Origin of the sequence: Hirschia maritima DSM 19733 (assembly GCF_000378345.1) — a bacterium.
In the GTDB taxonomy this organism is placed as follows: Bacteria; Pseudomonadota; Alphaproteobacteria; order Caulobacterales; family Hyphomonadaceae; genus Hirschia; species Hirschia maritima.
This window is the reverse complement of the sequence record NZ_KB899546.1, coordinates 115343-173013: the sequence shown is the minus strand read 5'-3', so window position 1 is coordinate 173013 and position 57671 is coordinate 115343. Positions and strand designations below refer to the sequence as shown.

General features: G+C 44.6%; 47 protein-coding genes (2 of these 47 running past the window's edge). 25 read left to right on the top strand and 22 right to left on the bottom strand.

Annotation, left to right across the window (positions count from 1 at the left end):
• Both F551_RS0109055 and F551_RS0109050 read right to left on the bottom strand, forming a co-directional pair.
• Positions 1–205: the beginning of a cytochrome P450 gene (locus tag F551_RS0109055; protein ID WP_018997183.1), read on the bottom strand. 1010 nt of this gene lie to the left of the window's left edge; only the first 205 of its 1215 coding nucleotides appear in the window; its start codon is at positions 203–205; the stop codon falls past the left edge of the window.
• Positions 206–375: 170 nt separating this feature from the next.
• Positions 376–723, bottom strand: coding sequence for a hypothetical protein (locus F551_RS0109050; RefSeq protein ID WP_155825887.1), 348 nt, complete (start codon positions 721–723; stop codon positions 376–378).
• Between the two features lie 239 nt (positions 724–962).
• On the opposite strand from F551_RS0109050, the gene F551_RS0109045 reads away from it, so the two are divergent.
• Entirely contained in the window at positions 963–1880 is a 918-nt protein-coding gene (locus F551_RS0109045; RefSeq protein WP_018997181.1) for a hypothetical protein, read from the top strand.
• Positions 1881–1973: 93 nt separating this feature from the next.
• Positions 1974–2954 (top strand): alpha/beta hydrolase, encoded by a 981-nt coding sequence (locus F551_RS0109040; RefSeq protein WP_018997180.1) that lies wholly within the window; start codon positions 1974–1976, stop codon positions 2952–2954.
• A 50-nt stretch (positions 2955–3004) separates the two neighbouring features.
• On the opposite strand, the gene F551_RS0109035 is transcribed toward F551_RS0109040, so the two are convergent.
• Positions 3005–5317, bottom strand: a complete 2313-nt coding sequence (locus tag F551_RS0109035) for a TonB-dependent receptor (RefSeq protein WP_018997179.1) — start codon at positions 5315–5317, stop codon at positions 3005–3007.
• Positions 5318–5473: 156 nt separating this feature from the next.
• Between F551_RS0109035 and F551_RS0109030 the strand changes: the two genes are divergently transcribed.
• Both F551_RS0109030 and F551_RS0109025 read left to right on the top strand, forming a co-directional pair.
• Positions 5474–6898 carry a protein adenylyltransferase SelO family protein gene (locus F551_RS0109030; RefSeq protein ID WP_018997178.1) on the top strand — a complete coding sequence of 475 codons (1425 nt, stop codon included), beginning with the start codon at positions 5474–5476 and terminating at the stop codon, positions 6896–6898.
• Positions 6899–7011: 113 nt separating this feature from the next.
• Positions 7012–9690: a PAS domain-containing protein gene (locus tag F551_RS0109025; RefSeq protein WP_018997177.1), complete on the top strand. Its 2679-nt coding sequence runs from the start codon at positions 7012–7014 to the stop codon at positions 9688–9690.
• A gap of 34 nt (positions 9691–9724) precedes the next feature.
• On the opposite strand, the gene F551_RS0109020 is transcribed toward F551_RS0109025, so the two are convergent.
• Positions 9725–10531, bottom strand: a complete 807-nt coding sequence (locus tag F551_RS0109020; protein WP_018997176.1) for a ferredoxin--NADP reductase — start codon at positions 10529–10531, stop codon at positions 9725–9727.
• Positions 10532–10901: 370 nt separating this feature from the next.
• On the opposite strand from F551_RS0109020, the gene F551_RS0109015 reads away from it, so the two are divergent.
• Genes F551_RS0109015 through msrA form a run of 3 tightly spaced genes read left to right on the top strand, consistent with a single transcriptional unit; the run spans position 10902 to position 16018 of the window.
• Entirely contained in the window at positions 10902–12026 is a 1125-nt protein-coding gene (locus F551_RS0109015; protein ID WP_026296747.1) for an efflux RND transporter periplasmic adaptor subunit, read from the top strand.
• Positions 12026–15280 carry an efflux RND transporter permease subunit gene (locus F551_RS0109010; RefSeq protein ID WP_018997174.1) on the top strand — a complete coding sequence of 1085 codons (3255 nt, stop codon included), beginning with the start codon at positions 12026–12028 and terminating at the stop codon, positions 15278–15280. The genes F551_RS0109015 and F551_RS0109010 overlap by 1 nt, the downstream gene beginning before the upstream one ends.
• 60 nt (positions 15281–15340) lie before the next feature.
• On the top strand, positions 15341–16018 hold the full coding sequence (gene msrA / locus F551_RS0109005; protein WP_018997173.1) for a peptide-methionine (S)-S-oxide reductase MsrA: 678 nt from the start codon (positions 15341–15343) through the stop codon (positions 16016–16018).
• Between the two features lie 23 nt (positions 16019–16041).
• On the opposite strand, the gene F551_RS0109000 is transcribed toward msrA, so the two are convergent.
• Positions 16042–17598, bottom strand: coding sequence for an ArnT family glycosyltransferase (locus F551_RS0109000; RefSeq protein ID WP_018997172.1), 1557 nt, complete (start codon positions 17596–17598; stop codon positions 16042–16044).
• A 428-nt stretch (positions 17599–18026) separates the two neighbouring features.
• Here F551_RS0109000 and F551_RS0108995 point away from each other — a divergent pair, with 428 nt between their 5' ends.
• From F551_RS0108995 to F551_RS17150, 5 genes are all read left to right on the top strand, one after another.
• Positions 18027–21056 carry a TonB-dependent receptor gene (locus F551_RS0108995; protein ID WP_018997171.1) on the top strand — a complete coding sequence of 1010 codons (3030 nt, stop codon included), beginning with the start codon at positions 18027–18029 and terminating at the stop codon, positions 21054–21056.
• A 154-nt stretch (positions 21057–21210) separates the two neighbouring features.
• Positions 21211–22242 carry an agmatine deiminase family protein gene (locus tag F551_RS0108990; protein ID WP_018997170.1) on the top strand — a complete coding sequence of 344 codons (1032 nt, stop codon included), beginning with the start codon at positions 21211–21213 and terminating at the stop codon, positions 22240–22242.
• Between the two features lie 33 nt (positions 22243–22275).
• A complete protein-coding gene (aguB, locus tag F551_RS0108985) occupies positions 22276–23145 on the top strand; it encodes an N-carbamoylputrescine amidase (RefSeq protein WP_018997169.1) in 870 nt (289 codons plus the stop codon).
• Between the two features lie 5 nt (positions 23146–23150).
• Positions 23151–23948: a glutamate racemase gene (murI, locus tag F551_RS0108980; RefSeq protein WP_018997168.1), complete on the top strand. Its 798-nt coding sequence runs from the start codon at positions 23151–23153 to the stop codon at positions 23946–23948.
• 205 nt (positions 23949–24153) lie between these two features.
• A complete protein-coding gene (locus F551_RS17150; RefSeq protein ID WP_018997167.1) occupies positions 24154–26187 on the top strand; it encodes a ring-infected erythrocyte surface antigen domain-containing protein in 2034 nt (677 codons plus the stop codon).
• A gap of 89 nt (positions 26188–26276) precedes the next feature.
• On the opposite strand, the gene clpB is transcribed toward F551_RS17150, so the two are convergent.
• The 5 genes from clpB to F551_RS0108950 all read right to left on the bottom strand — a co-directional run bounded on the left by clpB (position 26277) and on the right by F551_RS0108950 (position 33829).
• Positions 26277–28898: an ATP-dependent chaperone ClpB gene (gene clpB / locus F551_RS0108970; RefSeq protein WP_018997166.1), complete on the bottom strand. Its 2622-nt coding sequence runs from the start codon at positions 28896–28898 to the stop codon at positions 26277–26279.
• Positions 28899–29086: 188 nt separating this feature from the next.
• The gene (locus tag F551_RS0108965; protein WP_018997165.1) at positions 29087–30574 is read right to left on the bottom strand and encodes a methyl-accepting chemotaxis protein; all 1488 of its coding nucleotides are present in this window, start codon (positions 30572–30574) and stop codon (positions 29087–29089) included.
• A 7-nt stretch (positions 30575–30581) separates the two neighbouring features.
• Positions 30582–30899 carry a hypothetical protein gene (locus F551_RS17375; RefSeq protein ID WP_155825885.1) on the bottom strand — a complete coding sequence of 106 codons (318 nt, stop codon included), beginning with the start codon at positions 30897–30899 and terminating at the stop codon, positions 30582–30584.
• 268 nt (positions 30900–31167) lie between these two features.
• On the bottom strand, positions 31168–32346 hold the full coding sequence (locus F551_RS0108955; protein ID WP_018997163.1) for an acyltransferase family protein: 1179 nt from the start codon (positions 32344–32346) through the stop codon (positions 31168–31170).
• A gap of 172 nt (positions 32347–32518) precedes the next feature.
• Complete coding sequence (locus F551_RS0108950; RefSeq protein ID WP_018997162.1) at positions 32519–33829, bottom strand: M23 family metallopeptidase; 1311 nt, start codon at positions 33827–33829, stop codon at positions 32519–32521.
• Between the two features lie 393 nt (positions 33830–34222).
• Between F551_RS0108950 and F551_RS0108940 the strand changes: the two genes are divergently transcribed.
• The 13 genes from F551_RS0108940 (at position 34223) to F551_RS0108880 (ending at position 46739) form a co-directional block, all read left to right on the top strand.
• Positions 34223–34843 (top strand): histidine phosphotransferase family protein, encoded by a 621-nt coding sequence (locus F551_RS0108940; protein ID WP_018997160.1) that lies wholly within the window; start codon positions 34223–34225, stop codon positions 34841–34843.
• Positions 34844–34956: 113 nt separating this feature from the next.
• Positions 34957–37668 carry a hybrid sensor histidine kinase/response regulator gene (locus tag F551_RS0108935; protein WP_018997159.1) on the top strand — a complete coding sequence of 904 codons (2712 nt, stop codon included), beginning with the start codon at positions 34957–34959 and terminating at the stop codon, positions 37666–37668.
• Positions 37665–38117: a chemotaxis protein CheW gene (locus F551_RS0108930; protein ID WP_018997158.1), complete on the top strand. Its 453-nt coding sequence runs from the start codon at positions 37665–37667 to the stop codon at positions 38115–38117. Before F551_RS0108935 ends, F551_RS0108930 begins: the two co-directional genes overlap by 4 nt.
• 11 nt (positions 38118–38128) lie before the next feature.
• Entirely contained in the window at positions 38129–38494 is a 366-nt protein-coding gene (locus tag F551_RS0108925; protein ID WP_012778007.1) for a response regulator, read from the top strand.
• Between the two features lie 52 nt (positions 38495–38546).
• Positions 38547–39653: a protein-glutamate methylesterase/protein-glutamine glutaminase gene (locus F551_RS0108920; RefSeq protein WP_018997157.1), complete on the top strand. Its 1107-nt coding sequence runs from the start codon at positions 38547–38549 to the stop codon at positions 39651–39653.
• A complete protein-coding gene (locus tag F551_RS0108915) occupies positions 39654–40490 on the top strand; it encodes a CheR family methyltransferase (protein ID WP_018997156.1) in 837 nt (278 codons plus the stop codon).
• 245 nt (positions 40491–40735) lie between these two features.
• Positions 40736–41296, top strand: a complete 561-nt coding sequence (atpH, locus tag F551_RS0108910) for an ATP synthase F1 subunit delta (protein WP_026296746.1) — start codon at positions 40736–40738, stop codon at positions 41294–41296.
• A 4-nt stretch (positions 41297–41300) separates the two neighbouring features.
• The gene (atpA, locus tag F551_RS0108905) at positions 41301–42833 is read left to right on the top strand and encodes a F0F1 ATP synthase subunit alpha (protein ID WP_018997154.1); all 1533 of its coding nucleotides are present in this window, start codon (positions 41301–41303) and stop codon (positions 42831–42833) included.
• A 34-nt stretch (positions 42834–42867) separates the two neighbouring features.
• Entirely contained in the window at positions 42868–43749 is an 882-nt protein-coding gene (locus F551_RS0108900) for a F0F1 ATP synthase subunit gamma (RefSeq protein ID WP_018997153.1), read from the top strand.
• A gap of 20 nt (positions 43750–43769) precedes the next feature.
• Positions 43770–45197 carry a F0F1 ATP synthase subunit beta gene (gene atpD, locus F551_RS0108895; RefSeq protein ID WP_018997152.1) on the top strand — a complete coding sequence of 476 codons (1428 nt, stop codon included), beginning with the start codon at positions 43770–43772 and terminating at the stop codon, positions 45195–45197.
• Between the two features lie 9 nt (positions 45198–45206).
• Positions 45207–45413 carry a hypothetical protein gene (locus F551_RS0108890; RefSeq protein ID WP_018997151.1) on the top strand — a complete coding sequence of 69 codons (207 nt, stop codon included), beginning with the start codon at positions 45207–45209 and terminating at the stop codon, positions 45411–45413.
• Positions 45410–45808: a F0F1 ATP synthase subunit epsilon gene (locus F551_RS0108885; RefSeq protein WP_018997150.1), complete on the top strand. Its 399-nt coding sequence runs from the start codon at positions 45410–45412 to the stop codon at positions 45806–45808. Before F551_RS0108890 ends, F551_RS0108885 begins: the two co-directional genes overlap by 4 nt.
• Before the next feature lie 76 nt (positions 45809–45884).
• Complete coding sequence (locus F551_RS0108880) at positions 45885–46739, top strand: SDR family oxidoreductase (protein ID WP_018997149.1); 855 nt, start codon at positions 45885–45887, stop codon at positions 46737–46739.
• Positions 46740–46766: 27 nt separating this feature from the next.
• Here F551_RS0108880 and F551_RS0108875 read toward each other — a convergent pair whose 3' ends face one another.
• The 12 genes from F551_RS0108875 to F551_RS0108820 form a co-directional block, all read right to left on the bottom strand.
• Positions 46767–47561: an alpha/beta hydrolase gene (locus F551_RS0108875; RefSeq protein ID WP_018997148.1), complete on the bottom strand. Its 795-nt coding sequence runs from the start codon at positions 47559–47561 to the stop codon at positions 46767–46769.
• Between the two features lie 69 nt (positions 47562–47630).
• Entirely contained in the window at positions 47631–48152 is a 522-nt protein-coding gene (locus F551_RS0108870; RefSeq protein WP_018997147.1) for an RNA pyrophosphohydrolase, read from the bottom strand.
• Positions 48127–49380, bottom strand: a complete 1254-nt coding sequence (locus F551_RS0108865; protein ID WP_018997146.1) for a divergent polysaccharide deacetylase family protein — start codon at positions 49378–49380, stop codon at positions 48127–48129. Before F551_RS0108865 ends, F551_RS0108870 begins: the two co-directional genes overlap by 26 nt.
• Before the next feature lie 171 nt (positions 49381–49551).
• A complete protein-coding gene (locus F551_RS0108860) occupies positions 49552–50868 on the bottom strand; it encodes a S41 family peptidase (protein ID WP_033404904.1) in 1317 nt (438 codons plus the stop codon).
• 108 nt (positions 50869–50976) lie between these two features.
• Entirely contained in the window at positions 50977–52227 is a 1251-nt protein-coding gene (locus F551_RS0108855) for a murein hydrolase activator EnvC family protein (protein WP_018997144.1), read from the bottom strand.
• 51 nt (positions 52228–52278) lie between these two features.
• Entirely contained in the window at positions 52279–52737 is a 459-nt protein-coding gene (locus tag F551_RS0108850) for a 23S rRNA (pseudouridine(1915)-N(3))-methyltransferase RlmH (RefSeq protein WP_018997143.1), read from the bottom strand.
• A gap of 78 nt (positions 52738–52815) precedes the next feature.
• Entirely contained in the window at positions 52816–53226 is a 411-nt protein-coding gene (gene rsfS, locus F551_RS0108845) for a ribosome silencing factor (RefSeq protein ID WP_018997142.1), read from the bottom strand.
• A gap of 138 nt (positions 53227–53364) precedes the next feature.
• The gene (locus F551_RS0108840) at positions 53365–53970 is read right to left on the bottom strand and encodes a nicotinate-nucleotide adenylyltransferase (RefSeq protein WP_018997141.1); all 606 of its coding nucleotides are present in this window, start codon (positions 53968–53970) and stop codon (positions 53365–53367) included.
• Positions 53971–54026: 56 nt separating this feature from the next.
• On the bottom strand, positions 54027–55307 hold the full coding sequence (locus tag F551_RS0108835) for a glutamate-5-semialdehyde dehydrogenase (protein ID WP_018997140.1): 1281 nt from the start codon (positions 55305–55307) through the stop codon (positions 54027–54029).
• Between the two features lie 52 nt (positions 55308–55359).
• Positions 55360–56517, bottom strand: a complete 1158-nt coding sequence (gene proB, locus F551_RS0108830) for a glutamate 5-kinase (protein ID WP_018997139.1) — start codon at positions 56515–56517, stop codon at positions 55360–55362.
• Entirely contained in the window at positions 56505–57572 is a 1068-nt protein-coding gene (gene obgE, locus F551_RS0108825) for a GTPase ObgE (RefSeq protein ID WP_018997138.1), read from the bottom strand. Before obgE ends, proB begins: the two co-directional genes overlap by 13 nt.
• A 26-nt stretch (positions 57573–57598) precedes the next feature.
• Positions 57599–57671, bottom strand: the 3' end of a protein-coding gene (locus F551_RS0108820; protein ID WP_018997137.1) for a GNAT family N-acetyltransferase. 536 nt of this gene lie beyond the right edge of the window; only the last 73 of its 609 coding nucleotides appear in the window; its start codon lies off the right edge, out of view — the gene reads right to left on this strand; the stop codon is at positions 57599–57601.

Genomic DNA, 57671 nt, shown 5'->3' with positions numbered 1-57671 from the left:
TTGGTTTGCCAACCTCATCAGGATTAGTCGTGAAACGGTGTGGGCTTTTGAGAAAATCAATTAAAGCATCACTACCTGTAATGAGTGTTGCTCGTCCTATTTTGGGCAGTTTAACTTGCTGCAACGATCCAGCCGTTGCACTTTGGGCAAGTAGTGGATGAGGGTGACGCAAAAAGTCTTTATTGCTGTAGTCAATTTCAGACATTTATTGTCCCAATTGCAGGTTTATTCCTGATACTTCTATATTATTAAATGAGGCGGATAGGGAATAGAAAATTCCACTATGAAAATGATTTTGTAGAAAGTGTACGCTAAACAAGCAAAAACGCGCATTACGAATAACACGCGTTTCTTCTAAATCTCTTGAGAACAGTATTAGCTAGCCATCGCCGCGTCTATTTCGGCTTGATAATCCCCCATAAGGCGATTCAATAGAAATTTGTATGTGACCAGATTCTTGCGCATTTCCGTGCGTTCATCTTTGGTCATTTGAGTTGATGAGTCGTCTACGCTCAGATTTGACCAAATCTTGTCGGCTAGACCAGCTAAAGGTGCTAGATCTGTCCACGCTGCGTGAGCGTGAATGTTTGTGAAAAGTTCACTGGCTTCGGCATAATTTATACTGTCATTTCCGTGCAATCTTCTCATAAGTGATACGATTTCACCTTCTACTTCCAATAAAGAAGAAATCTCTTCATCACGATTTTCATTTTCTGTCGGCATAGGCTGTTCCGGTTTATTCATCCATTGAAATTCGTCTAATTGGGGAATATAGATCGAAAAGGTTAAAAAATAAGTTCTTCTTGTTATTAAACTCAATTTATCATTGAAAATAAGAGCTTAGAATGAATGCAGTAGACCGAAATTAGAGTAATTTCGCTTAGGTTAGTTTGGTAACCTTTTTGAAATTCCATTGCATTAAGCAGTTGTTACTAGGTTTTACGAATTTTAAGGTATCGATCATGGGTTTTGATGCGACAGGTGGAAAACCATATAAGGCTAATCAAGATGGACCATTATGGTATGGGATCATCGGTTTGATAGTTGTTTTTTGTTTTGTCGCCGTAATCTTTGGACCCAAATTATTTGGCAAAAAGACACCCTTGTCTGAGATGACGATAGAGGAACTCATTTCGGGTAAAGAAATACCCGAAGCAGCTGGCTTGCTGAATGTCTACGGTTTTCAGGATGATTTGACGAAATCAGTGCTCGTCAAGATGCAGTATGTGGATGCTGATGCGCACGCGGTTTTGCTCACTAACATGGCTAGCAATGCGCAATCAGGGATGTCCAAAAGTGACTTGTCCATGATGATTATAGAAGCAGCAAAGCCGCTTATTTTGAAACACAACAGCACTTTGTTTACGTCCGATGTACAATATTTTGATCAGATTATTAATCTGCTTTCGGAACTCTCGCTTGAACAGCAAGCTGTAGGAGAGAGCGCATGTGATCTAGCAAGCTTGTATCGGGTCTCTAAGAACGAAGATTTGGTCCCGAAATACATGCATTACAATAGTAAGCATTATCAATTCAGTATGCGGGCTATCCTTGTATTGCTTGGGGCAGTGGAAGGCGGAATGACAGCCCCCCAAAGCTATGGTGAATTGACCGCTGAAGACTCGCAAGCATTATCTCCTCTTATTGTACAAAAAGCAGCGACTCCTGAAGTATTGCAATTTTTGGAATATTTAACATCACCCAGAGATGAAATGCCGCTTTCTGAAGAAAATCCGACCGATACAGTTTATAGTGAAGCGCAATTTGATGGCATTGATGGTTGTGCGCAAATTGATATGTTGATTGCAAATCTGCAGGCGCTTCCCACAGACGTTCGTTCTCGTTTCTGGGCATCTGGATTGATAGATACAACACTGTAGCAAAACGCTTCCCCCACGATTGCGACTGGGCTTAATCCTGCCTTGTTTTTTGAATACTTAAAGTAAAATTTTTGAACGTTGGCGATGTTATAGATGGTTTCCAAGAACAATGACTTTGGCTTGAATTCATTTTTGTCTTCGTGGCAAAATATGGTTCAAAATCTTGGCGTGAAGCCGAATGTGCAATCCTTTGTGGGTAGCGATCAGTTTGCTAAAATTCGTTCTGGCTTTTTTGAAGCCATGCAAAAGATTGAACCCGATCTTCCCCAAATGCAGGAAGTTCGTGATTTTCAAATTGAAAACGATGGTATTGTAAATCTAGCCCGGGCCTACACGCCTCATAGTGCGCATCACCCTGTTGGGCCGGCAATAGTTTTTTATCATGGCGGTGGATTTGTAATGGGGGATTGCGATTCTTACGATTCAATTTGCCGCCGTTTGGCAGATGCGTCTGGGTGCCGTGTATTGTCCGTTGAATACAGACTAGCTCCAGAACATAAATTCCCCTCTCAAATTGATGATTCAATATTTGCATTCAATTGGGCGCATGAAAATGCCGAGAAATGGGGAGCGGATAAATCAAAAATAGCCGTTGGAGGGGATAGTGCTGGCGGCAATTTGGCAATCAATATTACGCGTGCAGCATTAGCTGGTGAATGTCCGGAACCAGTTTTTCAGCTCTTGATTTATCCACTGACTCAATTTGTAGATTTGAAAGAAAAAGGTGTTTCTTTTCAGGAAGGAAGTTTCTTCTCTCCAAGTATATTTGATTTTTGTCGGTCTGCATATTTAGAAGAGGGACAATCTTCTAGAGATTTACGAGTTTCACCCCTCTTCCATGATAAATTTCAAGGACTGCCTCCTGCACATGTGGTGACTGCGGGATGGGACCCACTGAGAGATGAAGGCAAAGCTTACTTTGATAAATTGTGTGCAGCAGGTGTAAGGGCGACCCATCAAGATTATCCGTCACACCCTCACGGCTTTTATAATAGTACAGGTGTTTCCAAGTCTGCACGCGAGGCAATTGCGGTGGCCGGGCAAATATTATCTCAGGCACTAGCGAGCAAATAAAAAAGGCAGTTCATTTCTGAACTGCCTTCTTCTTTTTTGGTTCTGAAGACCTAGCCTTTAAATGATAATTCAATACCAATCAAACGACCTTTGTTGAGCGGTGAGAATGTTGGAGGGCCTAAAGATTGTTGTCCTAATATTTCTGCAGCAAATGGTGTTTGAGTATCACCACCAGCTGTTACTTCATCGAACATGTTTTTACCGTACAATGAAACTGAAAGACCATCTTTTGGTGTATTCCAAGCAACGTTGAAGTTAAGAATGTCTGCTGCGTTGAAGAAACCAGCATTATTGTCTGTATACGGGTTCTTATCACGGTGTTGGAAGTTCACAGTTGATACAAGAGAACCTGCATTTCCTAGAGATTGATCCCAAACCGCTCCGATACCGTAAGTGTACTTAGCAGTACGCGGAAGTTCCAAATCATAATCGCTATCTTGAACGGTTGCAGTTGTTAATTCAGTAACCGACACTGCAGAGATCGGGAAACGGATGTCAGTGTATTCGGCATCTATATACCCCAGATTTGCAGTAATGAGGAAATTATCTGAAAGAACAAAACGGCCTTCCAACTCTAGTCCTTTCATCTCTGCATCAGCGGTGTTGTAAATAAACTGGGAGACACCTGTTGGGCTAGAAACGTTGATTTCTCTCTGCATGTCCTTTGCTTTGGTAAGGAATACAGCTGAGTTCAATAGAACTGAGCCACCATCAGATTCAAATTTGTATCCCACTTCGAAGGCGTCAATCGATTCTTTATCGAAGTATTTGTTTCCATTGTTAATTTGGGCATCCAAAGCAGCGCTGACTGTTGGGTTGGTTAAACGGAAGTTGTAACCACCTGAACGAAAGCCTTTGTTGTAGGAAGCATAAAGCAATCCGGAGTCATTAACTTCATATTCCATTGCAATTTTAGGCGTTAGAACATTCCATTCTTTTTTGTCACTGAAGTCAGTTGGACATGTGCCTTCGATAACAGAACAGTTTGGAATGCCACGTAAGAGAGCTGGTATGATGTATGTCACGTCAACATCTTTTTCTTCAATCGTGTAACGAAGACCACCCTGCATAGAAAATTTGTCTGTGAATTGATATTCTAGTTGAGTGAACAAACCAGTTGTTTGATGGTCTTGAATACCACCACCAGGGAATGGAGTTCTGCCGCCTAAAGCAGCAACGGGAATCCAACGTGTTTCAGCTAGCTCAATTGTTTGATCCATATAGAATAGACCAGATGTTACGGTCATGTCACCAAAGGAACCATTATAGCGAAGTTCATTTGTGAATTGTTTTTGATCCAGTACTGATGGACCATCAAAGATTGCAACAGGCAGAGAGTCGATGTCTGAGTCCGTATCTGCTTCATATTGTCTATAACCGGTGATGTTTGTGATAGTTCCATCACCAAAATCTACATCCCAGTCCATGCGAAGGGAACCAAATGTTGATTTCACATCATAAAAACCAGTGTTATCGATCGCAAAATCAAAGCTGTTACGGTCATACAAAGCGCGGTTTTGAGAGGCTGGGCCATCACCATCGAAATTTGAATGCTCAATCTTAGCTAACATAGTGAAATTGTCAGTTGGTAAGAATTCTAGAGCACCACGTATGATGGTTGCTTCTGCTTCACCATGATTTTGGTTGTTAGCTAGGTTTTTGAAATAACCTTCATCTTTATTGAAGTATGCAGCGAGTTTTCCGTTTAACTTGTCTGGAACAATCGGTCCTGACACAGTTCCTTGGACATAGGAGTTAAAACCGCCTCGTCCATCATCAATTGGTGATTCAGTTGATAGTTTAACACTATATTGAAAATCGCTAGTTGGGTTGCCTGTGTTTACAGCCACAACACCACCAACCGTGTTACGTCCCTGCAAAATCCCTTGTGGTCCACGTAGAATTTCGATGCTGTCGAGGTCAAACATATCCAAAACAACACCGGCTGCCACACCAAGAGGTATACCGTCCACAACAACACCAACTGTCGGGTCGATTGTTACGATAGAGGAGTTTGTACCAAACCCGCGCATAGCGAAGTTAGCAGCGCCTTTTACAGTACCGATGTCAGCAAGGACAACGTTTGGTGCATTATAGGATACATCTTCGAGATTTCTGACTTTTAGCGTATCTAGAGTCTCAGCATTGAAAGCTGTGACTGCCGTTGCGATATCTTGAACATTTTCAGGGTCTTTTTGCTTGGTGGCTGTGACGGTTACAGTATCAAGCATACGTTGAACGGCTGTTTTGCGTTCATTTTCTTCTGGAGCTGTTTCTTCTTGGGCTATCGCGATTTGCGAGCCCATTGTAAGAATTGTTGCAATGCATCCAGCTCCGCGAAGAGCGGCTTTAAACTTAGACATGAATTTCCTCCCAATAGGAACACGTACTTTTTTTATCGTGCTTTTTATTTTCCAAACCTTATGGTTCAGATTGGGAAATGCGCGTCAGCCAAAATTCAGGGCTAGAGTTGCAAATCAAGGATCCAATTCTTCGCCAAATGGTACGGATGTAAAAAAATGTCACACAACTTTTCAAAAGACACAAGCTACAAAGCTGTCGAAACCATAAATGAAGTCAAAGAATGGATCTCAACTACAACTACATGTGCTGAATTCAAGGGTGCGACGTTACGTCATTACAATGTGGAGTTGTTAAAAAAGATTGGATTTTCTGACTTTTCAGAGAAAGAGTTGCAAAAATACTTCGCTGAATTTGAACCTTTACCCGAAAATTTGTCTGAACCACTCGCTTTGGCTTACCATGGTCACCAGTTTGGTCACTACAATCCTGATATTGGTGACGGACGTGGATTTTTGTACGCACAATACCTTACAGACGACGGCAAATTGCTCGATTTGGGAACAAAAGGGTCAGGACAAACCGCCTATTCTCGAACTGGGGATGGTAGACTGACATTGAAAGGCGGCGTCCGAGAAGTGCTGGCGACAGAGATGTTGGAGGCGCATGGGGTAAACACTTCAAAAAGTCTGACTCTGTTTGAGACCCACGAACAATTGCATCGGGGTGATGAGCCAAGTCCTGCGCGATCTGCTGTATTGGTACGCATGTCTCACAGTCATATCCGATTTGGTACGTTTCAACGCCTAGCGTATCTTGAAGACAAAGTGGGATTGGAACAACTCATTGAATATTGCGTACGCCATTACCATCATGAAACGCAGAGAGAGTCGTTTGAAGAAACAGTATTAGCATTTTTTAGAAAGGTGATTTCTGTTACGGCAGACATGATTGCTTCTTGGATGGCGTGTGGGTTTGTGCACGGTGTTATGAATACAGATAATATGGTGATCACAGGCGAAAGTTTTGATTATGGTCCGTATCGTTTTTTACCAGAATCCGATCCAAACTTTGTAGCGGCCTATTTTGATGAGGGCGGGCGCTATCGATTTGGGCGCCAACCAGAGGCAGGTCTTTGGAACCTCACTCAATTTGCTGGCTGCTTGTTGCCTTTTACGGATGTTAGCTCTCTGGAAAGTGCGTTGGAAGAGTATGTCGATGTTTATCGTCAGGCTTTAGAACGTCATGCTTTCCGGCGTTTAGGAATTGCTCAGACGGAAACAGAAGCAGATGGTAAATTCATTCAAGATTTTTTGGGATGGATGACGCAAAGCAAAGCTGACTTTGAGCAAGTGTTTTTTGATTGGTATGGCGGAGCGGAAAGTCAAAACAGAGCAAAAAACAGCCCCCAAAGCGAATTATATGAAACATCCGATTTTGATCTGATTAGAACTCGTTTGTTTGGGTATGCATCTACAAATTCAGATGCGCTGAATACTGCCTATTTTCAAGCAAAATCTCCGATCACGCTTTTGATAGACGATGTTGAAAAGATTTGGAGCAGCATCGATAAAGATGATGATTGGTCAGTTTTTCAGCAACACATTGAATGGATAAGAGAATACTCAAGAGCAACCAATTGAAGAATATTCTAGTTTTATGAATACCTAAAGGAGTTTTGTTAACCGTTTTTTCGTTACCAAAAAGATATACATAAGATTGCTAGAGATTTCTGATTATTGGTGGCGTTAAAAATATGGTGGACGGGCCTTTAAAAAAGGTCGATTTAGAAGCGGAAGCTCTAGAGTTTTTCTTTAACTCTGTGGACGAGCATTTTGTTGTTCTAAACAAAGACGGATCTGTACGACGTGCAAATGGTGCATTTCGTAAATTCGTTGCACCTGCTGCTGGGGCCGACAATGTTATGTTGTCTACCTATTTGGTTGAAGACTGCCGCGCGCGGTTTTTAAGTACGTTGGAAAAGCTAAAACCTCGCGAAACTATCGAAAAACTTACGCTAACGATGCGAATTGGTTGGGACATTCGTATGGTGCAGGCTTCGGTTAGTCGGTCCTCTACTGATTGCTATTATTACAGTGCCGTTGATATTACGCATGAAGCAAGATTAGAGCAGAATAGAAAAGAAACCGAAGAAGCCTTAGCACAATTAGAGCTTCTTGTAGGTATCGGACGTTGGACGACATCAAAAAATAAGCCCTCATTCTGGTCACCCGGCATGTTTCGTATGTTGGGAATGGATGAAAATTCAAAGCCATTAACGCAGTCTGAGCTGGCGAAAATAATGTCTGCGGAAGACATGAAAAAAATGTCTAATGCGTTTGTCGAGGGTGAGATTGGAAGTTCAACACAGACAGTAACGTGTGCGGTCAATTGTCCTGATGGCCAAACAAGGTTGATAGAGTTTGCAGGGACGCCTTGTTTTAACGCTGATGGCAGCCTAGATGGCGTGAGCGGTGTCGCCCTAAATAAAACCAATAATGTGCAGGAACTTCGATCTTCTATTCAGACCACGACATCTGTGAATGCATTTTTGAAGCATGCACCAGTAGGCGTTGCTATTGTTGATCTGGATGGAAAAGTTTCACTCGTGAATGAGCGCTTGATAGATATGTTGGGCCGCACTGATGCGCACCTATTGGGCAGCACAGTTGAACAATTATGGACCAAAACGCCAGAACAAATTCGAAACAGTGTTTCTTTGGCGCTAAAGGGCAATACGACGGATTTAAAACATCAACACATTTCTCGTTCGAACTCAGATCAATGGATTGATTGGATGTGTGCTCCTTGGGAGGGTGAGGACGATAAGATTTGTGGTGCCATCTGTATTGTAAAAGACGTCACACAGATGGTCCAAGAGAAACAGCGTACTGAAGCTTCACTAGCTCGAATGGAGTATGGGCTTTCTTTATCTTCTATGATGGTGTGGGAAATAGATCTTTTGTCAAAGAAAGTAAAAATTGAGGGCGATTGGAAGCCATTCTTCAATCAAAAGCCAAGTTTGTCTGAATTATCCAATAATCTCTTCCAATTAATCCATCCAGAAGACAAACCACGTGTGTCAAAATCCTGGAAAAATCACATATGTGCAGGTGCCCCTGTTCATATGTCTTATAGAAAAAACAATGCTGCAGGACGCGAGATTTGGGTCTCTGTTGCCTCTCGTCAAGAGGCAGATGAAAATGGTAAACCAGTACGTATGATTGGTTCTATGAGAGACATCACTGTATCTCAAAAGACTGAATATCTCACTGAAGCACTAGAACAACGAGTCGAAACAAAATTCCAACGTAAATCTTCTCTTATCGGGGATGTAGGCAATTCGGTTTCTAATCAAATATCAAGCATGCTTGAATTGTCTCAAGCACTTCAAAAAACTGGTTTAGAACCCGAACAAAATAATATTTTGCGATTGATGGATACTTCTGCAGAAATCGCCCGCGGAGCACTGCAGGATGTCGACAAATATGTAGGCATTCATACTTCAGCTTTCACGAATAAAACGACTTCTTTTAACATTAAAGAGCTGGTTGAGCAGTGCATTGAAGAAGAATGTAGTTCGGCGATTCAATCACGGATCACCCCTATCTGGCGAGATGGTGCGGACGATATCTATCAGGGAAATAGAGAAAAGATATCTGAATCTCTCGCTTTGTTTGCTTCAGAGGTACAAAAAACTCTGAGTGAAGAAGATGAGATTATTATTGAGGTGGAAGTTGATAATTCTGGTGAAGGGTTATGTCTTCTGACATTTGACGTGAAATTTGCAAACCCTAAGCTTCCTTATTCAGATTCCATTTTGATTGAATTAGATAACGCTGAAGAAGAAGGATTGTCTTTAGCAATCATTCATGACTTCGCGAAAAAACTTAAAGGAACAGTATTCTACGAGAAAAGTGGGGAAGGTGTCTCTCGTATTTTGACTGAATTCCCAGTTATGCAAAAATTTGAAAGGGAAGCTTCCAAAGAAACCAAGGGAACGGTTTCTAGTCAAAATGGCTTATCTGTTTTGGTTGCTGAAGATAATCCACTAAATCGGCGAGTCTTGGAATTACTCGCGGAACAAATGCAATTGAATATGTCTTTCGTTGAAAATGGCGAGGAGGCGGTTGAGGCGGTCAAAACTCAAACTTTTGATGCCGTCATCATGGATACTCAAATGCCTATATTAAGTGGTATGGCTGCGATCCGTGCAATTCGGGGGTGGGAGAAAACTGAATCTGTTTCTCCTGTGCCAATTATTGCTGCTATTCCCCATATGAGTTTTGCTAAAGTCCGGGAGGCAATGGCGGTCGGGGCTAATGACTGCATTGCCAAACCAATCTCTCAAGAAGATCTCCAAACACATTTAAGCGATCTAACGATTGGCGGAGACTGGCAATTATCGGCTAAGCAACTCGCAGCAAATGAATAAGAGCATTCAATAGGGTAATTGAATGCTCTTTGTATTATCCAGCAAATGCTTTCTCGATAACAAAATGAGATGGCGTAGCATTAGAACCTTCTTCTAAACCAGCTTCTATACATAATTGTTTGGTATCATTGATCATTTCCATCGAACCACAAATCATGACGCGATCTGTTTCGGCGTTGAGCGGCGGAACATCCAGATCAGTGAACAATTTTCCAGAACTAATTAAATCAGTGATACGGCCTTTGGTTGGATATTCTTCTCTTGTGACTGAGGCGTAGTGCACCAATTTACCCTGAGCGACTTCGCCAAGGAATTCATGATTGAGAGTCTCGTCTACAATTTTTTTGCTGTACTCAAGTTCTGCTACATCGCGACATGTGTGCGTAACGATGACTTGGTCAAATTTCTCATAAGTTTCTGGATCGCGAACAACGCTTGCAAATGGAGCAAAGCCGGTTCCGGTCGAGAAACAATATAGACGCTTACCCGGTACGAGTGCATCATGAACGAGTGTGCCTGTGGGTTTGCGCCCAAGAAGAACCTTATCGCCGGGAACAATTTTTTGAAGGCGAGATGTCAGGGGGCCATCAGGAACTTTAATGGAATAAAATTCTAATTCCTCATCCCAGCTCGGTGATGCAATCGAATAGGCACGCAATAGCGGTTTACCATTGTCTTTGTATAAACCAATCATCACGAATTCACCGGAGCGGAAACGGAATGATGCCGGACGAGTTAGTTTAAAAGAAAACAAACGATCAGTGTAGTGCTTTACGTCCAATACAGTTTCTTCTGTTGGCCCAGTCGCTGATTTAGCTGGTTTGGTTGCAGGTGCATCCATGATCTTTTTCGTCCTTAAACCTGATTGCCTGTCGAGTTTTACAAAATTGAGTCCATTCGATTGAGCTTACGCAAAACCGGTCAGTGTGGAGCTAAGTGTTTTATGGCCAAGATTCAACTAAACAGTCTGTTTAGCGAATTGTAAACATCGTATTCTGGCCGTTTTGTCGCGCCTAAATGATAACAAAAACTTCTAATCATTGTGTAAAATTAATGTGGATCCGATGGTATTGATAAATATAAGTGAGGTATAGTTTGCGACAGATTGTCTGTTAACTATAGGAATTGCGTGTCAAGGACACTATTTGCAGGTAATAGGTAGAAAAAAGACCTGCAAAACGCTGGCTTATTATTTTGAAAGGAAACCGTGTATGTCGCGGTCAATGAAAATCGCCGCAGGAATTTTTGCGGTTTTTGTCCTTTATTTCGTGGGAAGTGCATTATTTCGTTCAGGAAATGATAATCAGACGAACATTCCAGAGGGCAGAGCAAATGCGGTCCCCACGTTGGAAAAGCCAGTTCCTGAGAGACGGAATAATAAAGAAGATGTCCGTGTATTGGTGCGCAGCTCTGCGGCTCGATTGCACCCAGTATATTTGAGCCTTAAAGGGCGGTCGGAGCCCGATAGAAGCGTTCTTGTGCGGTCTGAAACCACTGGTGTTGTGTCACGAGCAAACGCAGTCGAAGGTGGGTTAGTTAAGTTAAATGCCGTTCTATGTGGATTGGATGTAGATGCGAGGCAAGCAAACCTTGATGAAGTTAAAGCGCGTTTTGCTTCAGCAAAACTAGATTACAACGCGACCAAAGAATTAGTTGAGAAAGGGTGGAAGCCCGAAAACCAAGAAGCAGCAGCTAAAGCAGCGCTTGACGCAGCTGCAGCTGCCGTTGAAAGCGCCGAAGTCGAATTGTCTAAAACGAACATTCGCGCTCCTTTTGCTGGTGTATTTGAAAAACGTGAAGCCGAAGTTGGTGATTTTTTAGCGCCTGGCGGTGTCTGTGGTTTAATGCTTGATCTTGATCCATTGGTTGTCGCGGTGGATGTGTCCGAAAAATATGCGGGTATCTTACAGGCTGGCGCGTCAGCATCTGCTTTATTAGGACAGAGGGCTGGAGATAATGTTGAAGGCACTGTTAGCTATGTTGCGTCTTCTGCAGATGTTGCTACAGGCACCTATCGAGTCGAAATAGCGCTGGACAATCCCAATATGTCTTTACCAGCCGGGCAATCTGCTGATGTGCGAATTCAGATCGGTGAAGGGTTGGCACATCACATTTCACCTGCACTGATTGTCTATTCTGATGAAGGCAGACCAGGTGTCAGATATGTTGGTCCAAATTCATTTGTGCATTTAGCTATGGTTGAAATTGTGGATAGCGACCAAACGGGTGTGTGGGTCAGCGGTCTACCTCAAGAAGCCAATGTGATCGTTCAAGGACAGGATTATGTTCAGCAAGGCTTGAGAGTTGAAGCCTTCTTTGAAGGGGATAATTCATAATGCACGCATTAATCGACGGAGCTGTCTCTCGCGCACGAATGGTGCTGTCGATATTAGTGTGTGCGATTATTGCTGGAATAATTGTATATGATAATCTGCCCAAAGAGGCGGCCCCTGAAATTCAAGTACCATTTGTACTGGTTACAATTCCTCTTGAAGGTATTTCTCCTGAGGATTCTGAACGTTTGTTGATCCGCCCGACGGAAACAGAAGTTCGTTCTATCGAGGGAATTAAACAAATAGACTCTGTTGCTCAAGAAGGTGCAGGTCTAGTTATCATTGAATTTGAAATTGACGCTGATATTGATCAAGCACTTGTTGATGTTCGTGAGAAAGTTGATATGGCCAAGCGCGAATTTCCGCAGGAAACTCGCGAGCCAGTTATTACAGAGCTGAATACGGCGCTTTTCCCTGTTGTTGTGGTCAATTTGTACGGCGATGTTCCTGAGCGAGGTTTGTTTACCATTGCTCGGAATTTGCAAGATAATTTAGAAGCAATTCCTGGAGTGCTAGAGGCAAATATCGAAGGTGCTCGGGAAGAAGTTCTTGAGGTGCAAGTTGATCCAGTAAAGTTGGAAACTTACAATTTATCTGCTGCCGCGATTTTTGCGACCATTCAGGCGAACAACAATCTGATCCCAGCGGGCAGTATTGATATGGGCGAGGGACGCTTTTCAATTAAAGTGCCCGGACTGATAGAGACGCCGCAAGATGCTTTTGATATTGCTGTAAAACGTGTAGGCGATCGTGTTGTTACGATTAAAGACGTAGCTGAAGTTCGTCGTACATTTAAAGACCGCGATGAATTTGCTCGTTTTAATGGGCAGGCAGCGTTGTCGGTCCAAGTCGTAAAACGTTCTGGTGCTAATATTCTGGAAACGGTTGCAAGTGTTCGCGAAACAATAGCTGCATTAGAGCCCTCATGGCCTGATACACTGAATGTTGAATTGACTGCAGATGAGTCTGCGGAAATTGGTGACCAAATCTCGACGTTACAATCATCTATCATGACTGCCGTTATTTTGGTGATGATTATTGTTGTGGGGGCGTTGGGCTTAAGGCCAGCAATTTTGGTCGGAATATCGATTCCTGCCAGTTTCCTTATGGGTTTTCTGTTTTTGGGTTTTGCTGGGTACACCATCAATATGATGGTATTGTTCGCGCTTGTGATTGCAGTTGGTATTCTGGTCGATGGTGCAATTGTTGTTGTTGAATATGCTGACCGCAAAATGGCAGAGGGATTGGATAAAGTCGAAGCATTTGCAACAGCTGGAAAACGCATGTTCTGGCCGATCATCGCTTCCAATGCGACAACTTTGGCGGCATTTTTGCCATTCCTGTTTTGGAATTCTATGCCGGGTAAGTTTATGTCTTACCTGCCAATTACTTTGATCTTTGTTTTGACGTCATCCTTATTCATGGCGTTGATATTTTTGCCTGTATTAGGAGGGGTCGTTGGTGGACGCAGCAAGGATGCAGACTCTTCTTTAAAGGATGTTTCAGGTGAAGGCGGTAATCCTGAAAAAGCCAGTGGTTTTGTTGGCTTTTACGCGCGAATGATATCGAGGTTTTGTAATCAGCCTTTATTGGTAACGGGTGGTTTAGTAGTTACTTGTTTTGCCGTAATGTTTTGGTTTAGCTCCACGAAGCACAATGTGCACTTCTTTTTGGATGCGGAGCCAGAGAAATTATACATTTATGTAGGTGCTCAGGGTAATCTTTCTGGACAAGAAGAATTCGAAATCACAAAACGCGCTGAAGCTGTTGTGATGCCAATTGAAGGTATCTTGTCTGTCACAACAGTAACCGGACCAGCTGCATCCCAAGGAGGATTTGGAAGCGGAACCGGATCAATCCCTGTCGATACAGTCGGGCGAATGTTGGTTGATTTGGATTCGAACACTCCTGGTGTAGACGGACGGAAAGTAGAAGCTGAAATTCGGGAAGCTTTCCGAGGCTTTGTTGGTGCACACATCGAAATCGCTGCGTTTGAAGAAGGACCACCAGTCGGTAAAGATGTTCAGATATCAGTCCTGTCCTCTGATGGTGAAGCACTTTTAAAAACCGCAACAATAATTCGCGAGAAACTCGATTCAACTGAAGGTCTCGCTGATATTGAAGATACACGTCCATTGCCGGGAACTGAATGGCATTTGGATATTGATCGCGAACGTGCTGCGAAATTTGGTGTGGATATCAATCAAGTTGGTGGTGTTGTTCAGCTAGTGACTAATGGAGCGTTGGCTGGTCGCTTTAGACCGGATGATGCAATTGATGAAATTGATATTCGGGTTCGTTTTCCCGCTGAATATAGATCTGTTGAAGCGATAGATAACTTAACTGTTTCAACACCAGATGGGCCAACGCCTATATCGACATTTGTTGATCGTGTACCTGCACCTGAACGAACTCGTATCGATCGACGTGATGGGTTGAGAATTTTTACAATGCGCGCAAATGCAGTTGAAGCTGGGCAGGGTGCGCAAATGAACGCTGAACTTAAAGATTGGGTTGCGGAACAAAACTTTGATCCCAACGTTAAAATTCAATTTGAAGGTGCTGATGAGGAATCAGCTGATGCGGCCGCTTTCTTCCAGGCGGCTGCCATGGGTGCACTCTTTTTGATGGGTGTTATTCTATTGTGGGAATTCAATAACTTCTATCACGTGATGTTGACGCTCTCAGCAGTTATTTTGTCCACTATTGGAGTGCTGATCGGCCTTCAGTTGGCTTCCAGTTACATTTCAATGATTATGACTGGGACCGGAGTTGTCGCACTCGCTGGAATTGTTGTGAACAATAATATTGTTCTCATTGATACGTTTCAGCGTTTGATTAAGGATGGACGGACTGCACATGAAGCGGCGGTTATGACTGCTGCACAGAGAATGCGTCCGATTCTTCTAACGACTGGAACAACTATTTGTGGGTTATTGCCGATGGTTGTCCAGATGAACATCAATTTCGCGGATGGCTCCATCACTAAGGGAGGCGCTGCATCTGAGTGGTGGGTTCCATTGTCGACAGCTGTCGTATTTGGTCTTGGTTTCTCTACAATTGTAACTTTGATAGTTACACCTGTTTGGTTGGCTGCTCCAGAAAAAATGGGAAGATGGAGAGACCGTAATTGGTCGCGTTTGCGCACAAAATTAGGGGTGGTGGCCAGTGATAGCGGTTTGATCCAACGTGAAAATCGCGAAGTTCAGGATCAGATATTGGCGCGCCCTGAGGATGATGTGAGAGCAGCTGAGTAGAAACTCACTCAAAATCAAATACGCGTGAGTTCATTAGAAGATGATTGTGCTTTTTTATGAATGAGCCATATTGACCGTATGTCATATTTCAAATTTTCAACCGTTCTCGCTGCTTCTTTTTTTCTAGTCGCTTGCTCGCAATCTAATGCAGTTAAATCACCTATTCTTGAGGGTGATGTCTCTGAAACTGCGAAGAGTGTTGAGACGAAATCTGTCATTCTAGCAGGGGGATGTTTTTGGTGTGTTGAATCTGATTTCGATAAAGTTGAAGGCGTTGTTTCGACTACATCCGGTTATTCGGGCGGGCACCTAGACAACCCCACGTATAAACAGGTTTCAAAAGAGAATACGGGCCATTATGAAGTCGTACGTATTGAGTATGATCCTCTTCAAGTCAGCTTTGATGAACTGATTACTTATTATTGGCGGCATGTAGATCCAACGGATGGAGGTGGCCAATTTTGTGATAGGGGAGATAGTTATCGAACCGCAATTTTCGTGAACAATGAAGAAGAACGCGATATTGCGGAAACATCAAAAAAAGAAGTTACTAAGTCAGAAGTATTGGATGACCCAATTGTGACTCCTATTTTGAGTGCTTCAACATTTTGGCCGGCTGAAAACTATCATCAGGATTATTATCAGAAGAATCCTATCCGGTATAAATATTACCGCACTTCCTGTGGCCGCGATAAACGCGTGAAACAGGTTTGGAAGAAAGAACTATCAGCAAAGTAATTGATAGAGATCAGTGCGTTAGATCACTTGATTGAAATAGGGTTTTCTTCAAACGGGCATTGCTCGTTTAGATCCCTCATGCGAATTTCATAGTCTCTAGTGCGATCGACAGGTGAGTATTTTGTTGCTTTGTAGAGACAGAAGTGTCTCTTGTGCTTCCCGCCAATGGGAATGTCTATTCGCCCGACAGCTTCCAAGGTTTCAAAATCCTCTCGCATGCGCGCTATAAAGTTCGGACGCAAAGAAGCAATGAGGAAAATATCATCATTATTCTTTGGTATTGGTGCAAAAGACTCTGCGAAAGCATGAGGCGTATTGTGCCGTTGCCATAAATAATGGGGAGGAGGAGCATCTAATTCCTCCCCATAATAATCCATCCCATGCCAGAATTCACGTTCGTCAAATACGATACCTTGAGCTTCGATTGCGCTGGCAGCTTTTTGAATTTCTTCAACAGATGCTTCCCATCCGCGTGCGCGTTTGATGGAGTTTGATGTACCTATTTTATCGGCAAAACTTGGAGAAATAGCCATTGCTGTCATAAGCAGGCCAATCGAGGCATTAAATGCGAGACCCACTTTCATTAGTTTAGTCCAATTTGCTCTTAGCACCCACGCAGCGACTAATACGGAGGCTGCAGGGTAGGCACTTGCGGCCCAATTCGCGTGAGCTCGTGATACAAATGCTTGTCCTGCTATGATAATAAGGGCTGGCAATACAAAGCAAAGAAACCAGCGATCCTTTTTGACACTTTCATTATCGGTTTTGGGTAGAATGAATAATAGGCCAAGTAATAAAATCAGGAATGATATTGGTCCAAATACACCCATTTGATCTTGAAAAAACTTAATCAAATTACTGAGGTTAAATGATGAGTTTTCCCAATTTGCATTGTCCGCTGTGTGAGAAAGAGTAGCTAGGTCATTGTTGATATTCCAAAGAATATTTGGCGTCATCACAATCGCAGCCGCCAGGATTGTAGCAAGGCCTTTAAAAGACAGCATCGCCCGGCGTGTCGGCCAATCAATCAACATTGTCAGCATAATACCAACGAGAATGTATATGGCTGCGTATTTGGCCATAAAAGCAAAACCAATCGCTATTCCCATCAGTGCTGCTTTCAGCCAGGTGGCATTATCACGTTGATACCAGAGAAGCGTAATAGCGGCTGTCCAGCACGGAAGAAGTAGGCCGTCAGTAGAGATGATATTGGATGATAACCAAACGGCAGGCATCATCATGTAGATCAATGCAGCCCAGCTTCCAGTGCGAATATCAAAAGCTTTTTTACCCAGTAGGAATAGGAAAAACGCAACAAACCCATGTCCGATAGGGGCATAAAAACGAATTCCCCATTCAGAATGGCCAAAAATATTCGTGGTTAGCGAAATCATCCAGGCAATTAGAGGCGGTTTTGAGTAATACCCCCAATCTAATTCTCTAGACCAGCGCCAATATTGAGCCTCATCAGGTCCTATATTCAGAGGAGATGCAATAACCGCGATCAACCTGAATAACACGAGACTTCCAATAAGAAGTGCGGCGAAAGTTAGGGGATTTCGGCGGATTAAGTCAGGCATTTGAACCACAGGTGTTTTGTTTAGGTTTTGAAGCAAAAAGCGCTACAGACTGTTTAAAGCTGCTAAATGTCAAAATAGCAAATGCATATGAAACAAAGCGAAAATTGACGTAGGGGAAACATTTGTTTGTTTCGGGTTTTCACGAAATAAATTTCTCATTACACAGATGGTTAAGAGTGATAACTATTTATAATAAACACATATTTATCAATAAGTTGAGATGGTTCTGAGGCCGTTTTTTAAAACAAAAAAATCTTTTCTACTTTGAGGTGAATGTTGCAAAAATGTGCCATGTATTATTGAAATTTTTTGTGAATACCTCTTGTCACTTAACTGTCATGTACGGCGTGTAAGCGGACCATATTCACGGCGCGTGCACCTCCCACTCTGGCATGCGTCATCGTCTAGGTCTAAGGGGATATTTATCGATGACCAATTGGAAAAGCCTTGTAGGTGGTGTGGCAGTTGCTGCTATCTCTACAGCAATCGTGCAGCAAGCTGAAGCTCAGGTAACGACGTCTTCTGTTCGTGGTTCAGTCGTTGACGCAAATGGCGCTGCTGTTTCTGGTGCAGCCGTAACAGTGACGAACACTAGTACTGGTGTCGCACGTACAGCGTCAACAAATTCAAATGGTACTTTTAACGTTCGTGGTCTATCAATCAGTGGTCTTTACACTGTTGCTGTAGCCGCGGACGGATATCGTGCGTCTTCAGTGTCTGACCTCGCTCTTGGTTTGGGTAAAACTACAGATCTTCCATTTGTTTTGGAAACTGATGAAACTCGTACCTTGGAAACGGTAGTAATCACTGCTTCAGCTGCCCCACTTGCTCAAGTTGCAACAGGCCCAAGCACTGTATTTAACATTGATACGTTGGAATCTGCTCCAACAATCAACCGTAACATTGGTGACGTTCTTCGTATTGACCCTCGTGTGTATGTAAACGAAGGACGTTCTGGTATCGACCCAATCCAGTGTGGCGGTAAAAACCCACGCTTCAACTCGTTCACACTTGATGGTGTGCGCATGAATGATGGTTTTGGTTTGAACTCAAACGGTTACCCGACAGAGCGCCAACCATTCCCCTTCGACGCTATCGAGCAGGTGGCTGTTGAGCTTGCTCCATTTGACGTACAATATGGTGGTTTCACAGCTTGTAACATCAACGCTGTAACAAAATCAGGTGGTAACGAATTCCACGGTTCTGTTTTCTTTGACTACACAAATGAAGCTCTAAAAGGTGACTCACTTGAAGGCGACAACATCGAAGTTCCTGACTTTGATGAAAAGCGCTACGGTGTTCAAGTTAGCGGTCCTATTGTAAAAGACAAATTGTTCTTCTCTGTAGGCTATGAAAAACTAGAAGGCGTTGAAATCTTCGAACGTGGCGTAATTGGTTCAGGTGCAATCAATGAAGTTGACGTGACGCAAGCTGAGCTTGACGAAATTATCGACATCGCAAATACAGTATATCAGTATAATCCAGGCGTTATTCCATCAAGTATGGATGAAGAAGACGAAAAAATCTTCGCTAAATTGGACTGGAATATCTCCAATAACCACCGTGCAGCTCTGACATACATCTATAATGATGGGTTCAACATTGCTCAGTCAGATGGTGACAACAACGAATTGGAATTCTCAAATCACCTATACGAGCGTGGTGCAGAATTGAACCAATTAGTTGGTTTCTTGTATTCTGATTGGACAGACAGCTTCTCAACAGAAATTCGTTTGGGTAAAGTTGAGCTTGACAACAGACAAGTATCAATTGGTGGAACAGACTTTGGTGAGTTCCGTGTTCAACTAGAAGATCGCGATGGTCTAGGTGATGTAGATGTTTATTTGGGTGGAGACGACTCACGTCAATCAAACAAGTTAAACTACGACATTCTGAACCTGGCACTTAAAGGTTTCTATAATGTTGGTCGCCACAACATGACTTTTGGTTATGAGCGTGAACAGTACGACATTTTCAACCTTTTTGTTCAGCACACTGAAACAGAAATTCGTTTCGACAGCATCGATGCTTTCCGCAACCAAATTGGTCGCACATACTACAACAACGCACCATCTCAGAACCCGGTAGATGCGGCGGCTGATTGGGGATACGCTGTAAACACTCTTTATGTTCAGGATGAATTCCAAGCAACTCCAACATTGGCAGTAACTTACGGTCTGCGTTATGACTTCTGGCAAACAGATGATGCTGCGCCAACAAACCCAGATTTCCTTGACACTTATGGTTTCTCAAACGGTCAAAACCTTGATGGTGCTAGCCTAGTTCAACCGCGTGTTGCGATTACTTGGGAACCTAAAGATAACTTGACAGTACGTGCTGGTGTTGGTCGTTACTCCGGTGGTGACCCGAATGTATGGTTGTCAAACACATATTCAAACAACAATGTTGTTCAATTTGGTGACAACATTAGAGATTTGGATCTTGCAGCACAAACTTATGCATTGTGTGAAGAAGGTGTTCCTGAAGGGCCAGGTTGGTGTATTCCTCAGGTCCTCGTTGACTCAATTGCAACAGGTGAAGGTTCAAACTTCGAGATTAACTACCTAGACCCAGATTTTGAAATTCCTTCAGAATGGAAATTCAACATTGGTGCTCAATGGATGCCAGACCTATCAGTACCTGGCTTCATGAGCTTCCTTGGCGGTGAATACGCAATCGATGCAGACCTTATTTGGTCACAGGGTGAAAACTCTGCTATCTGGTTGCGCGGTGATCTAGAACAAACTGGTACAACAGAGGAAGGATATCCAGAATTCTCTTCAGTACGTGAGCCTTCTTTTGTTCTTACAAACACTAGCGATGTAGCAAATGAAGCACTGTCTATCTCTTTCAACGTTGCGAAAGATTACGACAATGGATTGAACTGGCAGATCGGATACGCGTTCAACGACGCTAAAGACGTATCTCCAATGAATAGCTCTGTTGGTTTCTCAAACTACGTATTCCGTGCGTTCTTTGACCCACAAGCTGAAGTTCTTTCTACTTCTGACTGGAACACAAGACACCGTTGGACTGGTTTGGTTAGCTATGAAAAAGAATTTATCGCTGACTATGCAACAACATTATCTGCTTTTGGTTTCATGAGATCTGGAACTCCTTACTCAGCGACATTCAACGGTACAATCAACCCATTCGGTTTCACACCTTACCTAGATTTCGTAGACAACACTCTACGTCCTGGTGCTGAACGTAACGAATTCGAAAGTGGTTGGTGGGGTAAAGTTGACTTGCGCATCGAGCAAGAGCTTCCTGGTATCATGTCTGCTCACCGCACTAAAGCGTTCGTAACAATCGACAACTTTACAAACTTGTTGAACGATGAATGGGGTGTTTTGTATGAACACTCTAATCTGGAGCCTGAAGATGACATCCGTCCTTCCAGAAACGGTAGTGCTTCTCAGTACGAAGTACGTGTAGGTCTTCGTTACGAATTCTAAGTCTAGCTTAGATATCTAAATTGAGAGAGGGCGGTGCATTGAAGTGCCGCCCTTTTTCTTTGTTGAGGATTTGCGTTGACGACGATTGGATTAAAGCAGATATAACCGCGCTGAATGTTTATTTAGTAGCTGGCAATATCAGGAATTTCTCACCATGGCGGTGATTGACAATAAGGCTTTAATTCCACCAGCGGAGTGGGAAGAGCACAAGGCCATCTGGACCGCCTGGCCAACAGGCATGGATCTTTGGGCACCAGACCCAAAATTTGCGCGTGAAGAAGTTGCCAATATGATTAGTGCATTATCCCAAAGTGTCGACGGACGGCAGGGCGATAAAGTTAAGCTACTGGTCAAGAATGATGAAGCGAAAACGAGTGCTCAAGACATAGTGGGAGATATAGCTGAAATTATCTCTCAACAATATGGAGATATTTGGCTGAGAGACACTGGGCCTATCTTCCAATCTGCTGAAGTTGCGGCTGTATTTCAAACCAATGGCTGGGGCGAGAAATACATATATGAACATGATGATAAAGTCGGCAAAGCTATAAGCTGGCACGCCGACGCAATTCACAAAGCACATGATTTTATTCTTGAAGGCGGCGCTATTGATGGAGATGGGCAGGGTACATTTTTGACCACTCGAGAATGCTTATTAAATCCTAACCGAAATATGCACTGGAAATCTGAAGCTGACGCAGAACAAGCATTGGCTAGTGCTTTGGGTGCTAAGAAAGTTATTTGGTTGGATGGTGGATTGCTCAATGACCATACAGATGGTCATGTTGACAATGTTGCTCGTTTTGTGGGGCCATCTCATGTCGTCTGCCAGTCGCCATATGGGGAAGATGACCCAAATGCAGATGTGCTTGACGAAATTTATTCTGTACTAGCATCTCAAATGGACGCTTGCGGAAAAAAATTGCGCGTTACGCGTATTCCATCACCGGGGGTGTATCGTGATTTGGCTGGGGATATAGCTCCAGCGAGCCACATGAATTTTATAATCGGAAATGGCAGTGTTGTAGTTCCAACATATGGAAACAATAGCGAAAAAGCAGCAAATGAAGCTATTGCCATATTGAAGGGCATATTTGTTGATAGACGTGTAATCGGCTTACCGTCGAATTATATTTTAACAGGCGGTGGTTCGTTTCACTGCATCACTCAACAGCAACCCGCATAGAGTGTTAGTGACTTTAAGGCTTGAGAATTTAGCATGACCCGTATTCTAACAGTTGGGATTATACAGAGCGCTTTTAGTAATGATATAAATGAAAATATCAACACAGTGATCAAGCATATTGAGCAGGCTGCAAAGCAAGGTGCTGAAGTGGTTCTTATCCCTGAGTTGTTTCAGGGCCACTATTTTTGCAAAACTCAAGAAGAAAAAGAGTTTTCAAGAGCTTATGTTTGGAATGAGCACCCGTGCGTTAGCGCTTTAGCGCCAATAGCTAAAGAATTGGAAATTGTCATTCCCGTTTCCATATATGAAAAATCTGGTCCGCATTATTTTAATTCTGTCGTGATGATTGATGCTGATGGTGAATTGTTGGGGGTATATCGTAAAACTCACATTCCTGATGGCCCTGGGTATCAGGAGAAATTCTACTTCAAACCGGGTGATACGGGCTTCAAGGTTTGGGACACTCAGAAAGGTAGAATAGGGGTTGGGATTTGCTGGGACCAATGGTTCCCTGAATGCGCTAGGGCAATGGCATTGGCGGGAGCTGATCTATTGCTTTATCCAACTGCAATTGGTTCAGAGCCTCAAGAGCCGGATATGGATACCGCTGCTCGGTGGCGACGCGTGATGCAGGGACATGCAGTGGCTAATGTTATTCCGATTGCGGCGGCCAACAGAGTTGGAAGTGAACAGGGGCAGTCATTTTATGGCACAAGCTTTATATGTGATGCAGTTGGTGAAGTCATCGAAGATATGGATCGAGAAGAAGAGGGAATTCGTGTAGCGCGGTTTGATCTTGATTATATTGATCAGATGCGTGCAGCATGGGGTTTCTTCAGGGATCGTCGAACAGACATGTATACTTCGCTAGTGTCAGCGATAGTTCCGAAAGAAGGAAATTAGAGCAAATGAGCCGAGTTCTGGTCTTTGATAGCGGTGTTGGTGGGCTTTCCATCGTTCAATCGATCCAAGAACAAGCTCCAAATGTAACTATTGATTATGCTGCAGATTCTGGTTTTTTTCCATATGGTTTGAAAACGGATCAAGAGCTAAAAGAACGCCTGCCGATGTTGTGTGCAGCGTTGGTGAAAGAAGCTCAACCGGATTTGCTTGTATTGGCATGCAATACTGCCAGTACCTTGGCTCTAGATGCTGTTCGTGAATGTGTGGATATTCCGGTTGTTGGAACAGTTCCGGCCATTAAACCGGCTGCCGAACATACCGAAACTGGCGTTGTAGGTGTGTTGGCAACACCAGGGACGGTGCGAAGACAATACCTGAATAATCTTGAAAAAGAATTTGCTTCTAAAGTTAAGGTGTTACGCTACGGAACAGCAGGCTTGGTGGAATTGGCTGAACGATATGTGAGAGATGAAGTTCTTTCGATTGATCAGTTTGAAACTGCTATTTCACCTTTATTCTCGAAAGAAAATGGTGAAGATATAGATACTATCGTATTGGCATGTACGCATTTTCCTTTGATTAAACATCAAATTCAAAATGCCTGTCCCAAACATGTAAAAAAGTTAATAGACTCAGGTGAAGCGATTGCCCGGCAGGTAATTAAACGCCTAAAAGAAGAAAAACCAAGCAACAGTTCTCGTAATGGGCGTGCTTTACTTACTGGCGGTAGAGCAAACAAGGTTGCTTACTCTACAGTACTAGAAAAATTCGGCTTTCTTAGAGTTGATATTATTGATCTGTAATAAACACAGCGAACTTCTTGATTTTATTTTATTTACGTTTAGTTAACGTTCATTAAGAGGTTGGTAGTCTGGCCTTGTGAATTTTTGTGACGTCTTGCCGAATTCTGGTTCAGTTACTGGGGGAAGTCAGAAGAAGTTACAGAATTAATCTGTCTGGCTCATCGAGAATAGGCATTTCGTTTTAAATCGTAGGGACCCTGTATTCATGAAAACAATTTCAAAAATGAAGACATTGAAGTCTGCTTTGTTTGCGTCAGTTGCTGGATTCGCTCTGACACTCACACCAGCATCAGCGCAGCAAGTTGAAGCAACTGAAGCCGCACAAGAAACCGTAAGCGTTTCAGTTGAGCGCTTTGCAATTACTCCAAAATTTATTCCAGTTTTTTCTCAGCCAGAAATGGCGTCCACTTTCGATGAAATGTTAGGTGTTGGCGCGGAGATTTCGGTTTTTGAAACTAAAGACGATTGGGCCAAGATTTCAGCAGATGGTGAAGCTGAGAAATGGATCTATCTTCCTTTCGTATCAAAAGAGCCACTGACTGAAGAAGTATCATTAGCTGATCAAGTAGCAGCAGCTATTGTACCAGAAGCAAGTGTAACTGAAGCTGTTGAAGAAGTCGTTCCAGCTGAAAAAGTTGAAGTCGAAGAAGTTGCAGAAGAAGTAACAACAGACGTTGCTCAGTTGGTCTCTGATGAAGAAGTTGAAGACGCTGTTGCTACAGTTGTTGAGACGCAAGCTGAGGAAAAAGCTTCTATCGTAGAAGAACTTGAAGCTGAGGTAACTGAAGTCGTTGAATCAACGGAAGCCGATACTTTGGTTGAAGTTGCTGATGTTGAACAAGTTGTTGAACTGCAAAAAACACCTGTTGAAGAAGCCTCTCAAACAATTGTTGAGACTGTAGAAGAGGTAGTTGAAACAGAAGCGATCGTCGCTGAGCCAGTTGATGAAAACTACGAAACAGACGATTTGAACGCAAGCATCCTAGAAAAGCTTGATGAAGCTGATGCTGTGCTAGCAGAAGAAGTAGACGTGGCGACAGACGAAGTTGTAGCGGATGCAGAAGCTGACGTAACTGAAGCCGTTGAAGCGGCGACAGACGAAGTTGTAGCTGATGTTGAAGCAGACGTCACAGAAGCCGTTGAAGTTGCGACAGAAGAAGTTATTGCAGACGCTGAAGCAGATGTCACAGAAGCTGTTGAAGCAGCGACAGAAGAAGTTGTAGCTGATGCAGAAGCAGACGTCACAGAAGCCGTTGAAGTAGCGACAGAAGAAGTTGTTGCAGATGCAGAAGCAGACGTGACTGAAGCTGTTGAAGTAGCGACAGAAGAAGTTGTAGCTGATGCAGAAGCAGACGTCACAGAAGCCGTTGAAGTAGCGACAGAAGAAGTTGTTGCAGATGCAGAAGCAGACGTGACTGAAGCTGTTGAAGCAGCGACAGACGAAGTTGTTGCAGACGCTGAAGCTGACGTAACAGAAGCAATTGAAGAAGCGACAGATGAAGTTGTTGCAGATGCAGAAACAGACGTGACTGAAGCCGTAGAAAAATCAACTGAAGAAGTTGTTGCAGACGCTGAAGCAGACGTAACAGAAGCAGTTGAAGCAGCGACAGATGAAGTTGTTGCAGACGCTGAAGCAGATGTCACAGAAGCCGTTGAAGCAGCGACAGATGAAGTTGTTGCAGACGCTGAAGCAGATGTCACAGAAGCCGTTGAAGCAGCGACAGACGAAGTTGTTGTTGATGCAAAAGCGGAAGTTACAGAAGCGGTTGAAGAAGCGACAGACGAAGTTGTAGCTGATGCAGAAGCGGAAGTTACAGAAGCGGTTGAAGAAGCGACAGACGAAGTTGTTGTTGATGCAGAAGCGGAAGTTACAGAAGCAGTTGAAGCAGCGACAGACGAAGTTGTAGCTGATGCAGAAGCAGACGTGACTGAAGCCGTAGAAAAATCAACTGAAGAAGTTGTTGCAGACGCTGAAGCAGATGTCACAGAAGCAGTTGAAGCAGCGACAGACGAAGTTGTAGCAGATGCAGAAGCAGACGTAACAGAAGCAGTTGAAGGTGCAGTGGAAGAAACTACTGCAGAAGCAGCATCTGAAGCTTCAGATTCAATCCTAGAAACGGTACAAGAAAAAGCTGAAGAAGCTGTCGATGGAGCCGTTGAAGAAGCTAAAACTGATGCAGAAAATGCAGTTGTGGATGCCGTGAAAGATGGCGTAACTGATTTGGTTGATGGTCAGTAATAATCCACTAAGCTAAATTAGGAAGCCCGCCTACTGTAAAAGTAGGCGGGCTTTTATTTGATCAATACGTATGGCAAGGGGAAGGGCGCTTAGTTGAATGCATCCGGCCGACCTATGAAGTTGGTTGGAACGCCATTTAGGGTTAAAGCGCCATCTTCCACTGAGATATCTACAGAATCTCCATCTTTAATGCGTCCTTCAAGGATCATTCGAGCGAGTGGATCCTGTACTTCTTTTTGAATAGCGCGTTTCAGAGGACGGGCTCCATAAACTGGATCATATCCTTTATCGGCCAACCATTTCATTGCGGCTTCATCTATTTTCATTGTGATCCGCCTGTCTTCCAAAAGCTTGTCGAGACGCTTGAGTTGAACACCAACAATTCTGTCAATCTCAGCGCGGCCCAGTCTTTTAAAGAAAACTGTTTCATCGATTCTATTGAGAAACTCAGGACGGAAGTGTCCTTGTATAGCGGTCATGACACTTGCGCGCGCTTCATCGGACACCTCTGTTTCAGAGGCGTCATTGGCCAGGGCTTGTGCGCCAAGGTTGGATGTCATTACGATCAAAGTGTTGTTGAAATTGACTGTTCGCCCTTGTCCGTCTGTAAGGCGGCCATCATCCAACACTTGAAGAAGTGTATTGAAGACGTCGGGGTGCGCTTTTTCAATTTCATCAAATAGAATGACCTGATATGGACGCCGGCGAACCGCTTCTGTTAGTGCGCCACCTTCTTCATAGCCAACATATCCGGGAGGAGCTCCAATCATACGAGAAACAGCATGTTTCTCCATGTATTCAGACATATCCAAGCGAAGTACTGCGCTTTCATCATCAAATAAAAATTCAGCGAGAGCTTTTGTAAGTTCCGTTTTACCTACCCCAGTTGGACCAACAAACAAGAATGATCCGATAGGGCGGTTGGGATCTTGCAATCCTGCACGAGCACGGCGTACCGCATTAGAAACAGAAGCTAACGCTTCGTCTTGCCCAACTACTCTTTCGGCAAGGTTTGTTTCCATGGTGAGCAGTTTTTCTCTTTCACCTTCCAGCATTTTGTCGACTGGGATTCCTGTCCATCGAGAAACAACAGATGCGATAGCCTCGGCATCCACCACCTCTTTGACAAGTGTATTTGTTGCGCTGTCTCCGGCGGTTTCTGCATCTAAAATTTGTTGTTCCAACGCGGGGATGGTTGAGTATTTAAGTTCCCCAGCCGTTTCCCAATCCGCACGTCTCTCAGCATCTGCTAATTCTGCGCGGACCTTGTCCAATTGTTCTTTGGCTTGAGTTGCTCCACCAATTCGGGATTTTTCAGCTTCCCATGCTGTTGTGATTTCACTTGATTGAGCTTCAAGAGTTTTTATTTCTGCATCAATGTGTGACAAACGATCTTTCGAGCCGTCATCATTTTCCTTTTTTAGAGCCTCTGCCTCGATACGAAGCTGCATGAGGCGGCGATCTATCTCGTCTAATTCTTCAGGTTTTGATTCAACAGCCATACGCAGTCGAGATGCAGCTTCATCCATCAAATCGATTGCTTTGTCCGGCATGAAGCGGTCAGTTATGTAGCGGTTGGAAAGTGTAGCAGCTGACACAATAGCACCGTCAGAGATCCGGATACCGTGGTGAACTTCATATTTCTCTTTTAGTCCACGCAAGATAGAAATTGTGTCTTCCAAGGAAGGCTCTTCAACAAAAACTGGCTGGAAACGACGCGCGAGGGCAGCATCTTTTTCAACATGTTTTTTGTATTCATCTAGTGTCGTTGCCCCAACGCAGTGCAATTCACCACGGGCGAGGGCAGGCTTTAGTAGATTTGATGCATCCATTGCACCATCAGATTTACCTGCACCAACGAGAGTATGCATTTCATCAATAAATAGAATGATTTGCCCTTCGGCAGCCGTGACTTCGGTCAGGACAGCTTTAAGGCGTTCTTCAAATTCACCCCGGTATTTTGCACCAGCGATCAATGCTCCCATATCCAGCGAGAGGAGACGTTTATTACGCAAGCTTTCGGGTACATCACCGTCTACAATACGATTTGCCAATCCCTCTGCGATGGCGGTTTTACCTACGCCCGGTTCACCGATTAGAACTGGATTGTTTTTTGTGCGACGAGACAATACCTGTATTGTGCGCCGTATTTCTTCATCGCGCCCTATAACTGGGTCGAGTTTTCCTGCGCGAGCCGCATCTGTCAGATCCAGTGCATACTTGGAAAGGGCTTCATAGCCTTCTTCAGCATTTGCGCTGTCAGCAGTCCGCCCTTGTCTCAAATTGTCCACGGCTTGTTCTAATGATTTTGGTGTAACGCCTGCTGCCTCGAGTGCAGATGCGGCCTTGTCCTTGCCTTTTGCTGTTGCGATGAGAAGGCGTTCAACAGTTACAAAGGAATCGCCAGCTTTCTGGGCATCTGCTTGCGATGTCGTGAGGAGGGCAGCTGTGCCCTGACTGAGCGATAGCTGGCCTGCACCTGAGCCAGTGACTTTGGGGATCGCATTTAGGGCTTGCTCATTGAGTTGTTGTGCCTGTTCAGGGCGACCGCCTGCAGCTCGAATGAGGTTAGCGCTGAGCTGATCATTTTCAGCAAATAGCGCTTGTAGAATGTGTTCAGAAGAGAGTTGTTGATGACCCGCAGCAACGGCAGCTGTTTGAGCTGTACCTATAAGTGTACGTGCGCGGTCGGTGAATTTTTCCATATCCATAGTTATCCCCTTTCTAGGCGGATGAGCTACACTTTACATCGCAGTTGCGCATGAGGTGTGTAGGTTGATGTGTCGTGAGCCCCGATGTCGGCGGCCCTCAAATTTGATATGGGTATAAATAAAAAATGCTCAAGAGATGATCTAACAATTCTTGAGCATTTTGCAGTGTTTAATTGAAATTAGGTGAGTTAGACGACCTTTTTGAGGAAATTATCAACGCTATTCCTCAAGCGATCACTTGCTATCGCCATATTGTCTGAAGCGGATACTATTTGCTTTGCAATTTCAGAAGTTTGGTTGGCGGAAGCTATTGTTGTTTTCACTTCTTTTCCAACTGTGCTGGTGCCTTCAGATGCTATTCGAGTGCTTTCCGCAATCTCATTCGTTGCACCATTTTGCTCATCTACGTCGTGAGAAATTGAAGTTGTTTGATCAGTTACCTCAGAGATGACATTCGATATCGTTTCAATAATACTCGATGTATCTTCTGATGCTCGCTGAATTGATTGGACTTGTTCAGAAATCTCCACTGTTGCTTTTGCGGTCTGGTCTGCAAGTTGTTTAACTTCCGTTGCAACAACAGCGAAACCTTTCCCTGCATCGCCAGCACGTGCAGCCTCAATCGTTGCATTAAGGGCAAGGAGATTGGTTTGTTCGGCAATGTCACTAATAATGCTGATAACATCACCAATTTTTCGTGCATCATCAGACAATTGAGACACTGTTTCAGATGATGATCGAATAGATTTATCGGCATCTGAAACGATAGAACTGGTTGTCGCGATTTTTTGTGCGATTGCTCCGATTGATGAAGACAATTGCTCGGTGGCGGCAGCAGCGCTTTCTACGTTGTTGGAAGCTTTTTCTGATGCTGTGTTCAAACTTGTGGAAGTCGTAATGGAAGATTGAGCTGATGTTTCTAGCTGTGTGGCAACTGCATCTAATTCTCCGGCCCGAGCCGTTAACCCAGTCATCAATTCACCAACTTCAGATCTAAACTGAGCAGCATAAGATTGAAGTTCTCTATAACGACGTTCGTTTTCTTTCGCTCCTTCTTCGACCGTTTCTTGCAGAGATAGGGCGTGATCTGTTGAAGCTTTTGACTGGGCCAATGAAGCGTCGTTCGCTGCAAAGAGTGCATGTACCTGCTGAACAAGCCATAACATCACTCCTGTTTGACCAATCAGAACCACAGCATGTAACGCCACACGCCCCAGAGGTGCTCCGTCAGGAAATACTGCAGCTGGAAAGGTGAAGGACAAGGTTAGGTGATGGAAGGCGACGACAGCTGCAAAAGCAACTATTGCTCGCCACTCCAGAAAACCTGCAACCATTGCTAATCCAGCAAAGAAAACCATATGCATATCAATTTGGTAGGCAACCCCTTCACCATTCCAAGCAAAATTATAGACGAGTATGGCGATCAAACCGGCAAAACCAATGGAAATTGAAATAGAAGCGGGTCTTCCTCCTGCTTCCTTTAAATTTGCAATTGTTCCTATTCCCGCCAAAAGGGCCGATAGACCTATTGCAGTTAGGCTTGACGCACCTTGTTGCATAAAGCCTGATAATGCGATCAGTCCAACAAAAGTCCATAACAATCCGACTGCGACTTTTGAGAAATTTCTTCTCATGTCCTGAATGCTAAATGTTTGGCTATTTTGAGATGTAGTCATTTTAGAATTATCTCTTTTGCGATGAGGAAGAAGGGGTTAAGTCAGAGCAAAACTGAGCAAATTTGGCTTTTAAAACGAAATGAGCGCCTGCTTTTTTTAGTCGACTAGATGCATCCCCTTTGGGATTCGCAACAACAACATGATTGAGGTTTTCATCCATTGAGACAATATATAAGTCTAAAGACTTCAGATTTGCCCTGATCTGGTGTGTTGAGTAGGTGGAGTCGAATGATCCAAATATATTGTCGTTGGGTACGGGCATCAAGCACAGAAAGGCTACTCCAATAGTAGCGATTAAACCTGTAGAAATAGAAAGAGCCGACATTTGCTTTTCCTAGCGAAAAGGTCTTGTTTCAACCAACATGACCTAAGACGAAATTACTCGACCAAATTCGGTCGTTCGATATCAATATTTAGTGATTTCGTGAAATCATGATTAATTTTATAGAAAATGAGAATAAATTGAGTATTTACCTAGAAAATTTGTCGCTAATTTCAATTTATAATAGCTAAATACTTGAAGATGACAGTGATGTGAAATCAAGTACGCTTTAAAATAACCCAAAACTGAAGCTGAATTTCAATATTGAGGATTACAATCCTGCGTTTGCAATTTGACGGCCGCGGCGTTTTTGCCATGAATTGCGTATAAATGATCGAGCTGGTTTTTCTACATAATGATAAATTGGACCTGCTACAGCAATTGCCATCAGCGTGAATGCGATAGACGATATCGGGCCGGCTGAAAATTCATAGCCAATTACGTCTAAGCCTTGGGCGAGAATTGTGTAGATGGGTGCGTGCAGAATAAATATGACATAGGACCAATTACCTAGTTCTTGCATTTTTTCTCCAGCCAATCCTGTAGATACATTCAGTTCATCTAAGCGGGCGAGGCCGATCATTAAGAATGCCGCCCCAAATGCAACGAATGGTACACTGGCCAAATCAAGTATTGCGGCGAAAGGAGAGACTAGAGGGGCAGGGAGAGGGTGGTTTACATTGACTCCAGATTGGTAAAGGGCAGCGGTGACAATGACGCATATACTGGCGATGATTGTTATGACTGACAATAATGCATTCGGTTTGAAAACATTTAGAACCGATCTGGCGGCAACACCGCAAAACATGACTGAAGCACCTCTTAAAACGGCCCAATCATTTGTCGTTCGATATAGATCTAGTTCGGCGTAATTTCTAAGAAATATTTCAACGCAGAATATTGTTCCCAAAGCAATAGCCAGCAGAACATAAGGTACATTGCGGGTTAATTTGGCAGCGATTATAAATAGAGGAAAAGCAAGGTATCCACCCATTTCAGCGGCCACTGCCCAAGCCGGAAAATTCCAAGAATTTGTTTCGGTCAAACCTATTGCTTGCAGAAAGAACAAGCATTTGAACAGGTCTGAAATCGGATAAACTGTGTCGCCTTGTTTCCCTAAAATGAAGCCAGCACTAAGATAGGCAATGATCAATCCTAGGGCGATCAGATACATGGGGTAAATTCGAGCTAACCTGGCAACCATGAAATCTAGGAAGTTAAAGGGCTTTGTTCGTTGTGCCCAATAGACATGGCTTAAGACAAACCCTGACAATACAAAGAACACGTCCACACGTGAAACGCCTAGTCTCAAGATGGGGGTCATGCCGAACCCATGTTCGTCGAACATGTGGCCCACATGAAAGTAAGCGATCCAAATGGCCAATATGAAACGCAAGCCGTTTAGAGACCGAAATACCTGCCTTGATGAATTTACGATATTTTCAGTCATCTTTTTCCCCAGCTTTAGCTATGGTATAAAGGCCAGAAATGCACAAAAAGATCAAGAAAAATAGAAGGTTAACAGCATATTTGCTAGATCACAAACGTGTGAACTTCTTTTTTAACCAAGAAATTTGAGTGTTGGTTGGGGCTTTTAAAATAAAGCCTGACTTTCTCACGTCTTAGGATGCATCAGCGTAGAGCGTGGGAACTGTGCTTTGATGCCTTATGGAATCAATTCTAGTCTTTTCATCAATAAATTGGTTCAACATCTCACCTGAAAGTGTTCTTCCTGTAGGTAATTTCAAACGCATAGCGTCTAAATGCATTCCATTTTTAATGACTTCATAATGCAGGTGAGGGCCAGTAGAGCGACCTGTTGTGCCAACATAACCAATAACTTGGCCTTGCTTTACGCGTTTTCCGGATTTGATACCTTTGGCATAACCATTGAGGTGTGCATAAGCAGTTTTGTATCCATCAGCATGTTTAATACGAATGTAGTGTCCAAAACTTCCATATCGTGAAGCACGTTCGATGACGCCATTCCCAGCAGCGTAAATTGGGGTTCCGCGGGGCGCAGCAAAGTCTGTGCCTTTGTGCATTTTCGTATAACCAAGAACAGGATGGCGACGTTTTCCAAAACGAGATGAGAGACGGGCACCGTTGATTGGTGTTTTCATCAAGAACTTACGCGCTGCTTTTCCGGTGTCGTCATAGTAATCTGTGATGCCGTCATCAGATGTTGTGAAACGATAGAAATTCCGACTTACTTTTTTGCCATTAAGTGAAGCATATAAAACGTCTCCGCCTTTAACGATGTTTCCGTTTTCGTCTTTTGAAACTTCATAGGTAATTTCAAAAGTGTCGCCTTGACGAATTTCTCGTTGGAAGTCGACATCATATGCAAAGATATCGGCAAAATCGACAACTTGCTGATCACCTGCACCTTGATTGAGCGCTAATTCATAGATGCTTGTTTCAATAATTCCGCCAACTTTGTTAAAACTTGGCGTTAATTTTACTTTGAGCTCTCGCGAGACCCAATCGCCATCAGTTTTCTTGGATACTAATACCTGACGCTCAGAGTCTGGTTTGAATGACAGAGCGGTCAGAGCATTTGAATCAAAATAGGCGGTCACTCCCTGTCCGGGGCGTAGTCTTCGCATATCTATGTGGTCTGCTGCAGCATAAACAGCTTTGTTGGATTCTTTACGATCTGCACCTAGACGATCTAAAACATCAATTAGCGTCTCGCGTCTTTTAAGTTTTCCGGGTTTCTTTTTAAATTGCGCATCAGGATGAATAAACTCAGCGCTCGTGAAATTTGCTAATTCAATTAGAGGGTTGGAAATTGGGGCGTTTGAGCTTTGATGCGTTTTTTGTTCTGTCGGTAAATTTGCTTGCTTTGGTTCGCACGCCGCAAGTGTGATGGCTCCAGCAATAAGAGCCGCAAATATCATTTTGGGTTTTTCAGGCAAAAGACTTTTCATGTCCTCAATGTCTCCAATACTCTACATTAATACAAAGCCAGCTTTTCCCCATGAATTTCTCGATCATGAAGCAATACTTATAAAAAAACCTCAACAACCAATTCGTTCTTTTATTAAAAACTGAGGTTTGAAATAGCGCAAGCAGGATTTGCGCCACTCTGAACAAAAACTATTCTTCAAATTTTGTGATGTAATTTTGGTGATCGAGTTTTGAACCAATATGTGAGCTCCAATATGAAGTAAATTGTATGTGGATTGATCATCTGCTGGCGGGACAGTTAAGCGAAAAAATGATGATTTTCGCTTGTTTGGAAAGTCAATGCTTGTGTTTGCGCCAATGAAGTGATTCCTATGGTATAAAATGGAAACTGATTCATAGGGCTGTTATATATTATGGAAGCATCGAAGTTAGCTGCGCTCTTAGCGTCTCACATTTGTCACGAGCTAGTCTCACCTGTCTCTTCCTTCAAGCTTGTTCAGGATTCTTTAAATGATCCAGATATGCGAGAGTATGTTGAGGACTTAATTCGTTCATCTTCGGAAACGCTTGAGTATAAACTGACTTTCCTGAGATATGCTCTGGGGTCGGTTGGTATGCAGGATGGATATGCGGATCTAAATGAAGCGCGTACTTTATGTCTGAACTATATGAAGGGATATCGTTCAGAACTACAGTGGGGCAATACGCCTGAGATCACCAGCTTTGCTCAAGTGCGTTTGGTGATGAACATGATGATGATTGTGTCAGCGGCAATGCCTCGCGGAGGGGATGTGGTGATTTCTTCGGAAAAAGTTGGCGATAAAGTTGTGTTAAAGGTTGAAGGGAAGGGGCCACGGGTTCTTCTTAACCAAGAACGAAGAGATGCACTGAATGGTGTGGAGCCAGAAGGTGGATGGATTGCTAAGGTAATTCAGCCATATTTCGCAAGAGAATGTGCTCGTGAACTGGCAACTAGTATAGAAATGACTGAGGCAGAGGGCGAAATTTCTTTAACTTGTGCAACGCCTGAATAATAATTTTACCTGAGAGTTTTCAAATTAAACATCATTTCTTAACTCTCAGGTCGTTTTCTATAGCCTAATCACCTGCCTCATATGAGAGGCGATTAGTGAAGTGGGCTTAGATTATGGACGATCTCCTCAGCGAATTCCTTACCGAAACCTCGGAAAGTCTCGATACAATCGACACCGAACTGGTGCGATTTGAATCGCAACCGAATGACAAGGACACGCTAAATAATATTTTCCGTCTCGTGCACACAATCAAAGGTACCTGTGGATTTCTGGGATTACCTCGACTTGAAGCTGTAGCGCACGCCGGAGAAACTTTACTTGGTAAGTTTAGGGACGGTGCGCTCCCGGTGACACCTAAAGCGGTGACACTGGTTCTAGAGTCAATTGACCAGATTAAGGCGTTGCTGACCCATCTTGAAGGTTATGCAGCCGAACCTGATGGGAATGACGAAGAACTGATTGCTCGATTGGTGGATGCAGCAAATGGTGGCCTTGCAGAAGGAGCAGATGCTCCGGCCAATGACGCAGAAGAAGTTGTTGCTGAAACAACAGATTCTGTTGAACATGACGATGATGATGATGAAGAAGACCCCAATGCTCCACCACCGGGTGTAGATCCAGATAAATGGGATGCGCAATTGGGCCGTGAATTGCGTCCAGGTGAAGTATCTCTTGCTGATCTAGAAGCAGCATTTAATGCGGTTGAACCTGAAGTAGACATGGGAGCTGCTCCAAAGGTTGAGGAAAAAGCGCCTGCTCCGGCAGCAGCTGCTGCTCCAGCCGTAGAGCGCGCTGCACCGATAAATCAGACCATCCGCGTTGGTGTAGATGTTCTTGAAGACTTGATGACGATGGTTTCAGAGCTTGTTTTGACACGTAACCAATTAATGCAAATGGTACGTGGATTGGATGATTCTGAATTTAAAGCTCCGCTTCAGCGTCTGTCTGCGATAACTGCTGAATTGCAAGAAGGTGTCATGAAGACACGTATGCAACCAATTGGAACAGCGTGGAAAAAGCTTCCGCGTATTGTTCGGGATGCGTGTCAGGACCTCAATAAGAAAATTGACCTTGTACTCGATGGTGAAAGCACTGAGCTTGACCGCCAGGTTCTTGAATTGATCAAAGATCCTTTGACGCACATGATTAGAAACTCGTGTGACCACGGTGTTGAAACACCTGAGGCACGTAAATCTAATGGTAAGCCTGAGACTGGAACAATTCATCTTCGCGCATACCATGAAGGTGGACATATCATCATCGAAGTGGCTGATGATGGTGCAGGCTTGAACACTGAGCGTATTCGTCAAAAAGCTATTGAAAAAGAAGTTGTAGATTCCATGGAAGCAGCTTCCATGACGGATTCTCAGGTTCACCGTTTGATTTTTGCGCCAGGTTTCTCAACGGCTGCTAAAGTTACCAACATTTCCGGACGTGGTGTTGGTATGGATGTTGTGAAAACAAACATCGAGCTAATCGGTGGTGCTATTGATCTGCGTGCGCAAGAAGGTGAAGGCACAACATTCCTAATTAAAATTCCGCTTACGTTGGCAATTATTTCTGCTCTAATTGTTGGAGTGGGTGAAGAGCGTTTTGCACTCCCACAATTGTCAGTCGTTGAACTTGTACGCACAGGAAATGAGCGTGACCAACGTGTAGAGCGTATTTCAAATACACAAGTTCTCAGATTGCGTGATCGTTTGTTGCCGCTTGTAACGCTGAACCAAATTTTGGGCGTCGACGGTAATCATGGCAATGACATTGTCGACGAAAGTGGAAATGCTTTTGTTGTCGTCATGCAGGTTGGCGATACACGCTTTGGATTGGTCGTTGATGAAGTCTTCGACACCGAAGAGATTGTTGTGAAACCTCTGACAAATATGTTGACGGGACTTCGCCAATACTCTGGTGCCACTATACTTGGAGATGGATCAGTTATCATGATCCTTGATCCAAACGGTGTTGCGAAAGAAGTATCAAGCATTGAAGGTGTTACGCAAGCAGCAGAGGCCGAAGAAGAAGCGGAGAACGTTCGCGATGACAAGATGTCTCTTCTTCTGTTCCGTGCTGGTGGTGATGAGCCTATGGCTTGTCCGCTTAGCTTGGTTACACGCCTTGAAGACTTGGATGCAGAGACATTTGAGCGCTCTCAAGGGCATCAAGTTGTTCAGTACCGTGGCAAGTTAATGCCGCTTGTGCATGCAGCTGGTTCTCACATGATTAAGACTGAAGGTAAGCAACCAATTCTTGTCTTCAACCAAGGTGAGACAGTCATTGGTGTGGCTGTTGATGAGATCTTGGACATCGTTCATGACTCTGTAAATTACGAAATGTCGGAACTAACACCAGGTGTACTTGGTGCAGCGGTCCTTAAAGGTAAGACAACTCAAATCATCGATGTTGCTCACTTCTTGAATGAGGGACAGAGAGATTGGGCGACAACCGCCACAACCAAACAGGATGAGCGTCGTATCTTGCTCGTAGAGACACACCCATTCTTCCAAAATATGCTGTCTCCGCTGCTGAAAGCAGCAGGTTATGATGTAACCTTGGCGCCAACTGAAGATAAAGCGATTGAGCTTCTCAAAGAAGATGAAGTGGCGTTTGATGCTGTGCTTGCCGACATTGATGCAGGTCAGGGCGTCAGTCGCCTTGCAGAGGCAATCGATGCAAACTCTCAACTAATGCAAGCACCGCGCTTTGGTCTATCCAATAGAGATGATGCACAGCCAACAGAGTTGGGAATGAGTATTCCAAAAGCAGACCGCCACGCATTGTTAATGGCACTGGATTCTGCCCTTAAAGCTAGAGGAGATGCCGCATGAGCTCGACTGAGTATGTGACTTTTCAAATCGGAACCCAGACTTTTGGAACGTCTGTTTTGGAAGTGCACGATGTATTTCGTCCAACGAAAGTTACAAAAGTACCGCTTTCTAAACCCGATATTGCCGGTGTTTTAAATCTTCGCGGGCGTATTGTGACGGCGATTGATGCAAGAGCACGTTTGGGATTACCACCAAGAGAAGGTGATCCAGATGACATTATGGCGATCGGTATCGAGCAGAATGGCGAAAGCTTTGGGCTTATCATTGATTCCGTAGGTGAAGTGGTTCGTTTGGAAGAAAACGACATGGAGCAAAACCCTGTTAACCTTGATCCGATATGGGCTTCTGTATCGAAGGGTGTGCACCGCATGGACGATAAGCTTTTAATTGTAATGGATATTGGTCGCATTTTGGCCGTCGGAGAGCCTGACGAAGGCTTGGCAGCATAAGGAACGACATTATGAAACGTTGTTTGATAGTTGATGATAGTCGTGTGGTCCGCAAGGTTGCACGCCGTATACTTGAAGATTTAAAATTTGACACAATGGAAGCAGCAGATGGTCAGCAAGCACTGGAGCAGTGCCGCGCTGACATGCCTGAAGCCATTCTACTTGATTGGAATATGCCAGTCATGAACGGAATTGACTTCCTACGTGCACTGCGTCGCGAGCCAGGTGGCGACCGTCCGACAGTTGTTTTCTGTACGACCGAGAATGATATGTCTCACATTGCTGAAGCAATTCGCTCGGGCGCAAACGAATATATTATGAAGCCTTTTGATAGTGAAATTATTGAATCAAAATTTGCAGAAGTTGGATTGGTGTAAACCAAAATTTCTTCGCTTGTTTGTAAGGCCCTAATTTCTTGAAGGGATTTTGATGGTGAGCGCTATTGCGACAAACCGGTCCTCGGGACAGTCTATACGAGTTATGATCGTTGATGATAGCGCAGTGGTGCGAGGTCTAACGAAACGCTGGCTCGAAGCTGAAAAAGACATAGAAATCGTTGCGGTAAGCACCGACGGGATGCGTGCTGTAACTGATGTTGTAGCGGCGAAACCGGATGTCATTATTCTTGATGTTGAAATGCCACGAATGGATGGCTTAACGGCATTACCCCAGCTCACAAAGTTGGCTCCTCACGCGCGCATTGTTATGGCGTCGACGTTGACTAGAGAGGGAGCGACAACAACGCTACGGGCAATGTCTCTAGGTGCAGCAGATTATATTGCTAAACCAGAAGCAACTGGCTTGGGCGGAGCAACTGCTTATCAACAAGATTTGATTGCAAAGATTCGGGCGCTAGGTGGTGCGGCTCAAGCTTCCGCAAATCCAGCGCGCAGGACACCGTTACCACCACCCAGACCTAGACCTGTTGCAAGGGCAAATAAGCCAGCGATTTTCCGTCCTAAAGCTCTGTTCTTAGGGTCATCGACTGGTGGACCTCAAGCATTGCAGAGTTTTCTGACGCCAATTGCCAAAGATATAAAGGCACCAATCTTTATTGTGCAGCATATGCCGGCGACTTTCACGACTATTTTAGCTGAGAAGTTAGCGCAGGTTACAGGGCGACCATGTGTCGAGCCTAAAGATGGCGAGGTTGTCAAATCTGATCACATTTATCTGGCTCCTGGTGATTGGCATATGAAAGTAGAAAAACAGGGGTTGGGTCAGGTTATTAGAATCGATCAATCGCCACAGGTGAATTTTTGTCGACCTGCGGTGGATCCGTTATTTGCTTCAGGGGTGAAGGTATTTGGTGGATCGATGTTAAGTGTTGTCTTGACTGGGATGGGGCATGATGGCCGAGACGGTGCGAAATTAGTTAGCGAAGCTGGAGGACGAGTGATCGTTCAAGATGAAGCTTCTAGTGTTGTGTGGGGAATGCCAGGCGCGATAGCTCAAGCAGGATTGGCTGATGAAATCAAACCAATTCCTGAATTATGCAGGCTGGCGAAAACATATATGAATAATGGAGTGGGTTAGGTGAATAGTTCGGATTTTGATTTTGTATCAGGGCTTTTAAAGCGAAGAGCTGGTATTCAGCTAACAACAGATAAAACGTATCTTTTGGAAAGCCGATTGGCACCGTTGGCACGCAAAGAAGGTTTGGCGTCTATTGAGGATCTATTGCAGGTAGTTCGTTCACGTCGTGACGAACGACTGATTTCTCAAATTGTAGATGTTATGACTACGAATGAGACATTCTTCTTTAGAGACAAAACGCCATTTGAACTCATGAAGGAAGTTGCACTTCCGGATCTAAGCTCTCAGCGCAAACCGCGTATTCGCATTTGGTGTGCGGCCTGTTCTACGGGGCAGGAGCCTTATTCATTGGCTATGATGTTGGAAGACAATCCTGTTCTTACAAAAGGTGCTGCTGTAGAAATTGTTGCTACAGATATTTCTCCGCGGGTTTTGGAGAAGGCTAAATCGGGTCTTTATTCCCAGTTTGAGGTGCAACGTGGTTTGCCGATTCAAATGATGATGAAGCATTTCAAACAAAAAGATGATCTTTGGCAGATATCTGACAAGATTCGTTCAATGGTGACTTTCCGTGAACATAACCTGATGGATCAACCGACAATGTTCGGTAAGTTTGATGTCGTGTTTATCCGTAATGTGTTGATCTATTTTGATCAGCCTACAAAATCGCAAGTGCTTGATCGTGTGTCATCAGTCATGAACCCTGGTGGTTATATGCTTCTGGGTGCAGCAGAAACTGTTATCGGTATTTCTAAGAAGTTTGAAGCTGTAAAAGAGCGCCGCGGTTTATATCAAGCTGTTGGTGGTGCAAACAAAAGCGGAATCCGCGCTGCATAGATAATTGACGGTTTCAAGTTGAATAATTCCAATTATGCCGCACACAGAATATAGGGTGCGGCATAATTGCAGCTAAAAACAGCTCTAATCATGGCTCTCTATAGTTGTCAGCTTCGAAACCCCATGCTAGGACCCGCGCGATTGAGGTTTCTTCTCCGCGAAAGATAGAAATATAACCTTAAAGAATTTGGGACACTAATCCTGTAGCATTGTCGCGGCGGTGCACAGATAAAGCGGGCAAGATTTTGGGCGCATCATCGAACTCCTCCTCTTCTGGAGCAGCACAACGCTACGCTACAGCGTTGTTCGACCTCGCATTGGAAGCTAAAGAGCTAGACAGCATTGAGGCTGGTCTGAACACTTTAGCTGATGCTATTGGCGAGAATGAATCTCTTTCTAAATCTTTGGCAGCACCACTTTTTTCAGTGGACGACAAGGCAGCCGTTTTAGACAAAATTGCTGAAAAAATAGAATTGCCCGAACTTGCTAAACGCTTTGTCGGCGTTGTTTCACAAAATGGCCGTGCAGGCGAACTTGTGGGAATAGCAAAAGCATTTTCCGAGCGTGCAGCTCAGCATCGCGGAACAATCCGTGTTGTTGCAGTGAGTGCTCAAAAATTAACGGCCGCTGAGGCCAATAAACTGACTTCTGCAGTATCTACAGCGCTTGGTCGCGATGTGGATGTTGAATTGGAAGTCGATCCCGCTCTCATTGGCGGGCTTCAACTTCGTGTGGGTTCACGTCTTATTGACGCGTCTCTCCGCACGAAACTCGATGGTTTGACGAACGCGATGAAAGGGGCCTAGCCCAATGGACATTCGTGCCGCTGAAATTTCAGAAATCCTGAAGGCGCAGATTACTAACTACGGTGCTGAAGCAACTGTATCCGACGTGGGTCAGGTGCTATCCGTTGGTGATGGTATTGCTCGTATCTATGGTTTGGACAACGTTCAAGCCGGTGAGATGGTGCAATTTGAAAGTGGTGTTAAGGGTATGGCCCTTAACCTGGAGAGCGACAATGTAGGTGTCGTTATCTTCGGTGATGACCGCGGAATTAAAGAAGGCGAAAACGTAAAACGCCTTGAAGAGATTGTGTCTGCACCTGTTGGTAAAGCACTTCTAGGTCGCGTTCTAAACGCACTTGGTGAGCCTATCGATGGTAAAGGTGACATTGAAGGCGCTGAAGAGCGTAGTCGTGTTGATGTTAAAGCGCCTGGTATTTTGCCTCGTAAATCTGTGCACGAGCCAATGGCGACAGGTATCAAAGCAATTGATACTCTTGTTCCAATCGGTCGTGGTCAACGTGAGCTTATCATTGGTGACCGTCAGACAGGTAAAACAGCGATCGCTGTAGATGCCATTCTAAACCAAAAAGCAATTAACGAGAGCGGTTCGGAAAGCGAAAAGCTTTACTGTATCTATGTTGCGATTGGTCAGAAGCGTTCAACAGTTGCTCAAGTTGTTAAAACTCTAGAGGAAAAGGGTGCGCTTGATTACACAATCATCGTATCTGCGACAGCTTCTGAGCCTGCGCCTCTACAATACATTGCGCCGTTTACAGCGACAGCAATGGGTGAGTATTTCCGTGACAATGGAATGCACGCTTTGATCATCTATGATGACCTTTCAAAGCAAGCTGTTGCTTACCGTCAAATGTCACTTCTTCTTCGTCGTCCTCCAGGTCGTGAAGCATACCCAGGTGATGTTTTCTATCTTCACAGTCGTCTACTTGAACGTTCAGCGAAATTGAACGAAGACAATGGTTCTGGTTCTCTTACAGCTCTGCCTGTTATTGAGACTCAAGGTAATGATGTGTCTGCGTTTATTCCAACAAACGTGATCTCGATTACAGACGGTCAGATCTTCCTTGAAACAGACTTGTTCTACCAAGGTATCCGTCCTGCTGTGAACGTTGGTCTGTCAGTATCTCGTGTGGGGTCATCAGCTCAGTTTAAAGCGACGAAGCAAGTTGCTGGTACAATGAAGTCTGACTTGGCACAGTTCCGTGAGATGGCTGCATTTGCTAAATTTGGTTCTGATCTAGATCCAGCTACACAACGCCAATTGGCACGTGGTGAGCGTCTAACAGCACTATTGAAACAGCCTCAATACTCTCCATTGTCATTGGAAGAGCAAGTTGTATCAATTTATGCTGGTACACGCGGTTACCTTGATGGCGTAGCTGTTGACGATGTTCAACGTTACGAAGCTGAGCTTCTAAGCTTTGCTCACGCAAACCACGCAGACTTGATGAAAACAATTCGCGACGAGAAGAAACTGTCAGGCGATACTGAAGATAAATTGAAAGAGTTGATCGAAACGTTCAACAAATCATTTAGCTAAGGTATTAGTCAGGCAATAGTTGAGAGGCTGATAAATGGCCAGCTTGAAAGATCTTCGTGCTCGTATTGCGAGTGTGAAGTCAACGCAGAAAATCACGAAGGCCATGCAAATGGTGGCCGCAGCTAAGCTGAAACGTGCGCAAGAAGCGGCAGAATCCGCTCGTCCGTACGCTCAGCGCATGGCTGCTGTCATCGGGAACTTGGCTGATTCCGTTGGTGTTGGTGAAGGCGGACCACGTCTTCTAGCCGGCACTGGAAATGACCAGACACACCTCGTTGTTGTTTTAACAGCAGAACGTGGTCTATGTGGTGGTTTCAACGGAAACGTAGCTAAATTGGCACGCACCAAAATCACAACACTTCAAGCTGAAGGTAAGGATGTCAAACTTCTTACTATCGGTAAGAAGGGGAATGATGCCCTTAAGCGTGAATTTGGGGCAATCATTGTTGATCACATTGATCTACGCGGCGAAAAAGAACTCAACGGAGACGTTGCTGGTCGTATTGGTCGTCAGATCACTGACATGTTCGATGATGGTGCTTTTGATATCTGCTCATTCATTTATGCAGAGTTCAAAAACGTATTGAGCCAAAAGCCTGTATCTCAACAGCTTATTCCGGCTGTTGCTCCAGAGGATGCCCCAAAGGTAGACCTTGCTGGTGCAACATACCTATATGAGCCAAGTGAGACAGACATTCTCGAAGCATTGTTGCCGCGTTATCTTAACACGCAGATCCTATCAGCTCTTCTCGAAAGTTCAGCTGGTGAGCAGGGCGCGCGTATGACAGCGATGGATAACGCCACACGAAATGCTGGTGAAATGATCGATAGCTTGAACTTGACGTATAACCGCGCCCGTCAGGCGCAGATTACAACTGAACTTACAGAAATTATCTCGGGTGCGGAAGCACTCTAGGACCGACCGGGAGCATACACATGGCGACGACAGCCAAAGGAAAGATTAGTCAGGTCATTGGGGCCGTTGTTGACGTTGAGTTTGACGGCACACTTCCAGACATCCTAAACGCGCTTACAACTGACAACAATGGGAACAAGCTTGTTCTTGAGGTTGCTCAACACCTAGGTGAAAACACTGTTCGTACTATCGCGATGGACGCGACTGAAGGACTTACACGTGGTCACCCAGTGGAAGACACTGGTGAGCCTATTAATGTTCCAGTTGGTCCGGCAACGCTTGGCCGTATCATGAACGTTGTTGGTGAGCCAATCGATGAAGCCGGTCCTGTTGAAACAGACCTTCGTCGTCCAATTCACGCATCAGCACCAGACTTCGTTGATCAAAACCCAGAGTCAGAAGTTCTTGCGACAGGTATCAAGGTTATCGACCTTCTATGTCCATACGCTAAGGGTGGTAAAATCGGTCTATTCGGTGGTGCCGGTGTGGGTAAAACAGTTTTGATCATGGAATTGATCAACAACATCGCTAAAGCATACGGTGGATACTCAGTATTCGCTGGTGTGGGTGAGCGTACGCGTGAAGGTAACGACCTTTACTGGGAGATGATCGAATCTAAAGTGAACGAAGAAGGCGGTGGCGGTGATTCACGTGCGACGCTTGTTTACGGTCAGATGAACGAACCTCCAGGTGCGCGTGCGCGTGTTGCTCTAACAGGTCTTGCTCAAGCGGAATACTTCCGTGATGAAGAAGGTAAAGACGTTCTGTTCTTCGTGGACAACATCTTCCGTTTCACACAGGCCGGTTCTGAGGTGTCAGCGCTTCTTGGTCGTATCCCATCTGCTGTGGGTTACCAACCAACGCTTGCAACTGACATGGGTGGTCTACAAGAGCGTATTACATCAACTAACAAAGGTTCGATTACCTCTGTTCAGGCGATTTACGTACCTGCGGATGACTTGACTGACCCTGCGCCAGCAACATCATTTGCTCACTTGGATGCAACAACAGTTCTTAACCGTGCGATTTCAGAGAAGGGTATTTACCCTGCTGTGGACCCGCTAGATTCTACATCTCGTATTCTTTCCGCTGATGTGGTTGGTGATGAGCACTATCAAGTGGCTCGTGACGTTCAGTCCATCCTACAGAAGTATAAAGAACTTCAGGATATCATCGCGATCCTTGGTATGGATGAGCTTTCAGAAGACGATAAATTGACTGTGGCACGTGCGCGTAAAGTTGAGCGTTTCCTTTCACAGCCTTTCCATGTTGCTGAGATCTTCACAAACACACCAGGTGTTCTAGTTGATCTAAAAGAAACAGTTGAAAGCTTCCGTGATATTATCGCTGGTAAATATGATGACTTGCCTGAGCAGGCATTCCTCATGTGTGGTGGTATTAAGGATGTTGTTGAAAAAGCTCAAAAAATGGCCGCTGAAGCTGCTTAAGAGCTAAACATGACAAACGGAACGCTCGACATCAAGGATTGCGTAAACAGCATATGTCCTTGGTCGGGCGATCCAGTCAGCGCAGATGCGTTGACATTATACAGAGGGAAAGTTGTCGGGTTTTGCAACACTGGTTGCCGTGACAAGTTTGAGAAAGCCACAAGTGCTTTTAATCCTCTGATTGATGGGATTTTGGACACCGGAGTTCAGGAATGAGCGACAAACTACATTTTTCTCTCGTATCGCCTGAGCGTGAATTATTCGCTGGCGAAGTCGATCAGGTTGATGCACCAGGTTCTGAAGGTCAGTTCGGTGTTTTGCCGGGCCACGCACCATTCATGGCAACTCTAAAGCCAGGTGTTGTTGAGGTGTTTGAAGGCGAAGACCGCAAACGTCTATTTGTACGTTCAGGTTTTGCTGATGTGACACCACAGGGTCTGACTATTCTTGCTGAAGAAGCTATCGACCTAGAAGGTTTTGATGCTTCATCATCTAAAGATGCTTTAGAAGAAGCAAAAGAAGAGCTGAGAGCAGCAAATGACGATCAAGCTAAGGCGCGTCTAACAGAGACAATTTCTTACCTTGAAGCTTTGGTAGCTGCTGCTGCGTAAACTAAACGTTACTTGATATCTAAATTTAAAGCTGTTCTCCTTTTGGGAGAGCAGCTTTTTATTTTTGGGGAAAGTGATGTCGGGTAATAAAGAACTTACTGAGAAGAATATTTTTATTACCGGTGCAACCGATGGAATCGGTAGAGCAACCGCTATTTCTTTAGCAGATCAGGGGGCGAATCTATACATTTTATGCCGCAATGAGAAAAAGGGTGATGCACTCATTAAGGTTCTGCGGCAAATTTCGACCAAAGCTGAGATCAGACTTTTTGTTGCTGACTTAGGTGATTCTAGACAAGTTGGTCGTGCAGTACATGAATTTGAGAACTTAGATATTCCGTTGCATGTCCTGATCAATAATGCAGGGATTCTAAATACCTCAAGAATATTATTACCGAATGGGGTCGAACAAATGTTTGGCGTTAATCATTTGGGGCATTTTTTATTGACGCAAGAGTTAATGCCTTCATTGAAAAGAGCCAACAAAGCAAGAATTGTTATAGTAGCATCTGGCGCATACTTGATGTGCAAAGAGATCAATTTTGATGATCTCGCTTGGGAAAAAAATTTTAAAACCTTCAAAACATATGCTCACTCTAAGCTAGCGAATATGTTATTCATGCACGAGCTAGCTAGAAGGACCGAAGACACAAATATCACTGTAAATGCGCTGCATCCAGGTGAGATAAGCAGTAATTTGGGAGCTCAAAATTCGGCTTTGACTCGGATGGCGATTAAGTTGTCATCACCTTTTTTTAAATCGCCGACCGACGGTGCAAAAACGAGCGTGTATTTAGCCAGTTCGGATGACGTTGAAGGCGTTACTGGAAAGTATTTTATGAATTCTAAAGTGAAGGAAGTAAAGCCATGGGCAAAAGATCCCTCAGCAGCAGAACGTTTGTGGGATGTCAGTAGTGAACTAGTTTCATGAAACTAATAGAAGCTTCGTAATTCAGCTTCAGGCGGCTTTGTTTGGTGCCTTGGCGGTGGCTGCATGAAGCCAGTTCTCGACATATGAAAACATGCGATCTGCGCCTTTTTCAGCAAATGGCCAATGTCCGATATCTTCATAATTTTTGAAGGTAGTGTCGGAGTTAATTAGTGCCCAATTTTCCGAAGTTTTGTATGTGGAAGAGGAAGATACAATCCTATCCTTGCCGCACCCGATGAAGAGGGATGGTGTATCCGTTGAAACGGCGTCCACCAAAGATGGATCAGGTTGTGAGATTTCTTCTAGCAGGCGAGAAGATTCATAGCGCATATTGGCCATGATTTCTTTTCGAACATGTTTCGGTGTGCGATTCAGCAAGCTCAAAGAAAGGCCTACATTGCAAAGTTTGCTCGCGTTGCGTGTTTTTTGTGAGCTTTGACGTAACAACAGGCTCGCCAAGGGAAGAGCAGAAGTCGCGTGTTTGTCTTCCCGCAGGCATAAGGGAGAAATAAAAGCAGCTGATTTAGCTTGACCAAACTCAACGAGTTTTTGCGCGACAAAGCCACCAAGACAATGCCCGATGATGACGGGTTTTTCGCCTTCTTCTTCAAGCAGTTGATCTGCATAATCTGATGCGGATTTAATCCAGTCCAGAATGCTCAATTCATTGAGAGATTCAGGTGGGTTTTGCTGTGTTCTTAGGTGTTGAAAAAGGGTTGGGGCCTCACAGCGCCAGCCGTGAGTTTCAAAGATTGGAATTATAGAATTCCAATCATCGCCACTGCCGCCCAGTCCATGTAAAAACAGAACTGTTTTACCCATAACTTACTCAACCCACACTCTTTTTTGTTGAAGGTTAATTTCGGCGATAATGGTTAATGAGTTTGTTCTTTAGTCTGTTAAATTCGTCCAATGACTGAATTTTTCTGAAATATGTGTGTAGATATCTCGCTTAAAAGGAATGATCAGCTCTGGAACCTCCGATAAAGGAACCCATTTCCACGCATCAAATTCAGGCTCGTGTAGATCTAATTTTATGTCGCTTTCCTTGCCAGTGAAACGGAAAGCAAACCATTTTTGTCTCTGACCCAAATATTTTCCTTTGAAGCGTTTTAATATGTCTTCCGGAAAGTCGTAATAGAGCCATGGTTCAATCTCTTCGAGAAGCTCAACCTTGTCACTGGAAATGCCCGTTTCTTCTTCCAACTCGCGGTAAGCACCTACAAGGCTATTTTCTCCAGCGTCAATGCCACCTTGAGGCAATTGCCATTGATAGGGGCCAGAAGCCCCAGCACGATGCCCCGCAAACACATATCCTTTGGGAGAGAAAACCGCTAATCCTGCATTGGGTCTGTAATTTTTGGGATCACGTGAACCTTGAAGCACTTTATCTGTATGCTGCTGCGTCACCACTTCCACTTTCCTCACTAGAGACATCAATACCGGCTAAGATTGAAGCTGGTACCAATTCATATCCCTTCATATCCAATGTATCAGACCATTGTTTAAACTGGTCTACCGTAACAGGAAAGGCAAATCCAACACCGAGAGCGGAGTTATTTTGAAGTGCAAGTGCTTCTATGTGAAGAAGATTTTTATCAATAGCGTCCGCAGACGGAACAGTGTCAACAATGCGGTCAGCTTCAACGAAGTTCATGTCGACGTCTTCGGCAACAGAGGGAAAGACAGATCGATTGGCGGCACCATCATAGATCATGGCAAGACCACGTTTATGTACTTCCTCCATGATTGGTTCCAGCGCTCTGGAATCTGTCGCCAATTTTGCTCCTTGGTAGTTGATCACACCAAAATAACCCGTTGTTTGGCCTAGGATTACTTTTAGGCGTCTTTCATTCTCTTCTGCTGAAAGCGTGGTTAGCAGAGTGTCAGGGCCAGTATCTACGTTAGGATAATCATATGGCTCCATTGGAACTTCCAAAAGAACTTCATGCCCAGCATCGCGCGCGCGGTTTACCCAAGTCTGCAGATCTGATGAGTAGGGCACAAAGGAAAGTGTCACTTCAGGCGGTAGGTCGTTGATAGCCTGCATAGTGAGGCTACGTTTGATCCCTAGCCCACCAACAATAAGAGCTACTTGCGGCTTGTCACCGACCGTGTGAGGCCGTGCATACACTTCAGCAGCGCGGCGCCCATCATCAGCAATTTTAGGAAGGCGTCCAACCGCGCCATTCTCATATAAACCTTTTACAGGTGCCCGTACCAATGCTTTGCGAGTTAAGTTCTCGCCTTTAGCTTCTTCCTGAGAAAGCCGGGTTATACGAACATCGCTTCCAGTGCTGGTTTCTGCATATTCAGTGTGAGCAGCCTGAGCATATTTGGGCTCTTCGACAGGAAGGCTTGGCTCAGCAGAGTCGTAAGCTGGTCCTTTGGCATATACTTGCTTTGGTGCCTCATGAATTGGTGGCGTATCTTCAATTCGTGCTTTTAGAACCGGAGGTGGGCCGTTTCTATCTGCGAATAACCCAACGCTTGTGTGCGGGCTGCTTGCATCTTCATCGCCTGTGAGATGAACAAATCCAGCACCAGTACCAACTATTACGCCTATAGCGCACAAGCCGATGGCCATATGTTTCAATCCAGTACTAACCGGAGATGCACCAAGATTTACATTAGAAGACATAATCGTGACTACCTGCAGTGTTTTCTAAGACGCATGAACATTCATCAAACGTTTTCAGAAAAGAAATTTCATATGCAGTATTGTGGGTATGCAGTTAACAAGTTGGAAACATAACGCCCAGACTGGGTAGATTTTACCCAGTCTGGTGCAGAAATAATAAGAAAAACCGATTTATCCCTTTTGGGATTGATCACTTGCAAAATCTGTCGAGCGAAGTTTTCCAAATGCGCGCTCTAATTGGTAATCTTCGCCTTCATAATCAACAGGCGGTTGATCAGCTGGAATGTGTGGGGCACGACGTTCACGGCCTTGATCGTTTTCTAGCGCATTTCTAAGGTTAGCCTCAGAATAACGTTTGCGGCGCTTTTCTATGTCGGCCATTTCTTCTTCGGAAAGTCGCGTTTGAGCTACTTCTACATCAGGCTCGATGCCAGCGCCTTGAATGGATGCATTTGAAGGTGTGTAATAGCGTGATGTAGTCAGACGAATGGCACCGCGCTGCGGTCCCAATGGAATAACAGATTGAACGGATCCCTTCCCGAAGGAAGTTTCGCCCATGATGATAGCTCTATTATGGTCTTGCAACGCTCCCGCCACAATTTCAGCAGCTGAAGCAGAACCACCATTGATCAGAACTATGATAGGAACATCAGCGATTTTTTCGCCCTGACGTGCATTGTAACGCTGCACATCGTTTGGGTGACGACCACGTGTTGATACCACTTCTCCGCCATCCAAAAAAGCAGACGACACGCCGACAGCTTGATTTAGGAGACCGCCAGGGTTGTTGCGCAAGTCAAGCACTAGTCCTGTCATTGTGGAGCCTGCTTCTTTTTTTAAAGAGGATAGGGCTTCGATCAAAGAGTCTGTTGTACGCTCATTAAACGTCGAGATCCGCACATATCCGATAGTATCTTCCAGACGGTAACTGACTGAGTTTTGCTTAATGATTTCACGTGTCAACGAGACATCAAATGGCTCTACATTTTCTCGCAAAATAGTCAGGTTGATATCAGTTCCCGGAGCGCCTCGCATCTGTTTCAAACTGTCATTCATCGGTTGCCCGACAATTGTTTCACCATTGATAGCGGAGATATAATCACCGGATTGAATGTCAGCTCTGCTTGCAGGTGTGTCATCCATTGGAGATACAACAAGAATGAAGCCATCCTGCTGTGTAATCTCAATGCCAAGACCGCCATATTCTCCGGAGGCCTGCACTTGCATTGAGCGGTATTCTTCAGGGTTTAGATAGCTTGAGTGTGGGTCTAGAGAAGTGAGCATGCCATCGATAGATGCTTCCATAACTTCTGTTTCGTCCACATCAGCGACATACTCTGTCTGAACACGTGCCAGAATTTCCGCAAATAAGTCCAATTGTTGATATGTGTCTGCGTGCCCGTTTTCAGGTGAACTGTCGGCGTTCCAGACAAATGCGCTCAAGCCTATAACACCTGCTAGTGCTGGTCCGATAAATCTCAATCGCATATAATCACGCTCCATTTTTCGCGCTCGTTTCTTATGAATTTCAATAGTCTAATCTAGGATCTCAAATTCAGATATTCTAGTGCACCATATTTTTTGCCAAACATCAAATTATCCTTTGAGGCCTGTCGTGCTTTTTGAAAGCAAAAGTTCGGGATCAACTATCGAGCCTTTATGTCTGAGTTCAATATATAATTCAGGCCTTTGTTTGGCAGAATCTTCCATTCTTCCCAACGGCTCACCGCCCAATACAGATTGCCCCGCTTCTGCGTATATAGAATCCAATCCCGCGAGAACCATTAAGTAATCTTCGCCTAAATCGAGAATCAAAATCTGTCCATAGGTACGAAAAACACCAGCATACTCTACGCGTCCATCTTTGGGAGCAACGACTTGGGCCCCCTTGCGGGTCGACCAGGTTTGACCTTTGGATTTTTGAGACGAGATTGAATCTATGCTGCCATAGCTATTTATCAGACGCCCAATAGCTGGGCGTTGAATTCCAGATAAGTTTCCAAAACTTGTGGGTGGAAGTTTTAATCGATTAGATTTCTTTAGAGCTGCATCATCAATTTTATTTTTCTTGTGTTTTGCAAACTTCCTGGGAGGAGGTGGCTTCATACTTGGTGCAGTTGGAGCCTTGGATATAATGGACGATAAAAGAGCTTGAAGCGTATCAGCTTCTTTTGCCAGAGCGTCATTTTGAGCATTTAAATCCATTGTGGCTTTTGCAAGTTCGATACGTTTGGCGCGTTTTTCTTTATGAAGTGCTTCAATTTCGTCTCGGCGCGCGAGAAGCGTTTGTTCAGCCCGAGCTAAACCTTCTTTTTCGTTGTGAATGTCAGCCTGCAACTTTGCAAGTTGCTCAAGTTCAATCGCTAGCGACTCTGCTTTTTCTGCAAGTTTGGGTGCAATATCACCCATAAGAATAGCCGCGCGGATTGCTGAACTGGTATCTTCCGGGCTTGTTGTCAGGGCAGGAGGCCGCTTAGACCCAAAGCTCATTAGAGTCGCCAGAATATCGGAAAGAGCTTCGCGATCAGAAAGTAATTCACCGCGTGCATTGATTTCGCGAATCTCTAATTCATTTAGAGTTTGTTGTGCGTCATTAGCAGCTTCTTCTCTTCGTCGGCTGTCAGCTGCAGCAATAACAAGATCATTGTCTATTTCCTGTAGCTCGCGATCAACTTTCTTCCCGCTTTTTTCGAGTTTTTTTAGTCGCTTTAAGACTTTGTCTCTTTCAGCTTCAACGCGTTCAAGATCGCTAACTGAAAAGTTGTCTTTTTCATCTGCCGAGACGGGCAGTGGCACGGTAATGCATGCGAGGATGAAAAGAAGAATAGAGGCGTAGCGATACAACATTGCCAATCTATAAGTCGAGCTTAACTAACCGAGGGTGAATAGGCGCGTCATTTATTCTCGATGATATGGTGATCCGGCTTCAATAGATAGTGCGCGATAGATTTGTTCTGCAATCATGACACGTACTAATTTGTGCGGCCAAGTTTGCACACCAAAAGAAATGGCTTCTCTGGCTTTGTCGGCCAATTCAGGTGCATGTCCGTCTGCCCCTCCAATAAGAAAAGCAATATCTTCTCCGCTGTCACGCCAATTTGCTATCTTTTTTGAAAATTCCAATGATTTGAGTGCCTTTCCGCGCTCGTCAAGACGGATGAGCCTTGCTTTCCCTGCTTTGGCTATTAAGCGCTCGGACTCTTTGGATTTGCCGCCACCTGCTTCAACTTCGATCTCTTCAACAGATCTGATACCCAATCCACGGCCAGTCTTTTGAGCACGCTTGATGTAATCATTCACCATCTCGCGTTCTGGACAATCCTTCATGCGCCCGATGCAGAGAATTCGTATGTGCATGGATTTATCCTCCAAATGAAAAGCCAGCTTGTTCAGATGAATAAGCTGGCATGTTCAGTGTTTAGATCTTCAAATGTTTTATGAAAGGTGATCTGAAGAAGGTGTTTCTGCACCCCAAATGCGTTCTAGATTGTAGAATTCTCTAACCTCTGGACGGAAGAGGTGGACAACTACATCACCGGCGTCAAGCAAAACCCAGTCACAGTTTTGCAGGCCTTCAACACGTACACCCATAACTCCCATCTCTTTAAAAGTACGGGATAAATGATCTGCTAATGCACCGACGTGTCGCGTAGAACGGCCAGAAGCGATAATCATAGAATCTGCTATGGAGGATTTGCCCATCAGGTCAATTTCCACGATGTCTTCAGCTTTGTCATCGTCTAAACGATCGAGAAGAGTACGTGTAATTTCGGCAATTCGGGCGATTGAGGCGGTATGCGAGGCCTCTTCTGAATCGCTGACTTTTTTGTCAGCGGCAGTACGCATATCTTGAGCGGACAGGGCTAGAACCTTTCTTAAATACTATCAGGTCAAACGCGACCTTAATTCTCTTTTAACACGTTGATCGAGTTTGGCCAAACATGAATTTTAAACTGTTGGTAGACGCTTCAATGCCCAACACTACTACCATTTATTGTTTTTGCCTCTCAAACGGGTTGAGCTTTCATTGTTGAGTGGTGCGCGCATATGAACCCAGCATGGTGGAGCAGTTATCGCAGCTGCAGCTGCATTTGCGTCGCGGATACGGTATTGGCTGTAACGGCGAGCAAATTTTGAAAATTTAGCACGTGCCCCAGAGCCCGGGCGAGCAACAACCGCGATAGGAACTGAATTTGCTATTTCAGTCCAACCTTTCCATCTGTGAAAAGTAGCAAGGTTGTCCCCGCCCATGATCCAAACAAATTGAGCTTTGGGAGCAGCGGTTTTGAGGCGTTGAATGAGCGTATTTGTGTAGCTTAAATCGAGCCGTTGTTCGATGTCAGTCACCCGCATTTTGGGCCCGGACGCCATCCTTTCAGCTGAAGCAAATCTTCTTTCAAAAACCGTTTGAGTGTCTTTTAGAGGATTTCCGCGTGCAGGAATCCACCAGACATAATCCAATTGTAATCGCCGTAATGCAGTTTCTGCAACATGGGCATGACCCTCATGGGCTGGATCAAATGAACCGCCAAATAGACCAATCTTCATGCCCTCAGTTGCAGATGGCAATCTTAACAATTGCCGGCTCATATGGCCTCACACAAATTGTTGTATTTTTGAAATGCATTGCTCATGTGTTTATCCGGTTAGGTAGGGCGGGTTTGGCCTGTGCCTCTTACTTGATACTTAAAGATGGTAAGTTGCTCCGCACCCACAGGTCCACGTGCATGCAATCGACCAGTTGCAATACCAATTTCTGCACCCATTCCAAATTCGCCTCCATCTGCAAATTGTGTGGAAGCATTATGCATGACGATGGAGGCATCCACATCATTTAGGAAGCGCTCAGCTGAAGCAGTATCTTCTGTGATAATCGCTTCTGTGTGACCTGATCCATAGGTCTCGATGTGGGCAATAGCCTCTTCAATGCTCTTCACGATTTTAATAGATAGGATCGGATTATGATATTCTGTGCGCCAATCGTCCTCGGTTGCTATTGTCATATCTGAAATAGCACGTGCTGCATCATCGCCGCGAAGTTCACATCCGGCTTCGGTCAATGAAGCGACGAGCTTTGGCAATAATTCGTTGGCAATCGATGCATCAATGAGAAGTGTTTCAGTTGCTCCGCAAATTCCTGTACGACGCATTTTTGCGTTCGTTGCTACAGAAACTGCTTTTTCTGGATCAGCTTTTTCATGGATATATGTGTGGTTTAAGCCTTCAAGATGGCTTAAAACAGGTACCCGGGCTTCTTGTTGAACGCGTGCGACGAGGCTTTTACCTCCGCGTGGCACAACGATATCAAGATTACCATCCAAACCTTTTAACATGTGACCAACAGCGGCGCGGTCAGTTGTTGGAACAATTTGAATGGCGTCTTCTGGCAGCCCAGCATCGTTAAGGCCTTGTTTCAATGCTTTCGCGATAGCTCTCGATGAATTTGCGCTTTCGGATCCACCTCTCAATATAGCAGCATTGGCTGCTCTGACACACAGAGCACCAGCATCAGCTGTCACATTTGGACGGCTTTCATAGATAATGCCAATAACACCAATCGGGCCACGCACTCGTGAGATCTGCAAGCCATTAGGGCGTTCCCAACTCGCCATAACATCACCTACAGGATCTTGAATATCAGCAACTGCTTCAAGGCCTTGAGCAATATTTTCAATGCGCGCAGGGGATAGTTCCAATCGATCCAATAGAGCGGGTGTCAGCTCTTTTGCGCGACCTGCTTCCATATCAAGCATATTGGCATTTTGAATTGCATCCGAGTTTTCACGAATACGCGCGGCCATTGCTTTTAGTGCTTTTGTGCGTGCTTCTGGCCCGGCTTTGGCGAGTAAGGCTGAGGCTTTACGGGAACGTTTGCCCATTTCAAGCATTTCTGTTTGGAGTTCGGCTTCTGTGAATGTTTGTGTCATTGGGATGATCCTTGGGGTCATAAGATCGGAACGTTTTACGGAGAGGCTTTGGTTAAATTGTCACCATATCATCGATATGTATCAAGGCTGGGCGACCTTTGAAGCCGACAATGCTTTCAATTTCTGAAGATTTGCATCCAATGAGTTTGAGTGCATCATCTGAAGAATAAGCGCAAATTCCACGTGCAATAGGCTTATTGTCTGGGCCAAGGATTTCTACGCCATCGCCTCGACTAAACTGTCCTGAAACCTTTGTTACGCCAGCATGCAATAAACTTTTGTGTTTACTCAGAGCTATGGCTGCACCTTCATCTACATAAATTTTACCCGATGGTTTTATCGCGCCAAGCAACCATTGTTTGCGTGCCGTTTCCGGAGTGACAGGTGGAATAAACCAAGTGGAGCGGCCGCCATTGAGTATGGCTTCAATAGGCTGATCTGTTGGATTATCTGTTGGGTCGCCTCGCGCGATCAGGGTGGCGCATCCTGCCGTCATAGCTATTCGCGCAGCTTCCAACTTGGTTGCCATTCCGCCCGATCCAACACCGGAGTCGGCATTAGCATCTCCACCCATTGCTAAAATATCTGCCGACAAACTGGTCACGACAGGTATGTGTTTGGCTTGATCATTGAAACGCGGATCGGCAGTATATAACCCATCAATATCCGATAGTAGAACAAGTACATCTGCACCGATCATTTGAGAAACACGGGCTGCGAGCCGGTCGTTATCGCCATAGCGTATTTCTTCAGTCGCAACAGTGTCGTTTTCATTGACGATGGGGACTGCACCCGCCTCAAGCAAAGTATTCAAAGTTGCGCGGGCGTTTAGCCATCTGCGGCGCGTTTCAGTATCATCAATGGTTAGAAGTGCTTGAGCAACGGGAATGTTGTGCTCCTGAAATGCATCTTGCCATGCCCGCATCAGGCGCAATTGTCCGGCAGCCGCAGCGGCTTGTTTTTCTTCAAGCTTTAGAGATTTAGAAGAAAGGCCGAGTGCATCACGGCCTAGTGCTACAGCGCCTGATGACACCAGCGCAACTTGCTTGCCTTCAGTAATTAGCTTCACAACGTCTCGTGATATTGCATGAATGCGCGTAGCATTAACTTTGCCATCCTCGTTGATGAGTAGAGCAGAACCAAGCTTAATTATTACACGTTTGGCTTTTGATAGAAGATCTAAGCCATTTGTGTTTTCTAAGGTGTCCATCCTTGTTGCTCTTCTCCAGCGTCGCGTGCTTGTTCGGCAGCAGCTTCTTCTGCTTCTGACTGTTTCTGCGTGTTTACTTCTTCAAATAGCTGACCAAGTACTTCTTTGACATTATCGCCTGTTGCACCTGAAATTATGTAGGGTTTTTTACCGCAGGCTTTCTCTAATTTGGCGGCTTGTTCTTCGATGATATCTTGATCAAGTGTATCTGATTTATTCAACGCAACAATTTCGACCTTATTTTCTAGATCCGCACCATATTCAACGAGTTCGTTGCGGACAGTCTCATAAGCTTGGTCTGGGTCGTCTTGTGATGCATCGATTAAATGAAGAAGCACGCTACAGCGCTCGACATGGCCAAGGAAACGTGTGCCAATTCCAGCACCTTCTGCTGCCCCTTCAATCAAGCCAGGAATATCAGCCAACACAAAGGAAGATCCTACTCCTAGACTTACCACTCCTAAATTCGGAACAAGTGTCGTGAACGGGTAGTCCGCAATTTTAGGCTTTGCCTGAGAGGAGGCGGCTAGGAAGGTTGATTTTCCAGCATTTGGAAGACCAACAAGCCCAGCATCAGCAATCAATTTCAAGCGCATCCATATCCAACGGTCGTCGCCAGGAAGGCCGGGGTTGAACCTACGCGGTGCCTGATTGGTTGCGGATTTGAAGCGAACATTACCCCATCCACCATTTCCGCCATCAGCAAGAAGCACTTTGTCGCCCACAGAAGATAGATCCGCGATCATTGTTTCTTGATCTTCTTCGAAAATTTGAGTCCCTACAGGTACTTTGATGATGATGTCTTCGGCATCTGCACCTGTTCTGTTGCGGCCCATGCCATGGCCACCACGTTCAGCTTTGAAGTGTTGTTGGTAACGATAATCGATTAGCGTGTTTAGGCCGTCGACAGCTTCAGCCCAAACGCTTCCACCCGCGCCTCCATCGCCTCCATCAGGACCACCATGAGAAATGTATTTCTCGCGGCGGAAAGACACACAACCATCACCACCGTGTCCGGCCGCGACGTATAATTTACATTGATCTAGAAATTTCATTGTGTGTGTCCAGTAAACCTTGTCGTTTAATGTAAGGCAGAAAGTGGTGTTGTAGCAGCTTTTTCGGCTGGCCAGATATAAACATATCCAGGAAAACGT

What these genes read in the sequence shown, in the direction of transcription:
- F551_RS0109050 (WP_155825887.1), bottom strand. Translation starts at nt 723, where the DNA reads ATGCCGACAGAAAATGAAAATCGTGATGAAGAGATTTCTTCTTTATTG.
- F551_RS0109045 (WP_018997181.1), top strand. Translation starts at nt 963, where the DNA reads ATGGGTTTTGATGCGACAGGTGGAAAACCATATAAGGCTAATCAAGAT.
- F551_RS0109040 (WP_018997180.1), top strand. Translation starts at nt 1,974, where the DNA reads ATGGTTTCCAAGAACAATGACTTTGGCTTGAATTCATTTTTGTCTTCG.
- F551_RS0109035 (WP_018997179.1), bottom strand. Translation starts at nt 5,317, where the DNA reads ATGTCTAAGTTTAAAGCCGCTCTTCGCGGAGCTGGATGCATTGCAACA.
- F551_RS0109030 (WP_018997178.1), top strand. Translation starts at nt 5,474, where the DNA reads ATGTCACACAACTTTTCAAAAGACACAAGCTACAAAGCTGTCGAAACC.
- F551_RS0109025 (WP_018997177.1), top strand. Translation starts at nt 7,012, where the DNA reads ATGGTGGACGGGCCTTTAAAAAAGGTCGATTTAGAAGCGGAAGCTCTA.
- F551_RS0109020 (WP_018997176.1), bottom strand. Translation starts at nt 10,531, where the DNA reads ATGGATGCACCTGCAACCAAACCAGCTAAATCAGCGACTGGGCCAACA.
- F551_RS0109015 (WP_026296747.1), top strand. Translation starts at nt 10,902, where the DNA reads ATGTCGCGGTCAATGAAAATCGCCGCAGGAATTTTTGCGGTTTTTGTC.
- F551_RS0109010 (WP_018997174.1), top strand. Translation starts at nt 12,026, where the DNA reads ATGCACGCATTAATCGACGGAGCTGTCTCTCGCGCACGAATGGTGCTG.
- msrA (WP_018997173.1), top strand. Translation starts at nt 15,341, where the DNA reads ATGAGCCATATTGACCGTATGTCATATTTCAAATTTTCAACCGTTCTC.
- F551_RS0109000 (WP_018997172.1), bottom strand. Translation starts at nt 17,598, where the DNA reads ATGCCTGACTTAATCCGCCGAAATCCCCTAACTTTCGCCGCACTTCTT.
- F551_RS0108995 (WP_018997171.1), top strand. Translation starts at nt 18,027, where the DNA reads ATGACCAATTGGAAAAGCCTTGTAGGTGGTGTGGCAGTTGCTGCTATC.
- F551_RS0108990 (WP_018997170.1), top strand. Translation starts at nt 21,211, where the DNA reads ATGGCGGTGATTGACAATAAGGCTTTAATTCCACCAGCGGAGTGGGAA.
- aguB (WP_018997169.1), top strand. Translation starts at nt 22,276, where the DNA reads ATGACCCGTATTCTAACAGTTGGGATTATACAGAGCGCTTTTAGTAAT.
- murI (WP_018997168.1), top strand. Translation starts at nt 23,151, where the DNA reads ATGAGCCGAGTTCTGGTCTTTGATAGCGGTGTTGGTGGGCTTTCCATC.
- F551_RS17150 (WP_018997167.1), top strand. Translation starts at nt 24,154, where the DNA reads ATGAAAACAATTTCAAAAATGAAGACATTGAAGTCTGCTTTGTTTGCG.
- clpB (WP_018997166.1), bottom strand. Translation starts at nt 28,898, where the DNA reads ATGGATATGGAAAAATTCACCGACCGCGCACGTACACTTATAGGTACA.
- F551_RS0108965 (WP_018997165.1), bottom strand. Translation starts at nt 30,574, where the DNA reads ATGACTACATCTCAAAATAGCCAAACATTTAGCATTCAGGACATGAGA.
- F551_RS17375 (WP_155825885.1), bottom strand. Translation starts at nt 30,899, where the DNA reads ATGTCGGCTCTTTCTATTTCTACAGGTTTAATCGCTACTATTGGAGTA.
- F551_RS0108955 (WP_018997163.1), bottom strand. Translation starts at nt 32,346, where the DNA reads ATGACTGAAAATATCGTAAATTCATCAAGGCAGGTATTTCGGTCTCTA.
- F551_RS0108950 (WP_018997162.1), bottom strand. Translation starts at nt 33,829, where the DNA reads ATGAAAAGTCTTTTGCCTGAAAAACCCAAAATGATATTTGCGGCTCTT.
- F551_RS0108940 (WP_018997160.1), top strand. Translation starts at nt 34,223, where the DNA reads ATGGAAGCATCGAAGTTAGCTGCGCTCTTAGCGTCTCACATTTGTCAC.
- F551_RS0108935 (WP_018997159.1), top strand. Translation starts at nt 34,957, where the DNA reads ATGGACGATCTCCTCAGCGAATTCCTTACCGAAACCTCGGAAAGTCTC.
- F551_RS0108930 (WP_018997158.1), top strand. Translation starts at nt 37,665, where the DNA reads ATGAGCTCGACTGAGTATGTGACTTTTCAAATCGGAACCCAGACTTTT.
- F551_RS0108925 (WP_012778007.1), top strand. Translation starts at nt 38,129, where the DNA reads ATGAAACGTTGTTTGATAGTTGATGATAGTCGTGTGGTCCGCAAGGTT.
- F551_RS0108920 (WP_018997157.1), top strand. Translation starts at nt 38,547, where the DNA reads ATGGTGAGCGCTATTGCGACAAACCGGTCCTCGGGACAGTCTATACGA.
- atpA (WP_018997154.1), top strand. Translation starts at nt 41,301, where the DNA reads ATGGACATTCGTGCCGCTGAAATTTCAGAAATCCTGAAGGCGCAGATT.
- F551_RS0108900 (WP_018997153.1), top strand. Translation starts at nt 42,868, where the DNA reads ATGGCCAGCTTGAAAGATCTTCGTGCTCGTATTGCGAGTGTGAAGTCA.
- atpD (WP_018997152.1), top strand. Translation starts at nt 43,770, where the DNA reads ATGGCGACGACAGCCAAAGGAAAGATTAGTCAGGTCATTGGGGCCGTT.
- F551_RS0108890 (WP_018997151.1), top strand. Translation starts at nt 45,207, where the DNA reads ATGACAAACGGAACGCTCGACATCAAGGATTGCGTAAACAGCATATGT.
- F551_RS0108885 (WP_018997150.1), top strand. Translation starts at nt 45,410, where the DNA reads ATGAGCGACAAACTACATTTTTCTCTCGTATCGCCTGAGCGTGAATTA.
- F551_RS0108880 (WP_018997149.1), top strand. Translation starts at nt 45,885, where the DNA reads ATGTCGGGTAATAAAGAACTTACTGAGAAGAATATTTTTATTACCGGT.
- F551_RS0108875 (WP_018997148.1), bottom strand. Translation starts at nt 47,561, where the DNA reads ATGGGTAAAACAGTTCTGTTTTTACATGGACTGGGCGGCAGTGGCGAT.
- F551_RS0108865 (WP_018997146.1), bottom strand. Translation starts at nt 49,380, where the DNA reads ATGTCTTCTAATGTAAATCTTGGTGCATCTCCGGTTAGTACTGGATTG.
- F551_RS0108860 (WP_033404904.1), bottom strand. Translation starts at nt 50,868, where the DNA reads ATGCGATTGAGATTTATCGGACCAGCACTAGCAGGTGTTATAGGCTTG.
- F551_RS0108855 (WP_018997144.1), bottom strand. Translation starts at nt 52,227, where the DNA reads ATGTTGTATCGCTACGCCTCTATTCTTCTTTTCATCCTCGCATGCATT.
- F551_RS0108850 (WP_018997143.1), bottom strand. Translation starts at nt 52,737, where the DNA reads ATGCACATACGAATTCTCTGCATCGGGCGCATGAAGGATTGTCCAGAA.
- rsfS (WP_018997142.1), bottom strand. Translation starts at nt 53,226, where the DNA reads ATGCGTACTGCCGCTGACAAAAAAGTCAGCGATTCAGAAGAGGCCTCG.
- F551_RS0108840 (WP_018997141.1), bottom strand. Translation starts at nt 53,970, where the DNA reads ATGAGCCGGCAATTGTTAAGATTGCCATCTGCAACTGAGGGCATGAAG.
- F551_RS0108835 (WP_018997140.1), bottom strand. Translation starts at nt 55,307, where the DNA reads ATGACACAAACATTCACAGAAGCCGAACTCCAAACAGAAATGCTTGAA.
- proB (WP_018997139.1), bottom strand. Translation starts at nt 56,517, where the DNA reads ATGGACACCTTAGAAAACACAAATGGCTTAGATCTTCTATCAAAAGCC.
- obgE (WP_018997138.1), bottom strand. Translation starts at nt 57,572, where the DNA reads ATGAAATTTCTAGATCAATGTAAATTATACGTCGCGGCCGGACACGGT.